The sequence below is a fragment of the Arthrobacter sp. 2MCAF15 genome, assembly GCF_052115605.1.
Taxonomy (GTDB): domain Bacteria; phylum Actinomycetota; class Actinomycetes; order Actinomycetales; family Micrococcaceae; genus Arthrobacter.
Window position 1 is genome coordinate 1 of record NZ_JBFRGZ010000022.1, and the last position, 55,832, is coordinate 55,832.

A 55,832-nucleotide genomic window follows, 5' to 3' on the forward strand; every position below is an offset into this window, starting at 1 on the left:
GCAGCGTCGGACGCCACAACGATAGGCTCAGTCAAGGCTCGTGGTCCTGTTCCTGGTTTGAATGCTAGACACACTCATCCCAGCAGGGCCACGGGCCCCTTCTTTATCTACGACACGGAGTCATTTCCCCACGAACCACGAAGAGCCGGTTTCGTCCGGACCGGCAGTGATTGCCGAATCGCCAGACTCCCGGTCATGGCCGGCTCTAGTTGTTGCTGTTTGCGGGGCGACGGCGGAAGTTCATGGGATTTCTCTTTGCTCGAGGGCAGTTCGGGAAGATACCCAGTATCTGGGGACAGTTGTGGGAGGAGGCAGGGTGACGTCGTGGTCGCCCTGCCTCCCTCGCATGCTGCGCAGTTCCCGCGCCCGTCTTTCGGGCTACCTGTTGCGATGGAGTGCGGGAACGGCAGCGCGCGTGCCGGACGTTGAGCCCGGCGGCATGTTGCGTGTCCTCGGATCCTGCCCATCGTGGATGTGCGGTTACCGTGGACGCTTTGGTGGGTTTTGCCGGGACGGGCAACGGCTCGTCAGGTTGCTGACGGGCCGTTTGCCCGAGGCGCGGGACCCGGCTACATGATGCCGGTGGGTACGAGCAGGGCCCAGGCCAGTGCGGGAGCTACGAGGACCACTCCGCCGGCGTAGAACATCAGCTGCTTGTAGACGCGTTGGCGGTCGTTTTCGCGGGCGTTGGCGACAACGAGTGCGCCGTCAGTGGAGAAGGGCGAAACATCCACGACGGTGGCGGCAATGGCCAGTGCCGCGACCGTTCCTGAAGCGCTCAGCGAACTGGATGCCAGCAGGGGACCAGCAAGGGGGATGAATGCGGTCAGCAACGCCGTGGAGGAGGCGAAGGCCGAGCCCACACCGATTACGTAGCACAGGACCAGCGCGATCAGCATGGGTGCGCCCAGGGCGAGGGCCCGCTCTGCAAGGGTATCGATGACACCGACGTGCTGGAGCAGGGAAACGTAGGTGATCATGCCGGCCACCAGCAGGACGGTGGACCAGGAGATACCGCCGATGAAGGTCCGGTGTTCTTTGATGTTGATCAGCGCCAGGATAAGGCCGGCGGAGAGCGCTACAAAGCCGATCGGCATGTGGAAGCCCAGTGTGCAGACAAGCATCGCAAGGATCAACAGGAGGGTGATGATTTGCTGGCCGTGGGGACGGCTGGTGCGGGGCCCGTCAACGTCGACATGCTGGGCGCCTTCGCCGTCCCGCAGCTTGCCCAGAAGGGCGAACAGTACGACGGTCAGTGCCGTCAGGATGAGGTTCAGGGCGAAGCTGGCGGCAAAGAGTGCGCCCTGGGAGATAGGAAAGCCATTCTTCAGTGCGATGTCGTGTACCAGAACGCCGGCAACCGACAGCGGGGAGAACCCTCCGGCGTGCGCTCCGTTGATGATGAACGCACCCATGAGTACGGGATGGATGCGCGATTCGTAGGCGAAGCCGATGGCAGCGGGTGCGAGAAGTGCGACGGCGGCGGGGGAGAAGGTGCCCAACGAAGTCAATGCGGCAGCCAAGAGGAAGAATACCCAGGGGAGCAGCAGTGTCTTACCCCTGACGAGGCGCACACAAGTCTGCACGATGATGTCGATGGTCCCGTTCTTCTGAGCCATGCTGAAGAAGTAGGTGACCCCGATGATCGTCAAAACGATACTGGCGGGGAATTCCGCGAGTATCTCCTTGTCGCTCATTCCGAGCATGAAATATCCGACGCCGAACGATGCCACCAGGCCCATCACCCCGATGTTCAGCGGCCATTTCGTGGCGACGACGAACATCACGACAAGTATGACCAGGGGGATGATCTGTGTAGCGGYCATGGGCGGCTCCGATTCCGAGGTGGCCGCCGGGTTGAAAATGGTACCCCCGAACACGAGGGAGACCAGACCCAGGATCGCGATCGCGGCTACCGATATCAGAAGGATACGGCGCCGGCGATTGGGACCCTTGGAACGGTCTTCCCGGATTTCGCCCTCTGCCTTGGGAGCGGGTTGGTAAATAGTCTTATTCATGATCTTGGCTCCTCATTGAGTTGCTGATGCTAGTGAATCTTCGACAGCAGCGCTGCCGAGAGCTTCCGGAACGTGGATGATGGTGGTGGCGATAGTGCGGGCCGTTCGGTCGACGCCGACCAGCAAGGACCCGTCGCGCTCCTCGCTCCAGGTTTCGATCACTCCCGCGGGAGTGCGTAGTCTCAGGGTGGGCCGCGGAGTGTCGACGCTGATGCTGTTGAGTACGGTGCCCGGGGTCCGTGCGGCGAGGGTCAGCGCGATGCTGCCGGTGATGGCCAATGCAGGGTGGGGCTTTCCCATCGAGAGCATCAAGACATTGACGTCGCAGTCCGGGTCCGACTGGGTGGGCGAGGCGACAATGGCCAGCTTGGGGATGGCGCGGGCAGCTTCTGCGGCCGATAACGCCAGACCCATCCGGACGGCCGCCTGCCGGCGGATGTGTTCCAACGTTTCCAGTTGCAGTTCCACTCCGGCGACCCAGCTGTCGTACCGGGCTGTGTCCAGGCCCAGCTCCTCGGCACGGACAATTACTACTGGTGCTCCGGCGTCGACCATCGATACAGTCCAGCGTGTTCCGCCGGCCATTATCGTGTCAGTCGCTTCGCCGGTGGGCAGCAAATTTCCAGTGGTCTTGCCGGCTGGGTCCTGGAAGCCGAGACCGACCCGGTAGCCGGGGAACGCAACCCCGGGCATCTGAGCATCCGGGACGATGGGCAGGGCGCCGGCGGGAGTGGCGACCCGCTGGATGATGATCTGCCCGGTGTTGGTGTTGCGGGTGACGATGCGGGTGATATCCCCGCTGGGGATCACCCAGCCCTTTTCGATGGCGTAGAGGCCGACAACTGCGGAGCAGTTGCCGCAGTTGCTGCCCCAGTCCACAGCTGCCTCTTCGATGCCGACCTGAGCGAAGGTGAATTCGACGTCGACGTCCTCGTTGGCGGGTCGGCGAAGGATCATGGCCTTGCTGGTTGTCGAGGTTGCTCCGCCGACACCGTCAATTTGCCGGGGGTCCGGACTTCCGAAGAGCCGGGGAAGCAGCTCATCCAGGCTCGTCCTGGTTTCGTCCAGGTGCTCGGTTTCGAAGACCCAGCACTTGCTGGTGCCTCCGCGCATCCATTCTGCTTCCAACTTCATCGTGATCCCTACATCTCCTAGTGCCGCTCATACGTTCAGGCGCCTGAAAACAGAATGAGCTAGATCACAAATGAAGACAATGTTCAATTAATGTAGGGGGATGTAGTGATGCTCAATTCATTGGTATTGCGGGCCAATTAATCCATTCTCTGGCCTTCTGCTGGCGAGATTTCGTTCCCTCAATCACACTGAAGTGCCCGGGATTGCATAGAATGAACCAAACAGACAGAAGGGTTAACCATTGCTTAACGATGCGAGTCAAGATTTATTCGACATCCGCCGGTTGGCCCTGCTGGTGGAGGTTGTCGAGCAGGGATCGATCACCGCGGCGGCGGATTTGATGATGTACACCCCGTCAGCGGTGTCCCAGCAGTTGCGGAAGCTTGAACAAGAGGTCGGGCAGCCCTTGCTCAACCGCCGATCCCGTGGGGTTGCGCCCACAGAGGCGGGCCAGGTGTTGGCCGGGCACGCCCGCAAGATCATTGGACAGATGCGGGCAGCCCAGTCCGACCTGGACCAGATCGCCGGCCTCAGGCGCGGTTCCTTGACCGTAGGCACGTTCCCCACCCTCGCCGGATCATTTTTGCCCCTTGTTATCCGCGCCTTCAAGAAGCGCTATCCGGCAATTGGACTCTCGGTGCGCAGCGCGCGTTTCAACGAACTTGTCTCGGACCTCGAGTCTGGAGTCACCGGACTGTGCCTGCTCTGGGACTATCCCTGGAATCGGTTCCACGACGATTCCATCCGGGTAACGGAAGTCTTCCAGGAGAGCACCGTGATCCTGGTGGCGCGCGGGCACCGACTCGCCGACCGGGATGAAGTGAGGATGGAGGAGCTACGCAAGGAGTCGTGGATAGTTCGCGCGGAGGCCCACCCGGTGGTCGAGGTCCTCCAACGCTCCGCCCACGACGCCGGGTTCGAGCCGACCATTGGCTTCCTGGCCAACGACTACCAGGAGGCCCAGGCCATGGTCAGCGTCGGCATGGGCGTGGCCATGGTGCCCAAAACCGCAGTAGCCCTCCAACACCCGGACGTAAGGGTACTCAGTCTCGGTGCTGCCGCGCCCATGCGGCGGGTTTTGCTGGCCCAGCGCCAGGACAAGGTCTACGCCCCGGCAGAGGTCGCTTTCCAATCCACCCTCTTGGAAATCGCCCGCGAACACATCGGGGACTACCTCTAGGCCGAGGACGGGAAGAAGATCCTGAACTGGGCGCCGCCGTCTGGACCGCGAGCCGGGCCCTGCTTCTTCTCCTCTTGCCCGCAGAACCCTCCCCGAACGTGGTCAGTCCAGTCCCAGCCCGCCACTGGAGCTAATCGGTCCGCCTTGGTAGCGTCGACGCATGGCCATCAAACTTGAGAATGTCGGTATCGCCGTTCGTGACCTCGAAGCAGCAATCGCCTTTTTCACCGATCTCGGGCTCACCGTCGTCGGCCGTGACACGGTCAGCGGCGAGTGGACCGACACCGCCGTCGGGCTTGATGGCAACCACGCCAACATTGCGATGCTCCAGACCCCAGACGGTCATGGTCGACTTGAACTCTTCGAATACATCCACCCCAAAGCGATCGAGTCCAACCCGACCCGCCCGAACGACATCGGCATGCACCGCGTGGCCTTCTCGGTCGACGACATCGACAAAGCCCTTGAGATAGCCGCGAAGCACGGATGCCGTCCGCTGCGCGGTGTGGCGACCTACGGCGACGTCTACAAACTCACCTACCTTCGCGGACCCAGTGGAATCCTCGTGATGCTCGCCGAGGAACTGAAGAAGGACTGACATGGGGATCGGGGAAGCCGAAAAGCCGGCTACGGGCGCAGCGGCACCTGTCGATGCCGCCACTGCTCTGCCGGAAGCCATGACAGGCAGGGCCAGCCCCGCGAAAGCGGCGGTCGGCGACAAGCCGGTCTTCGCATATATCGCGAGCCTGCCTCAGCCGCAGCGCGGCATCGCCGAAACGATCGATGCGCTGGCGGCAAAGACGCTGCCCGACCTCCGGCGCTCGGTGAAGTGGGGCATGTCGTACTACGGCGTCGGCGACGGGTGGTGCTTCAGCTGCGGCGGTTTTGCCGGCCATGTCAAGCTCATGTTTATCAATGGCGCGGCGCTCGAGCCTGTACCGCCGGTGACACCGGTGGGGATGGGCAAGTCGACGCGGGGTGTTGAGCTCGAGTCCTTGGACGACATCGACGAACGCCAGATCGCGGCGTGGATGAAGCAAGTCGCGTCCGTGCCGGGCGTTGGGGGCAAGAGGCGTTGAACCCGGGGCAAGCGGTCGCGTGAAGCGCATGCCCGGGGGGAGTCACTGCTGATCAGGGTGTCGATGGGCCCCCCTTTCGGGGTGGGTGGTTTAGCGGGTGGTCTCGGCCAGGGCCACGGGCCGCGCCGCGGGCAACGTCCGAGCGCGGCGGGCAGCCAGGTCTGCGGGCAGGATCAGGGCCGCAGCGACTGCCGCGGCCAGGAGCAGGAGGGCGCTGCCTGTTGTGAGGGCGACGCTGACCTGCGCGGCCAGGTGCGCTGTTTCCGGCCCGGACGGGACGGTGGCTGCGGCCGCGACCGCAATGCCTAGGCCCAGGCAGGTGCCCACCTGGTGAAAGGTGTTCACCAGCCCGGATGCCGCGCCGGCGTCGGCGGCGGGCGCGCCGACGATGCCGAACGAGGTCAGTGGCGCAAAGGCGAGGCCTTGACCGGCACCGATGAGGATCATCGGCAGGGCCACCCCTGTCAGGTATGCGGAGTCGACGCCGGCTCGGCTGAGCCAGAACATCCCGGCGAGGGTGAGAAGGATTCCGGCCAAGAGGACAACCGAACCCGGCATTCGGCCTAGGAGCCGCGGGATGCTCATCGCTACGACGAAGTTGACCGCCGTCATTGGGAGGAATCCGATGCCGGCCTGCAGCGGGTCGAAGCCGAGCACTTCCTGCAGGAACTGGGTGGTGAAGAAAAAGAACGCGATCATTGCGCCCAGGTAGAGAAAGCGCGCCACGTAGGCGCCGGTGCGGCGGCGGCTCCGGAACAGGCGCAGCGGCATGATGGGCTGGGTGGCCCTGCGTTCTATCAGAACGAACACGATCAGGAACACGACGCCGGCGCTGACGGCTGCGAGCGTGACCGGCGACTCCCAGCCCGCAACAGCGGTGTTAATAATGCCGAACACCAGGGCGCCGACACCAAGGGTCGCGCTGAGCGCGCCGAATACGTCGAAGCGGCCAATAGTGCGTCCGGTCTCGGGGATGAACTTCGGAGCGAGGATGATCATGGCGGCGCCGATGGGTACGTTGACGAAGAACCCGGCCCGCCAGGAGATCCAGTGGGCCAGCGCCCCGCCGATGACCAGCCCCAGGCTGGCACCGATCCCTGCGGTGGCACCGTACAAGGCGACAGCCCGGGTGCGCTCGCGGCCCTCCGGGAAGCTTGCCGTGAGCAGGGACAGCGATGCGGGCGCGACGATCGCAGCCCCAATACCCTGGACGGCGCGGCCGGCAATCGCCCACCAGCCCGCCGGCGCCAGTCCGATCAGCAGCGACGCGATCGAGAACACCACCAGCCCGAACACGAATACCCGTCGGCGTCCGAGCAGGTCTCCTGCCCTGGCGCCGAGGAGCAGCAGGCCGCCGAAGACCAGCGTGTACGCATCCTGAACCCAGGAGAGCTCACCGGTGCTCAGGTGCAGGTCTTCCTGCAGGCTCGGCAGTGCGGTGAAGATGACCGAGTTGTCCAGCAGGATCATGAAGTAGCTGACGAGGATGACCGCCAGGATCGCCGCCGGGTGGGGAGCGATAGGTTCAGGTTTCATGCTTTCAATGCAACCTTGATTCCTTAGGAGCCGGGAGTCACGGCCTTTCCGGGTAACGCCAGTGCCTCCCTCGTCCCATGGACCGCGCGTAGCGTGGATGCCATGACACACAGCGACGACGTGCGGAGATTCCTGACCTCCCGCCGTGCCCGGATCACGCCCGAGGAAGCCGGCCTGCCCGTTTATGGCGGCAACCGGCGCGTTACCGGGCTGCGCCGCGAGGAAGTCGCCATGCTCGCCGGGATGAGTATCGATTACTACATACGCCTTGAGCGGGGGAACCTTTCTGGCGCGTCGGACAGCGTTCTAGAAGCCCTCGGGCGTGCCCTGAAGCTCGACGACGCCGAAACGGCCCACCTTTTTGACCTGGCCCGCGCCGCCACCGCCTCCCCCCGGGTGCGGCGCAAGCGCAGTCCGCAGACGGTGCGGCCAAGCGTGCAACGGGTCATCGATGCGATCACGACGGCGCCGGCTTGGGTCCGCAACGACCGAGGGGATGTCCTCGCCGCCAACGAACTGGGCCGGGCCCTTTATCTGGACATGATGGCCGAGGGCCCCCCTCCGCCGAACAGCGCACGCTTCACCTTCCTGAACCCGAAAGCGCGGGAGTTCTTCGCCGACTGGGAACGCAGCGCGGACGACATCGTCGCCGTCCTGCGCTCCACGGCCGGGAAAAACCCGTACGACAAGGACCTCACGGACCTGATCGGCGAACTCTCCACCCGCAGCGAGGAGTTCCGCACCCGGTGGGCCCGGCACGACGTGAAATACCACCGCGCCGGCCGCAAACGGCTCCACCACCCGATCGTTGGCGACCTGGACTTGAGCTATGAAGCGATGGAACTCCCCGCAGACCCGGGACTGCGCATCAACGTGTACACAGCAGATCCCGGCACACCCTCCGAGGACGCACTGAAAGTCCTCGCCAGCTGGGCGGCGACGCAGCGGGAAACTACCAATGCCACGGTCAGGGAGAAAAACTGAGCCACCGTCCCGCCAATGTCCTGCTCCCGGGCGGGACGGTTACCCCGGCTTCATTCGGCCACGCCGTCCCCTGACCCTTGCGCAGGCTTGATCTTCCGGCGTCTGCGACGGCGCCAGACGATCACCAGGCCAAGCACGACGATGGGGACCAGCACCCAGCCACCGATGTCGAGCGCGTCACCGATGGCATGCGCCAGCGCCCCGGCCAGGTAGGCGAGAACGCTGAGGCTCGCGACCCACGCAATGGATCCTGTGATGGTCCACAGCAGGAACTTGGGCCACGGCATCTTGGCGGCCCCCGCGGCTATGGCGCCCCAGAGCCGGACGACAATGACCCACCGGCCGAAGAACAAGGCTTTGCCACCGTGCCGCTCGAAGAACGACTCCAGTTGGACGATGCGGTTCTCGTCGGCGTGGAAGCGCCGTGCCAGGCGCATCATCAACGGACGACCTCCCACCCGCCCAAGCGCGTAGCCCACCGTGCTCCCGAGCATGGCGCCCAGGCTGCCGACCGCGATAACGGCGGCAAGGTTCAGGTCTCCGTGGCGCGCCGAGGCGTATGCCCCAAGCAGTACGGCCACGGCGGGAAGCGGTACACCGGCGCACTGGGCCAGGACAATCACGAAGACGCCGAAGTAATACCCCCAGTCATCCGCAATCGCTGCCTCCGCGGCGACGGAGCCTGCCCAGCCGAGCGCCAGGACGCGGAGGGCACCTAATCCGGTCATCGCTCACACCTCACTCCGCTGCTCCGCCGTGTTCACCATGACGGTCCCCGGGCTGCCCGCGTTTGATTTGTGGTTGTGACTCCGCCGCGATGGCACCGGGATGGCCCTTGTCTACCTTGTGGCCCCGGCTGCGTCAAGAGCTCACCACCCGGCCGTGCCCGGGCCACCCTTGAACGGACCAACGATCTGCGCGGTGATCCATCCGCCATAGAAGTCACCTTCCTGGAAAGTCACCTGCTCGCCGTTGACCTCGCAGGAGTCCATCAGACCCGGGTAGAGGGCCACTCGGGTACTGAGCGCCTCGAAGCCACGGGTGGGTTCCGGGTAAGTCCACCCGGCACGGCGAACGACGACTCCGCCGGCAACGACGTCGAAGTAGTGCGCTTCTCCCTTGAATTCGCAAAAACTGGTGCCCTCGGTAGGGACGAGCACACCGGCAGGGAATGAATCCAAGGGCAAGTAGTAGGCAGGGGGATGACTCGTCTCCAGGACGCGCACGGCATCGGTGGTGTCGGCGATCACCTGCCCGCCAAGCCGCACGACGACCCGATCGGATCGCGGCTCGACCCTTGGCGGCCGCGGGTAGTCCCACACCGATTCTTGGCCGGCCTTGGGTTTGATGGGCTGGGGGCGCCGGAAGAAGCCGGAGAAACCGTGCTCAGGAGTCATGTCACCATGCTCCCATCTTCCGGGTGGCAGCCACTGACGATCGACAGCGTGCGGGAATCTGACATTCAAGGCCTCGTGGTGCGCAGCGGTTGGGAGCATACTGGATCCCAGCACGTCGCATATGGCGCTGGAAGTGTGAGATGGGATTAGTGGCGTGAACAAGCCCGACGCCGCCATATCGGTCCTGACGCGGACGGCCGCCAGCCGTGCTGGCTGCCGCTGCCAGGCTGCAGCGGGAGGGGGCGGTCGCTGATGGGCTTCGTCCGCCGGTATCCGCTGGTCGCTGCCACAGTACTTTGCTGTTTGGTGGTGGCCGGGCTGCTCCTGAGCGGGAAAGCGGTGGCAGCGCAGTGGACTGCCAGCATCTACGCGCTGTTCGTCACGGTCCGGCTGGCCGCGGACATGATCCGGGCAGCCGTCCACGGACGCCTGGGGGTAGACCTGCTTGCGGTGGCTGCCGTGGCCAGCACCGTGGCCGTGGGCGAATACATCGCGTCCCTGATCGTAGTGCTCATGCTCTCCGGGGGCCGTGCGCTGGAGGACTTTGCGCAGGGACGCGCCCAGCGGGAGTTGAGCGCCCTACTCGAGCGTGCACCGCAGATCGCCCACCGGGAAAGGGCTGGCCGGCCTGCCGAGGACGTCAGCGTGGGGGAGCTCCGTCCCGGCGATGTGCTTCTGCTCAGGCCTGCAGAGGTGGTCCCGGTCGACGGGGTGCTGGCCTCTGAGTCCGGCTCTTTCGACGAATCGGCGCTAACCGGAGAGAGCCTTCCGGTAGAAAGAGCGGCCGGAGACCAGGTCATGAGCGGTTCGGTCAACGGAGGATCTGCGGTACGGATGCGGGCATCTGCGACGGTGACGGATTCCCAATACAGCAGGATCGTTGCCCTCGTGCAGGAAGCTGCGGCCAGTAGAGCCCCTGTCGTCCGGATGGCGGACCGATATGCTGTTCCCTTCACGGTCTTCGCGTTTGTCCTTTCCGGCGTTGCCTGGCTGGCAAGCGGCGATCCGGTCCGGTTTGCCGAGGTGTTGGTGGTGGCCACTCCCTGCCCGCTGCTCATTGCTGCGCCGGTGGCGTTTGTGGCCGGCATGAGCAGGGCCTCCCGGAACGGCATCATTGTCAAGAACGGTGGCACGCTGGAAAAGCTGAGCAGAATCCGCGTCGCGGCCTTCGACAAGACCGGCACACTGACCGGCGGGCGTCCGGTGCTGTTGGAGATTCGCATCGCCGATGGGGGTGCGGGCCTCGGCGCCGATGAGCTACTTCAACGGGCGGCCTCGGCGGAGCAATATTCTTCCCATGTGCTTGCTGCTTCGGTGATGGAAGCGGCGGTCCGCCGGAAGCTGCCATTGCTGGCCGCCAGAAACGCCACTGAACATGCCACCTACGGGGTGTGGGCGGACTTCGGCAGCTGCACCGTCGTCGTCGGCAAGCGCAATTTTGTCGCGGAAAACACCGCTCGGGTGGAGAAGGCACAACTGGCGAGCGGGCAGATGGCCGTATATGTGGGCGTCGACGGTATCTTCGCCGGAGCGCTGATCATGAGTGATGCCGTCCGCCCGAACGCCGCCCAGACGCTGGAGCAGCTGCGCAGGCTGGGAATCCGCGAATCCCTCATGCTGACCGGCGACGCGCAGGAGACGGCGGAACACATCGCCGCCGAAGTGGGCATTACCCGCATCCACGCAGAGTGCCTGCCAGCAGAGAAGGTGCAAGCGGTCAAGGCCCTGACATCCCGGCCGGTCATGATGGTCGGCGACGGCATCAATGATGCGCCCGTGCTGGCAGCGGCAGATGTGGGTGTGGCGATGGGAGCCAAGGGCTCCACCGCCGCCAGCGAGTCCGCCGATGTGGTGATCATGCTCGATGATCTGTCCAGGGTGGCCCGGGCCGTGGAGATCGGACAGCGAAGCGTGAAGGTGGCCTTGGAGAGCATCTGGGTTGGCATCATCCTGAGTACCGGGCTCATGATTGTTGCCGCGTCCGGCTTTATCCCAGCCGTAGCCGGCGCCCTGTTCCAGGAGCTGGTGGATCTGGCCACGATCCTCAACGCGCTGAGGGCGCTGGGACCGGCCCGGGGGAGGGAGCCTGTCAGGCAGGCGGCACCGGGACCGGCGATGCCGGTAACCAAAGTTCTTCCCTGACCGCCGTTCCCGGGCTGAGCGGCGACCCTAACCGCTTGTCGGTTGGTGGCCGTCACGCCTTGTCATGCTGGACCTTGTGCAGGCGGGTAACGATGGTGGGGCAGGGGACGTTCAGCAGGACGGCGTGGGCAGTGGACCCCAGTACAAGCCGGGAAAATGCTCCGCGCCCGCGGCTGCCGATGACCAGCAGCCGGGCCTCCCGGGCGGCTTCGACCAGGGCCTTGGCAGGTTCGGTGTCGGTTACGAGCCGCTGATGGATGGCCAGGTCCGGGTACTTGTCCCGCAGGCCTGCCACCGATTCGGCGAGGACCACCTTGTCCTCCTCAACGATGGTCTCGGCCATCCCGCTGGTCGGCAGCCGGGTCTCGACCCACCTGGCCGGGCTGCGGAGGGCAAGGACCACCGTCAATTCGTCGCCGGCGCGGTCGGCCTCGGCCGCGGCGACGGACACGGCCTGGAGGGATTCCTCGGATCCGTCCACGCCGACCACGACTCCGTGGCGGCCCGTGTCCGGCGTTGGCGGGATGACGGCGACCGGACTGTCCGAGGCGGAAACAACCTGCAATGCGCGGTCGGTCAGCGGCCCGCCGTCCAGCCAGTGCCGGTCGTGCGCCCCGACGACCAGCATGGCGGCTTCCATCGACGCTTCCCGGAGGGCCGCACCCGCGCTGCCATGCCGTAGCTGAACCTCGATATCGACGTCGGGGGCCTGCGCGCGGGCGCTGTCCTGCGCCTTCTGCAGCTGTTCCATGGCCGCTGCCCGGACGACGTCGTGGTATTGGAAGTCCGGGGTCATCCACCGGTCGTCCACGGCGTAAACGGCGATGACGGGCAGCTTATGCTGCGACGCGCGCTGGAGCGCCCACGTCAGGGCGGTTTCGCTTCGCGTGGACCCGTTGATACCGACGACAATTGGATTGGTCATTCGAATCCCGATCTTCCCCTGCTTGAGAGCTGCATCATCTGAGCGTCGTTTGTGCGCCGGCAGTTTCGGCACGGCACGCCGACGATTCAGTGTGTGCCCAAGGCACAATCGCTGTCAGGGCCTAAAGCCCCAACGTGAACGACTACGGGTTTCGCCGGTACACGGCTGTCCCTTCCCGAGCCTTGTGCCGGGACTTATGGCAGATTCCGGCCGCCGGAGAGTCCATGAGACTGGGAAAGGAGGGTAGGAGGCCTGACCATGACTGTTCTTGTTGCTTACGCAAGTGCGATGGGAAGCACCCGGGAGATAGCTGAGCACGTAGCCTCCCGGATGGCTGTTGCACTGGGCGAGGTCGAGTGCCGCTCCGTGGAGGAGGTCGAGTCGGTCTCCGGCTACCAGGCCGTCGTGGCCGGAAGCGCCATCCACAATCAGGCGTGGTTGCCCCAGGCTTTGCTGTTCTTCACCCGCCTTGCGCCCGACCTGGCCACACGACCTGTCTGGGCGTTCAGTGTGGGGATGTCCGCCGCCTTGCCGAAGCCGTTTCGCGAGCGCGGTCGGGCACTGCAACAGAAGCACCTGGAACTTGCCCAGTTTCAGGAAGTTGCTCTTCGCGGCCACAAAGTCTTCTCCGGCGTGTACAGGGCAGGCCAGATGCCGGCTCCGCTCCGGGTCCTGTTCCGTCTCACCGGCGGCCACTTCGGAGACTTGCGGGACTGGGCGGCTCTGGACGCGTGGACGGATGAAATTACAGCCCAACTCGCCAAACCTGGGGTGAAGCGCTCCCCTGAAAACTTGGTCTGAGGTGGTGTGCAAGAAACGGGGGGATAGTACGTGCCAGATGACCCTGTGGTTTCTGGTCCGGCCCCCGGCGGGAATTTTCGGTCGGAGCCGGCGTTAGGTCACTGTATGAAAGCAATCGTGTACCGTGCCACCGGCGATCCCTTTGTTCTCGAACTCGTGGACCGCGGGATCCGCGAGCCGGGACCCGGGGAGGTGCGCGTACGGATCATGGTCTCCGCGGTGAACCCCACCGACTGGAAATCGCGCCGCGGCGCCAAACCCGGCGAGCCCTTGCCCTTCGAGGAGGTCGTGCCGAACCAGGACGGCGCCGGAGTGCTCGACGCCGTCGGACCCGGCGTCGAGCATCTCCGCGTCGGTGACAGGGTCTGGCTGGCCCTGGCCGCTTACCAGCGCGCTGACGGCGGGACAGCGCAGGAATTCACCGTCCTGCCGGCCGAGCGGGTCTTTCCGCTGCCGGAGAACGCCGGGTTCGACCTCGGCGCAAGCCTGGGCGTACCCGCGATCACCGCCCACCGGGCCCTGACCATCGCCGAGGACGGCCCGCGGCGACTGCACCCGGGAGCCTTGGACGGCAAAATAGTCCTCGTCGCTGGTGGGGCCGGCGCCGTGGGCCATGCGGCGATCCAGCTCGCCAAGTGGGCCGGCGCGGTTGTGATCACGACCGTGAGCGGACCGGCCAAGGCCGCCCTGGTCACGGCCGCCGGCGCCGATCACGTCATTAATTACCGGGAAACCCACGCGGCCGCGGAGATCCGCCGGATCGCTCCCAACGGCGTCGACCAGATCGTGGAGCTGGCGCCCGCGCAGAACGCGGAACTCGACCTGGCGGTGGTCCGCAACCGCGGCTCCATCGCCGTCTACGCCAACAACGGCGGCGACCAGATGACCCTGGACGTGCGCCGGCATTTCAGCCTCAACGTCCGCTACCAGTTCGTGCTGCTCTACACCGTTGGCATGGCAGCCGTGCACGCCGCCGCCGAGGACATCAATGCGGCCATCGCCGACGGCGCACTCCCGGTGGGAGAGGCCGCCGGCCTGCCGCTGCATCGCTTTGTCCTGGCAGACACGGCTGCGGCCCACGCGGCGGTGGAAGAGAGCATCGTCGGCAAGGTGCTGATCGATGTGCCAGCGCGCTAGGCGACACCTCGTCGGGAGCCTCGCGGCGATCACGCCGTGCAGCCGCTGGCCTGAGCGTTCCTGAGGGCCTAGCTGCTGCGCAGGAGGTTTACGTCGGCAGCGTCCGGGTAGGCGGCCTGGGTGCCCTTCTTCGTGGCGGCCAAGGCCGCGGCCACCGAGGCAAATGCCGCGGCCTCCGTCAGGGATTCCCCGTCGGCCAGCCGCGCAGCCACGGCGCCCGTGAACGCGTCGCCGGCCCCGGTGGTGTCCACCGCTACGACTTTGGTGGGTGGAATGAGGGTGACTCGCTGTGCGTCGGCGGCTTGGGAGTCCAACACCACGGAACCGTGGGCCCCCAGCGTCACCAACACCCGGTGCAAGCCGCGGTCAGCGAACTGCTGGCGCACCGGCTCCCATTCGCCGGCGTCCATGCCGGCACCCGGTACGGAAACCTTCCCCAGGAACAGGGAAGCCTCATGCGCGTTGACCAGCAGCACATCGCTCAACCGGGCCAGGGCCTGTGGGATCTCGGCGTAGGGCGAGAGGTTTAGCAGGACCGTCGCGCCGGCATCGTGGGCTGCTTGGGCGGCGGCCGCAACCGTGTCGAGGCCAACTTCAAGGCAGAGGCAGACCACCGCGGCGCCGTCGAAAAGGTCGGCGGCTGCCTCGACGTCGGCCGGGGTCAGGGTGCCGTTGGCGCCGGCGGAGATGATGATGCTGTTCTCGCCGAGGGCATCGACCGAGATAACGGCGACGCCGGTGGCGGCGGCGGCGGCACGGCGGACGTGCGAGACGTCCACCCCGGCGCGGGCCGTCGACTCGAGCAGCAGTGCACCGTTGGGGTCCTCGCCCACGGCGCCCACCAGACTGACGCGGCCGCCCAGCTTGCTGGCAGCCACCGCCTGGTTGGCGCCCTTGCCGCCCGGATTGACGGCGAAGCCGTTGCCGTGGATCGTCTCGCCCGGCTGGGGGAGCCGGTCGCAGTAGATGGTGAGGTCGGCGTTGAGCGAACCAACGACGACGATCCTCGATTCCGGTGCGCTGGCTTCGGTGCTCATTCGGTTACCTCGGCGTCGGCGGGCTTCGGGATCAGGAGGGACGCGGCGAAGGCTGCGGCGGTGATGGCGAGGCCCGCGATAACGACGGTCAGGTACGACGCTTTGGCATCACCCATGGACGACGTGGCGACGAGGACCGCCGGGAGCACCAGGAAGCTCAGCCCGGCGCCGAGGTTGAAGGCACCGGCGTTCATGCCAGGCAGGAAGCCGGGGTTGCCCTCCGGCGAGAGAACCACACCAAGGCCGTTCAGCATGATGTTGACCGTACCGGCGTACATGATCCCCAGCAAGGCCGTGCCGATCATCATCATCGGCAGGCTGTGCAGGCCGAGAAATGCGATGATCGCCAAGGCCGCGAGGCTGCCCAACAGGCCGATGCGCAGGACCTTTGTGTAGCCCAGGACAGGGGCCAGCCGGCCGCTGATCGGACCGAAGATCCAGCCCAGCAGGGCGTACGGCGTGAGGATGAGAAGGGACATTTCGGTGGGGCCGACGCCGAAGCCCGGGTCGGCTGCCTGGACGTACGCCGGGACGATGCCGTTGATGACGGCGAAAATGCCGGTCATGGTGAGCGTGGTGGTGAGCAGCGGGGCCCAGGTGGAGCGCTGGCGAAGGTGCACGGTTTCCACCATGGGCGCCTTGGCACGTTTCTCAACCGTCCAGAAAGCGAAGAACGCGGCGGCCGCCACCACGACCAGGCCGGCGGCCAGCATCAACGTGCCGGCAGAGAAGTCCGCGGCAAGCTTGGAGCCTTCGTTCAGTGCGGTCAGGAGTGCTCCCACCGCGATCACGATGAAGAAGACGCCCAGCCAGTCCATGGTGGTGCCTGCAGCCGGCTTGCTCTCGCCGGCCAGGACGGCAACCAGGACTGCGGCTGCCACAGCGAGGGCGACCATGAGCCAGAAGATGCTGCGGAAACCGAAGTGCTCGGCAAAGTAGCCGCCAACGAACGAATCGACGCCGGCCACGCCGCCATTGACCGCCGTGATGAGGCCCATGAGTGCGCCGTATTTGCGCGGGTTGCTGACCGCAGAGCGGAGCATGATGAGGCACAGGGGGACGGTCGGGCCGCTGACGCCCTGGATGATGCGGCCCACGAAGAGCCATGTGACGTCCGGCGCGAGGCCGGCGATGACCGAGCCTACGGCCATCATCAGCATCATGCCGAGAAGGATCTTCTTGCGCCCCACGATGTCGCTGAGGCGCGGCAGGAAGAGCGAGAACAAGGCTGCGGCGGTGAAGAACCAGGTTTGGGACAGCCCGATGACGGCCTGGTCCGTTTGAAGTTCGTTGCCCATGGTGACCAAGGCCGGGCTGAGCATGGATGCGTTGAGCTGGAAAGCCACGCAGGCGGCCAGCAGTGCGACCACGAGCGCGGTGACGTTGCCGCGGGTGGTCCTGGTGTTGTCGGAGATTAACGTGGTCATTTACTTGGCCTCTCCGGCAACGGCGCCTGCGGTAGCGGCCCCGGCCATGGCGGGGGTTGCCGCTGCCGTGGCGGCGGGAGCGCCGCCCTCTCCGATCCGGACGATCGCATCTGTGACGAGATCCCAGAACTTCTCATGGTCCAGGTCCATGGCGACGGACGTGTGGCAGTCGTCCGGGGCGGGCGCGCGGAAGTCGGCCACGGTCATGCCGAGCGTCAGCCTGCCCTGCAGTTCGATGTCCACCGGGACCTTGCGCGTGGTCATCACCGTGGGGTCGATGACGTAGGCAACCGCGCACGGATCGTGGACCGGCGGGTAGTCGAAGCCCTGCGCGTCCTTGTAGGTCTTGGTGAAGAACTCCATCAGTTCCATGACGAACTTTGCCGGCTTGGTGCCAATGGCCGCGATCCGGTCCACAACCTCCGCAGTGGCCAAGGCCTGGTGCGTGAGGTCGAGGCCCACCATCACCACCGGCCACTTTTCGTTGAACACGATGTGTGCGGCTTCGGGGTCGATGATGATGTTGAATTCAGCAACGGCACTCCAGTTGCCCACGTGGTAGCCGCCGCCCATGAGGACGACTTCCTTGACCCGTTCCACGATGCGGGGTTCCTTGCGGGCTGCCATGGCGATGTTGGTCAGGCCGGCGGTGGGGACCAGGGTGACCGTACCCGGCTCATGCGCCATGACGGTTTCGATGATCAGGTCGACGGCGTGGCGCGGGTCCAGCTCGATGGCGGACTCGGGCTGGTCGGGACCGTCCATGCCGGTCTCGCCGTGAATGCTGGGGGCTGTTTCGATAGTGCGGACCAGCGGGCGGTCGCAGCCCGCGGCGAACGGTACGCCCGTGATGCCCGCAATCGTGCCCACCGAGAGTGCGTTGCGGGTGACCTTTTCGAGGGTCTGGTTGCCTACAACCGTCGTGACGGCGAGCAGTTCGATATTGGGGTTGCCGTGAGCCAGCAGCAATGCCACTGCGTCATCATGTCCGGGGTCGCAGTCAAGAATGATCTTCCTGGGCGCCGGTGTCAGGGGCTGTGTTTCCATTGTTGTCTCCACGTCATTGGGGCCTGCGGTGCAGGGCAACCGCGCCCGCCGGCATGCTGCACAGTTTCTGCGCCGGCCGCTGGGGATTGGGTGCCTTGCCCGAACAGGGCACTAAGCATTCACAGGAATTCTGGCATCGCTCACCGCAGTACGTCAAACGCTTAACGTCATTGCGTCAAGCGCTTGATGCCTTGAGATGCCTGAAACTCCAAAATGTTGGCTACGATCGATGCATGGTCACCCTCGATCGGCGCAACGCCYGCGCGCCCCGCGTTACGGCTGCGATGGTGGCCGAGCGCGCCGGTGTTTCCACGGCCACGGTTTCCCTGGTAGCCAACGGGAAAACCAGGGGGCGGGTGTCCGAGGACAACATTTCGCGCGTGCGTGAGGCCATCGCAGAACTGGGCTACGTGGTGGACGGCATCGGAAGCTCGCTGGCCAAGGGTGTGAGTTCCATCGTCATCCTCGTGGCCCCCGACATCTCCAACCCGTTTTTCGCCAAAGTGATCGCCGGAGTGCGGGAGTCCCTTGGCGCCGAGTACCAACTGCTGCTGTCCGTCACCGACGCCGGCGAGTTCCCGCAGGCCGAGGACGTCCGGAAGCTCATGGCGCTCCGGCCGGCCGGCCTCCTGGTGGATGCCCCCAACGCCGGCTTCCTCGAAGAACTGTCCGCCGCCGGCCCCCTGGTACTGCTGGATGCCCCCGGGCTGGAGGCCTACGCCCCCTCGGTAAACCTGGACGTCGCGCGCGGCGCACGTGAGCTGGCAGCGCACCTCGCCGATTCGGGGCACACCCAAGCTGCCTACATCGACAGCGTGACCGGGACCGCCACCTTCGAGGTGCGGCGCACCGCGTTCCTCGCGGAGGCCAGGGCGCGCGGGATCTCGGTGGCGCCCGACTGCATCATCAGCACCACGATCGACGTCGGGTCGGCCGCCGCGGCGTTCGCCCGGGCCTGGCCGCAGTGGCAGCGCACCGGAGTCACCGCCGTCGTATGCGGAACGGACACGCACGCCTACGGCGTCCTGCAGGAAGCCCGCGTGGCGGGAGTCCGCATTCCACGGGAACTTGCCGTGGCCGGCTTCGACGACTTGCCTTATTCGGCAACCAGCAACCCCGGCCTGACGAGCGTGCACCTGCCGGCCATGCCGCTGGGACGCAAAGCAGGTCAGCAGCTCCGCTGGCTCATGGAAGGATCTGAGCTGGAGGAGCCGAATGTAACGCTTGGCAGCTCGCTGGTGGTGCGCGGTTCAACGGGCTGACCGAAGGGCGCGGGAAGGAACACTCATGACCGGCCGATACGTCGGCCGGTCATGAGTGCCTGGCTACCCAGCCGTGCGCGTGGTGAATGGCAGGACCAGCCGGGACTGGTGGGCGGCGTCGCGGTAGATCTTGTGGGTGACAGGCCGGCCCACGGGCAGGTGGAAGGCATCCGGCGGCAGCAGGGCGTTGTGCTCGTCGGCCAGCGGCTCGCCGTTCGAGAGTTCCACCGTCAGGACGTGACCTGGCTTGAACGTGTTCGCGAACGGGTAGAGGCGCAGCACGTACTCCTGGATGGTCCCCGGCTCCACCGGCACGGAGCGGGTGTGCGGGTGGTGCGGGCTGCCTTCGGTGGTCCGCTCGTCGAGCTCGCGGTGGGAGGCCTTGAGGTAGCCGCTGGTGATGAGCTGGCGTTTGCCGTTGGGGGAGTAGTCCCACAGGCGCAGGATGAAGTTGGTATCCGGCTGGTCGATCTCGGCGAAGATGTGGGCGGCGCCGGTGCCGATCAGCTCCGTGGCCTCCTCGAAGGCCGGCGTGGACCAGCTGATGATCTCCACCTTGTCCGTCACCGTCAGCGGCGCCTGGTAGAAGCCGTCCGGGGCGGCATACTCGACGCCCATCAGCTCGGGCTCGGTGGACAGCTTGTGCCGCGGGCGAAGAAACAGGGACTTGTATTCAATGTCCTTCGGCGGCCACGCCTCCGCGGTGGCCACCTCCCGTGAGCCCTCCACGAAGACGCTGACGGCGGGTTCGTCCATGACGCCGTTGTCGATGCCCTTGATCCAGTAGTCGTACCACCGGAACATCTTGTCGTGTTCCTCGATGAAGGGCCGCGACTGCATCGGCGGGTACGGCCCGATGTCCAGCTTCTTGGGGCCGTTCAGCGCGTTGTACAGTTCGATCGTGCCGTCCATGGTCCAGCCGCGGCCCTGGTCGATCTGGAGGTAGACCGGGATGTCGATGTTCGGGGCCAGAGTGATGGGGTTGCGTTCCTCATACCAATCCCCGTCGAGCTCGTTCATCACGATGTCGAACCAGGCTTCGTGGTTCTTCGGGTAGTTCAGGACGTGGACCAGGTTGGGCCAGGCGGCGACGTCCGGATCCTGCAGCCGCTCCTGGACGAGCCTTTTCAGCTCCCCGGGGGCGTGCTTCTCGATCATGCGTGATTTGACGTTGTCGGTGAATGCCCAGCCCGAGTCGCCGCCGCGGCCCTCGCGGGCGGCGCGCGGCATGAACCACATGATGCCGCCGTGGTAGGTGGTCTCGTAGAAATCGTAATGTCCGCCCGAGACAAAGATCGCCTTCAGGCTCGGCGGCCGCTCGGCCGCTGCCAGCACCTGCATGGAGCCGAAGTAGGAGATGCCCACCATGCCGACGTTGCCGTCGCACCAGGGCTGCTCGGCAACCCACTCGATGAAGTCGTACGCGTCCTGGCCCAGGGAAACGCCGCCGGCGTTGTAGTTGCCGATGTGCTCGCCGCCGGAGTGGCCGGAGCCGCGCAGGTCGCCAATGACGTGGACATAGTCCTCCTTGACGATGCGCGCGATGTCTCCGGCCTCGATGCAGCCGTCCCACATCGGGCTGGGGCGCCGCTGCGGCGGGGTGGTGAGCGCCAGCGCCTGCAGTTCCTTGCCGTAGGGGCTCAAGGCCACCAGCGCCGGGCGCGGCTTGTCCTCGACGCCCTGATAGGCGTCCGCGGCGAGCTCGACGCCGTCCCGCATGGGGACCCGCAGGTCCTTGCGGATGGCAATCTTCTCCCCACCCGCGTCGATCCTTTGATACTCATTCATGATTGCGAAGCTCCTCTGCTAAGAGATCTGGGTTGAACTGCGTGCGGTAGCCGTGCAGCGTGGTGAAGAACGGAGAGGGCTCCAGCGTGGGGTCACCCGTGTAGCCAAGCTCCTCGGCAACCGGGGCGAACGGGGAGTAGACCGAGTCGGTCTCCTGCGGGCCCTCGCGCAGGTGGCGCCGCGCGGCGTCGTCGATCCTGGCTTCCAGGTCAAGGCTGCCCTGCAGGGCCCGCCGGGCCGCTTCACGGTCCAGCTCGACGCCGTACGGCACGCCGTCCGCATTCCTGTAGGGGTGGCCCAGGTAGAGATGCTGCGGGCGGATCTCGTCGCGAAGGTAGGTCAGGCTGGCGCGGTAGGCGGCAGGATCCTCGTAGCCCGGGAAGCCGTTGGCGGCTCCGTGGATCTGCACGGCATCGCCGACGAAGACCGACTGCTGGCCGTCCACGACGTACGCCACCGACCCCGCCGTGTGGCCCGGGATGTGGTGGACGGACACCGTGACGTCCCCGCCCAGGGAGAGGGTCTCGCCGCCCTTCACCAGCAGGGTCGGCTCCATCTCGCCGGAGATGACTTGGTTCGCTGCCTTGGTTTGCTCCGCCACTGCGTCGGAATTGTCGAGGTACTGCTGACGCACGCCTACGTACTGGTCAACATGCGCGCGCCGGGACCGCAGCAGGGGAGCGTCGGCCTCATGGATCACGACTTTGGCGCGGCGGCCCGTGAGTTCCCAGAGGGCGTGCGCGCCGCCGAGGTGGTCGATGTGGCCGTGGGTCAGCAGAATCCAGCGCACGTCCTCGATGCGCCGTCCCAGCTTCTCGAGCGCGGGGATCATGCCGTCGGCGGGCGACGACGCGATCCCGGTGTCCACAATGGCGGGTTCCGGAGCATCGATGAAGAAGCTGTAGAGGCCAAAACGACCCCAGGGCGACACCAGCGGATGAACAGCAACCGGCTCCGTCATTGGACGGCCCGAGCGTTCAGGAATTCACCGGTCTCCTGGAATGCGCGGTGGAACTCCGGGATCCAGGAGAAGTGCTGGACGAATCCGTGGCCGGCGCCGGGGTAGCGGCTGACTGTCGCGTCCACGCCGGCTTCCCGCAGGCGCCGGCCGTAGAGTTCGCCCTCGTCGCGCAGGGGATCGTACTCGGCCGTGATGACCAGCGCCGGCGGCAGGCCGGTCAGGTCCTCGCGCTTGATGGGGGAGACGAGGGGGTCCGCCGGATCCGCCCCGCTCTCGAGGTAGAAGGAGTTGAACGGCGCCAGGCCAGCCGTCTCCAGCCCGTAGCCTTCAGCGTTCTCCCGCAGCGAGGGGTAACGGGCGACGTCGAAGTCCAGGTCAAGGGACGGGTAGAACAGGATCTGGTGCGAGATGGCGTCGAACCCGTCATCGTGGGCCTTGGCGGAGACGGCGGCCACGAAGGTGCCGCCCGAGCTGTCGCCGGCGATGGCGAGGTTCTTCCCGTCCCAGGCCAGGCCGCTACCCTGCGCGGCGGCCCAGCGGACCACGCCGTAGCAGTCATCCAGGCCGGCCGGGAAAACGGATTCGGGGGCCAGCCGGTAGCCGACCGAGATGACCTTGTAGCCGGTCTCCTGGGCCAGGGACCGTGCCACGCGGTCGTGGGTGTCCAGGCTGCCCAGGAAGAACGCGCCGCCGTGGAAGTACACCAGTAGACCGAAGGCGTCAGCCGCCACCGGTGTGTAGATCCTTACGGGCACTTCGCCCGCGGGCGTCACTGCCGTGGCGTCCTCGACAGAGTACAACGGCAGGCGGTCCTCGGGTGCGGGAACCTGGGCTGCCTCCCCGGCGCGCATGGCCCCAGGGTTCAGCGGACCAGGAGGCGGCGGGGGCAGGGTGCCGAGGATCTCGGCGATCTGCGGGTGAATTGGCATTGTGTGGTCCTTCCTTACTGGTTGGCCGGGAATGCTGAGTCCACCGCGTCGGCGTGCCAGCCGAGGCGCGACACCCGCTGCAGCTCATCCGTCAGCGGCTTGCGGGTGGCCTCGTAGATGGTCAGTGCGTCCTTCACGGAGGTGCCCTGCACCAGCGCGTCGGCGAAACCGCCGGCGTCCAGGATTGCCGAGTTGGCGCCCTGGCCCTGGTGGTGGAGCATCGCGTGGGCGGCATCGCCGAGCAGCGCGACGGAGTCGGTGTGCCACGAGTCGAGGGAGTCGATGTCGAATACCGAACGGCTGGTCACCTGGCTCAGGTCCAGCTCCCGGGCGACCCGGACGATCCGCTCGTCGAAGCCGTTCAGGATCTTCTCGAGGTACTCAGTGGAGATCTCCGGTGCCCACGAGTCGTCATCGGACGGGGCCGTGATGTCGTACGAGAGCTGCCCGCGGTGACGCAGCGGCAGGTTGTAGGCGATCGTGCCGTTCTCGCCCATGTAGAAGCGCGGGTTGTCGTCCGTCACAAGCCCGTGGGCGTCATCGATCGAAATGACCGCGCGGTAGGCGTGCTCGCCGGAGAACACCGGCTCCTTCTGCGAGAAGAGCTGATTGCGCACCGTTGAGCGGATGCCGTCGGCGCCGATGACGAGGTCTGCGGTGACGATCTCGCCGTTCTCGAAAGTCAGCGTCGCGTGGTCGCCGTTGTCCTCGATGGTCTCCAGCTTGTAACCGAGGTGCACCATGCCCTCCGGCAGGACGCCGAGCAGGGCGTCGATGAAATCCCCGCGGTGGATCATGCGGTTGTGGTTGACCTGCTCGTAGGCGCGCAGGAAGGGCCATTCCTCGTTGGCGAGGACGTGCTGACCGTCCGCACTGAGGATTTCGAGGTGGTCGCTGGGCGAGCTCACGGCGGCGATCGCATCGAAGATGCCCCACTTGCGGAACAACTCGACCGACGGCGGGCGCAGCCCGATGCCGGCGCCAACCTGGGCGAGGGCGGAAGCCTGCTCGTAAACGTGGACATTCTCCGCACCGATGTTCTGCAGGGCCTTGGCCACCGAGGCCCCGCCGTAGCCGCCGCCGATGATGGCGATCTTGAGGTTCTTGATGTCTGAAGTCTTCATTGGTTGTTTCTCTTTCTTGACCCAGGGCGGACCCGGGAAAACTTGGGTAGAGCGGTTGGGGATCAGGCCTGCAGTGACAGGAAGTCGGCCGGATTGTCCTCGAGAAGGAGTTTGAGGGTGGCCTCGTCGATGCCGGCCGCCTGCATGTCCGGGATCATGTCTTCGAAGATGTAGTTGATGGTGTGGCCCTTAACGCCGGGCCAGCCCAGCGGGCTGCAGTTCGCGTCGGCCGAGACGAGGAGCTTGTCGGCATAGCCCTTGTTCACGAGGTTGACGAAGTGCTCCATGCGTTCGGCGCGCTTGCGGCCCCAGAACGGCGGATCCGGCAGTTCGAGGTCATAGCCAAAGGTGTCGAACCCGATGCGGCCACCCTGGTCGTAAATCCAATCGTGCGGGGTGATCGGAGCGTTCAGGCCGTCGTCGGCGTGGCCGAAGAGCACGCGGTCCAGCGGGAGTCCTTCCTCGTTGAAGATGTTCACTGCCGGCTGGGGGTCGATGGCCAGGTGGGTCAGGATCGGCGCGCCGGTGACGACGGCGGCGCGCGCCGCGGCCCGGTAGATGCGCTTGTCAAGGTCCGTCATGCGTCCACCGCGGCTCACGCCGACCTTGATGACGCCGGCCTTCGCGCCCGTGTTGCCGATGCCGACGGTGATCTCGTGAATGAACACCTTCGTGAGGTAGTCCACCGTGGCGCGGGAGAAGTGCGGCAGGGCGGTGTCGCCGCCGACGAAGCCGGTGCAGGCCACGATGTGCACGCCCGTCTTCCGGGACAGGGACTTGTAGTAGTCCACGTCGCGGCCGTTGCAGATGCCGGTGGCGTCGACGAAGGTTCCGCCGCCGTATTCACGGAATTTCCGCAGCTTCGGCACGGTCTCCTCATAAGCCTGCTCCGGGGTTTTCCACCATTTGGTGTCCAGCTCGGACCCGGGCATGCCGTAGCCGATGTGTTCGTGGACCGCCACGATTTCCAGTTCTTCGGCGGGGATGGTTCCCAGCACTGTGTTGACCTTGGTCATTTCGTTCACCTCAGGGGTTCGGAAGTTGTTGTGTGAGGGCGGACGCGTGCTTAGCGCACTGTCAGCAGGTTGCGCGGGTTGTCCACGAGGATGCGCCGGGTGTCTTCTTCGCTCAGGCCGTGGGCCTTGAGGAAAGGCACGAAGGTAGTCAGGACGTGGCTGTAGGGCAGGGCGTACTCCGGCAGGCCCTTTGCCACGCCGATCGAGTTGCCCGACAGGATGATCTTGTCGGCGTGGCCAGCCTTGACGAGCTCGAGCACCAGGTCGGCGCGATCGCGGTCGGTGAGGTAGTCGGCGTGGTCGTTCAGGCCCACGTGGTCGATGCCGACGAAGGCTCCGCGGCCGGCCACCTCGACGGCGGAGCCGGCGGCGTCTTTGCGGTCCAGGTCGCCGACGAGCACCCGGTCGGCCCCGATCTGTTCGTCCAGGACGACGTCGAGGTCGTGCAGGACGTCCGCGCCGAAGCGGATGGAGACCGGGACGCCGGTGTTCTTGGCTGCCCGGGCGGAGCCGCGGAACAGGCTTTCCTCGGTCGGGGTCATGCCGGCGCGGTCGGCGGTGGTGGCGACGATGCCGGCTGCGGCGCGGCGCTCAACCCGGGGGACCACCATCCCCTCAGTGACCTCCCTGCCGAAGAGATCGCTGAATTTTTCGGCCGGCCAGGGGGTGGGCGGGTTGGTCTGCGGCGTCAGGAAGTATCCGCCGAGCTCCTCCTCCGGGCCCAGGCCCGTGGAGGCGACGATGTGGACACCGGTGGAGCGGGACAGTGCCTCGTACAGTTTCAGGTCGCGGCCATGGAACATGCCGGTGCTGTCGACGATCGTCTGGCCGCCGTGCTCGCGGAAGTCCGTGAGTTTCGCAGCCAGCGCCTCGAAGATCTCAGCCCGGTCCATGGAGATGTCCGGGGCGTACTGGGCACCGGGGAGCACCGAGAGCAGGGCTTCATGGACCGCGACGACGCCCAGCTCAGAAGCGGGGACGGGACCCAGGACCGTGTTGACGGTTTGCCCCGCCGGGGAATGGAACGCGTCACCGGTAGCGACGGGTGTGGTGTGACTCACTTGGCTTCTCCCTTGAAGATCGGGTGCTTATGCAGGGCGCCTCGGAGCTTTGTGCCGTCGCTCCGGTGCAGAGTAGCCAGCGTCACATATTTCTTTACACTGTGTCAAGCAAATAGTCAGAACGTACATTTAGCATCCAGCTGGAACGCCTCGATTGAGGTGAGCATGGTGTTTATGAATCTAACGGTCAGTTCATATGCTTGACAGCGTGTAAAGATTGATATCAGACTGTGGGGAGCGCCACATCCAGTCCGGCCTATGCCGGCCCCTCCGTGAAGCACCAGTCCTGGCGCTCAACCGAAGAACCGACCGGAAACAAAGGAGTTTCATTGATGAGTCAGTCCATTAAGGTGTCGAGCCGCGGCTCGGTACGTGCGACGTTCGTGGCCGCCTACAGCGCGGTCACACTCGCTCAAATCACCAACGCGCTGCCCGGCGCCCTCAGCGGCACTTTTGCCGCGGAATTCCATACCTCGGGTGCAGGCCTGACGTGGATCGCGGGCATGTTCCTGATGGGCATTGTGGTGTTCGAGCTCAGCTGGGGGCTCCTCGGCGACGTGCTCGGACGCAAAAAGCTGCTGTACGCCGGCGCGGCGCTGAGCGTCGTCGGCTCCGTCCTGGTCGCGCTGGCCCCGACCACCGAGATGATGATCTTCGCGCAGGCGGTCGGCGGTATCGCGGCGGGTATCCTCTTCCCCATCTCGCTGTCCATGATCGCGGCGATCACCCCAGACCACCGGGCCCGGGCCCGGGTTATTGCCACGTGGGCCGGGTTCCTGTCTCTCGGCGCGGTGATCTCACCCGTGCTCGCCGGGCTCACCGCGCAGATGTTCACCGTGCCGGGCGCCGGGCCCGGCGCGCCGAACGTGTATAGCGGCTGGCGTGTCGCCTACCTCGTTGCGGCCGCCCTCGCTGTCGTCGTTCTCCTCGTCGCACTCTGGGCGAAGGACTCCGCGGCCACCGGGGGACGCAAACTCGACCTGCCCGGCCAGTTCACGCTCGCTCTGGGCCTCATCGCCGTCCTCTTCGCGACCGTCCAGGCGGTCGATGCGGGTTTCGGCTCCTGGGAGGTCCTCGCGGGCTACGCTATTGGCGGCATCCTCCTGGTCGCCTTCGTCGTCATCGAAATGCGCACTAAGCAGCCGCTCATCCACCTCTCCCTGTTCAAGAACAGTGCCTACTCCATCACCGGCATCGTCGCGGTCACCGGCATGTTCGCCTTCCTGGCGATCTGCTTCAGCACCAGCGTCGCCGTCGGCGGTCTCGCCCTGGCTGAGACCTGGAAGGTCGGCGTGCTGTTCGTGTTCATCCAGGGACCGGCCTTCGCCTTCATCCCGGTGGTGGGCTGGCTCATCCACCACGTGGCGCCGCGCTGGGTGCTGACCTCGGGCTTCGCCCTCATGGCGGTTTCCGGCTTTTGGCTCTCGACGTTTTCTCTGGGCGCCCCGGAGGCCTTCGGCGGTACCCCGTGGACGGCCTTCATTCTGCCCCTGCTGCTGCTGGGCATCGGATTCGCGCTCACCGTCGGATCCGTCACCGCGGTGGCGATCAATACCGTCCCGCCCCAGCACATCGGCATGGCCTCGGCGACGACCAACCTCCTGCGGGACCTTGGCTTCGCCCTCGGCCCGGTCATCGGCTCGGCCATCGCGTTCGGTATCGGCGCCTCAGCCTTCGCGGGCCCGCTCGGCGGGATCCTCGGAGGTGCGGGGCTGCCCGCCAATGCCGTCGCCGGACTCTCCCACGTGCCGCCGCTGGGCTTCCTCTCGGGCTGGGATGGCGTGATCGCGCAGTTCTCCGGCCAGGCATCGGCGGGCGGCGCGCCCGCGGCGGCCGTCGACGGCATGGTCCAGGCCCTCACGGCTGCGCAGCAGCAGATCCAGGGCGCGGCCGGGGCCTCGCTCGGCCAGGGCTTCCAGACGGTATACCTCGTCGCAGCCATAGCGGCGACGGTTTCCGCCATCCTTACCCTCTTCATCTCCGCACGTTCCTCGGCACCCGCGCCTGACGCCGTCGCCGAGACCACAGAGGCCAACGCCGAGGCGGCCGTCTGAGACCGGCGGCCCCTCCCTTCACCGACTACCACCCATCCGCAAGGAGAACACCGTGACTGCACCCATCGAATCAGAGATCGACATCTGGAACGACGACATCCTCGTCGACCCCTACCCCACCTACGCTGCACTGCGCGAGCAGGCCGGCGTCGTCCACCTGCCCAAGAACGACCTTTACGTCCTGACGCGCTACGACGTCATCCGCGACGCACTCGGTGATCCGGAGACCTTCTCGTCCACCAGCATCGGCTTCAACCCCATGGTGAACGAGGCGCTGCAGGGCACCTCGCTGGCCTCCGATCCGCCCATCCACACGCAGCTCCGTGCCACGCTGTCGCAGAACCTCACCCCACGCGCCCTCCGCGGCCTGAAAGTCGTCATCGACGAAAAAGCGGACAAGCTCGTCGCCGGGCTCGCCGCCAGCGGCAGCTTCGAGGCCATCGACTCCCTGGCCCGCGCCTTCCCGATCGAAATCGTTGCCGACCTGATTGGGTTCCAAGGACACGTCAAGGACAACATGCTGCGCTGGGGCCAGGCCGCGATGCAGGTCCTCGGCCCGCTGAACCAGCGCACCCAGGAGAGCTTCCCCATCGCCGGGGAGCTCTATGGCTGGTGTTCGTCGGTCACGGCCGAAGACCTCGCCCCCGGCTCCATCGGCCGCGGCATCTTCGACGCCGAGACCCGGGGCGAGATCCCGGAAGGCACTGCCGGGCACATCATCCACCAGTACCTCGGAGCCGGCGTCGACACCACGATCGCCTCGATCGGGAATATCGTTGCGCTGTTCGGGCGTCACCCGGAGCAGTTCGAACTGGTCCGGGCCAACCCGGAACTCGTGCCCGCCGCTTTCGCCGAGGTGCTGCGCTACTGGGTGCCCATCCACGTCTGGGGCCGAAAGGCAACGCAAGATGTGGAGATCGACGGCGTAACGATTCCCGCGGGCGCCCAGGTTGGCATTCTCTTTGGGGCCGGCAACCGGGACCCGCGGCACTACGAAAATCCGGACACTTTCGACGTGATGCGGAACCCCGTGGATCATCTTTCCTTCGGCTATGGACCGCACGGCTGTGCCGGCCAGGGCCTGGCGAGACTTGAAGGCCATGCGATCATCGAGGCCCTTGCCCGCCGGGTGCAGTCGCTGACCATCGGGGACGCTGTTCGGGTCCCGAGCAACATGACGCGGAGTATCGAGAAGCTCGAGGTCACCAAGGTGGTGGCCGCATGAGGATCGAACTGGACCGGCCGCGCTGCGAGGGACACGGACTCTGTGAGGAAGCCGCCCCCAGGCTCATGCACCTCGATGACGACGGCGAACTCCTGATCGATGTCGCGGAGGTGGAGGGGGCCGACCTGGACGCCGCGAAGGCGGCGGTCCGGGTCTGCCCGGTCGCAGCGCTCCGGCTGGAAGCGGTATGAGCATGCGCCGGATTGTAGTGGTCGGCAACGGCATCGCCGGGCTGACGGCATGCGACTCGCTGCGCTCCGCCGGCTTCGACGGCGAGCTGACGGTCGTCGGCGCCGAGCGCCACCAACCCTACAGCCGCCCCGCTCTGTCGAAGGCGCTGTTGCATGATGTGGATGGGAACGGCGGCGGCGGCCTCCAGGCCCACGAGCTGCCCGCGCCGACCCACGAAGCGACCGAACTCCTCGGTGTCAGCATCTCTGGCCTGGACGTCGACACCCGCGTGGTCCGGCTCGACGGGGGCGGCGAACTGCCATATGACGGCCTCGTCATTGCTTCCGGTTCCCGTGCGAAGCGCCTTACCGCCACGGAGGGAACGGGCGGGCCACGGCATGCCGGCTCTGACCGGCAGCTCACCCTGCGCACGATCGAGGACGCGGTCACGCTCAAGGAGCGCGTTGCGTCGCGTCCCTCGGTCGTTGTGGTCGGCGGCGGACCGCTCGGCATGGAGGTCGCCTCAGCCTGCCTGCAACTGGGCTGCGATGTCACGCTGGTCTCCGACGTCCAGCCCCTCACGCGCCAGCTGGGCGACCATCTGGCCGGGATATTCGCCACAGCCGCGGCCCGGCAGGGCCTGCGGGTGGTTGGCGGCGGGAAGGCCCGTCTCATCGGCTCTGGTGCGGGGACGCGGGTGGCACTGGCCGACGGCACCGAACTGGAGGCAGAGCTCATCGTCACCGCCATTGGCGACGAGCCGAACATCGACTGGCTGGCCGGCTCAGGCCTCGTCGTCGGCGGGTCGTTGCGCGTGGACACCCGCGGCCGGCTGCGGCCGGAGATTGTTGCCGCCGGTGACGTGGCGTCCTTCCCGACCCGCCGCGGGGTACAACGCGTGCCCCTGTGGACAAGCGCCATCGACCAGGCCAAGGTTGCGGCCGTTGGCCTGCTCCAAGGCGACGCGGCCCCCGAACTCAACTTCCAGCCGTACTTCTGGACCGAGGGCTTCGGCCTGTCGCTCAAGGCGGTCGGCTTCACGCCCCTGGTCGGCGCGCCCGACTACTGCGAGCCGGGCGAGGGCCGGGAGTCGATGCTGCTCCGCTGGGAGGACAAGGAGGGCTCAGGTACCGCCGCGGCGATCAACTACCGGATCCCCATCCCGAAACTGCGCCGGCTGGCCGACGCCGGGCCGGGAGCGCTCCGGCCGGCAGAGCCCGTGAGGCTCCGGTGAGCGAGTCCCGGCACCGTCTTTGCGGCATGTCAGGACGCTTGCCGTCGCGCGGTCTTAACGTTTCATGCGTCCGAAGTCTGCACACCACGGTTAGGATTAAGTCATGTCGTCGCTGCGAGAAGCCCAGAAACAGCTGACCCGCGACGTGATCATCGACCGGGCGCTCGAACTCTTCACCCAGAAGGGCTATGCGGCGACGACGATCGACGAGATCGCCGTGGCTGCAGGGACCACCCGGGCGACCTTCTACGCGCACTACCCATCGCGTGCCGATCTCATGAGGGACTTCATGGCACGCGTTAACGCTGTGCTCGACCGTGCGGATGGCCCCGACAGGGCGACGACCGCCGTCGAACTCGTTGATGTGGTCCGAGGGGGCCGGCTGCCGGACATCCTTGCCTGGCTCGAGTCGCGCTCTGCGCTGTGGCCGGTCTTCCGTCCATACCTCGACGTGCTGGACGAGGCCGCCGCGGTTGATCGCGAGGTACGGGATCTGGTCCGGGGATGGCATGAGGAAGTTATCGCCGACATCGTCCGCGGCATGCAGCTGGCGGGGAGCTTCTCAGAGGAAACGCACCACATCCGCGGAACGCTTGCCTTTACACAGCTGGACTACGTCGCGACGCTCTGGACCCGCCGCAAACTCGAGCCGCACCGCGAACACGCGCTCGAGCTTCTGGCCGACAGCTGGTACCACCTGCTCTGCGACGAAGGCTAGGCAGGGCCACCACCCAGGGCCCGGGGGATCAGTGGAGTCCAGGCGCTCTGGAACTGCAGCGTCCAGCTGACCGCGGCTGGAGCTGCCCTCATGGCTCCGGCCCGGGAGATCCTCGCTGCAGTGGACCGTGCCCAAGCGAGCGCGCTCGCCGCCGGGCGGGGGGAAGTGGGAACAGTGAAGCTCGCCTATGCCGGCGCATCAACCCACGTGCTGGTGGGCATGCTCGCGCGGGAAGTCCGTCGGGTTCACCCGGGCATAGAATTCCGGCTGAACAGCCAGGACTTTGCGCTCCCGGCCCTTGCCCGCGTGCTCCGCGGCGATGTGGATATCAGCCTTGGCCGGTGGGATTTCGTGCCCGCCGGCGTCCAGTCCCGCATCATCGTCGAGGAACACCTCGTGATGGCAGTCCCAGCATCCCACCGGCTGGCCCTGAATGAGGAGGTGAGTCTGGCGGAACTTGCCGGCGAGCCGTTCGTGGCACTGCCCCCGCACGAGGGCTCCGTGCTGGGCGACCGGCTGCGCAGGCTTAGCTTGGGAGCCGGCTTCGATCCGGACATTGTCCAGCGCGCGCCCGACTCATGGACTGCCATGGCGCTGGTGGGAGCCGAGGTGGGATGCTCACTGACGGTCTCCTCCGTGGCGGACAACGTGACCGATCCGCACGTGCGCTTCCTGCGGGTGCTCGACGAGACATTCCCGATCTACCTTCGGATGGCGTGGCGGGGGACCTCGGACAATCCGGCGCTGCCTCCGGTCCTCTCGCTTGCGGAACGCGTCTGGCCCGGCCAGGCCGCCGACGCGGCAGCCTTGGAGGCGTAGGGCTGCGGCAGATTGAGCCGTGTCCGCGCTGGAAGGCCCCCTAACCCTCGTGTCCTCCTGCGGTGCAAGATCAGTGTTCGGATGCCTTTGCGGCTTTGACGGCGGCCTTGGCGGCCTGCTTGTTGGCGCGCACTTTCTTCAGGGACTCAGGGTCCACGATGTCGGCGACTGAAAGAAATGCGTCCTCCTGGCCGTAGGGGCCAGCAGCCTCACGCCAGCCTTGCGCCTGGAGTCCACACTGCTTGCCAAGCAGGGCGAGGAAGATCTTTGCCTTTTGCTCGCCGAAGCCCGGCAGTTCCTTGAGCCTGCGCAGCACTTCCTGGCCGTCCGGGTGGTCCTGGTTCCAGATGGCCGTTGCGTCCCCATTCCAATCGCGCTGGACGGTCTCGGCGAGGTCCTGGACGCGGCTGGCCATCGAACTCGGGAAGCGGTGGACGGAAGGACGCTCCTTGAAAATCTCAACAAAGCCTGCCGGGTCATGCTCGGCGATTGCGGCCGGGGACATGGACCCCAGGCGCGTGCGGATCTTTTCGGGTCCGGCAAACGCAGACTCCATAGTCACCTGCTGGTCAAGCAGCATGCCGGTGAGGAGTGCGAACGCGTCATTGCTGAGCAGCTGGTCGGCGGCGGGGTCGCCAGTGATGTGCAGTTCCATGCGCCTATCCTCCCACCTGCTCCGATTCGGCAGGGAGGTCAGCTGCTTGCTGCCTGAAGTGTCCTGAACTCTGCGGCGGCATACACACCGAGAATCCGGACCTCGGCGGTGAAGAACGCCAGTTCCTCCAAGGCCAGTTGCAGGGGCAGGTCCGCCGGGTGGCCCTCGACGTCGGCCATGAACATGGTGGCAGCAAACTCGTTGCCCACCATGTAGCTCTCCAGCCGGGTCATGTTCACGCCGTTGGTGGCAAAACCGCCAAGAGCTTTATACAGAGCGGACGGGACGTTCCGGACCCGGAAGACGAAACTGGTCACTGCCCCTCCGGGCAACTCGTCCCGGGTGGGCAGTACGGCTTCCCGCGCCAGGACCACAAAGCGGGTGGTATTGGACGGGTCGTCCTCGACCCGGGAGGCCAGCACTTCCAGGCCGTAGATCTGGGCCGCGAGCGGGGGAGCGAGGGAGAGTTTCGCGGGGTCGTTCCACTCCCGCACTTCACGGGCCGAACCCGCCGTGTCGCCGGCGATGACGGGGCGCAACCGTGCTTCACGGATCAGGCGCCTGCACTGGCCCAGCGCGTGAATGTGGCTGTGGACCTCGGTGGCGGCCTCGATGGTGCTGCCGGGGATGCCAAGCAAGTCGAAGTGGATGGGCAGGAAGAACTCGCCGACGATCTGCAGACGGGACGCGGGGAGCAGGATGTGGATGTCCGCCACGCGGCCGGCAATCGAGTTCTCGATGGGGATCATCGCCAGGTCAGCCTCCCCGCTGGACACCAGTTCAAAGACGTCCTCGAAGCTGGCGCACGGGACGCTTTCCAGTTCGGGGAACATCTGCTTGCACGCGATATGGGAGTTGGCGCCGGGCTCACCCTGGTACGCAATCTTCTGGGTCACAATCCGTATGCTTTCACGACCCACCCCCGCCGGCCCAAACCGCGTCGCGCCGAGGTCACCAAGAGGGGGTGCCGGGCCGGCACCCCCTCTGTCCTGACGCCCCCTGGATGGTTGCCTGCCTACAGGTCAGCAATCCCACCGCCGATCAGGGCGGCGGCAATAATCAGCAGGACCACGCTCATGATCACGGTGTTGTGCCGGACGAAGAGTGTTCGTGAGGATTCCAACGGGCCGCGCATCCGTTCGCCTGCCGCCAAGAACGCGACAACCGGAGTCACCACGCTCAAAACCCCTCCCCGGGGTGCTGTCTTCAATCGAGCTCATCGGGGTGGCTTGCGCCAAAGTGAAACATCCGACGCTAAGGTTTTGCCGGGCGTCGCAGTGGCCTGTATTTGCCGGGTTTGATCTGGTTGGCGCGGGGCCAGGTGTAGTCACCGGTGGGGTTAATGTGTTCCCAGCCCAGGGCCCCCACGTCCGGGTCGTGCCTGAACATGGTGGAGATCTGGTTTGGAATCATCGAGCGCCAGGCCATCCACCGCGGCACGTTCACCTCGGTCACGGACCTGATGCGCAAGATCCGGCAGTTCATCACCGGCTGGAACAAGCGCTCCCAACCCTTGACCTAGACAAAATCCCCGGGGGAAATCCTGGCGAAGGCCAAACCAAAAACAACTTCAAACACGCGCCACTACGGATACCTGAGTTGGTAAATGACCCAGTGCGCGGAGATGTCTTCATCGTGTTTCAATTTCTGATTTAGGGAAGCCGTGCTTGGCCAAGGGTGTGGCTAAGAGTAACCGAGGAATGGCCGTCAGAATGGTCAGGACAGGGAAATCAAATATTGGGGATGCAAGGACCATGGCTGGGGCAATTAGCCACGGCTGCCCCTTTCGTGCTCCGAACACGACAATTGTGCCTGCTGCTAGGCAGCGGAAAGTAAATCCAATGACGCCATCGGGCGTGCCGTCCCGGTGCCCATACAAGAATTCCAGCCATGCCCGCCAATCTGTAGGCGCCATAAGATACGAAACCGTCACCACGATGAAGGCGACCGAAAGCGCTCTGGCGAGATATGCCCACTCGCATCGTGCCGCGAACCAAATTAGGCCCACACCTGCGGTGATTTTGGTGAGCAATGGGAACGCAAGGACACCCGGACGCTTGACGCCGAGGGCGGCGCATGCTGCGAAAAGTATAAAGATGTTTCCATTGACGATTTCGGGGACGCTCATCAAGAAGATCGGGATGGCCCATTTGAGCCTAATCGGCTTGAGCAACCACATCGCTGCGGCGGATTGCAACATGATCCACGCTAAATAGAAAACAGGCCAATCGAATGCGGCAAGGGGGCGAATAACAGTGGCAAAAGCCGGCGAGTAGAGATATGCGTCAATTTCCCCACCCGATCGGGTATAGGTCACATCACCGTGACCGGCAAGCCAGTATGCGTGGGCATCCCAGCCAAGTCGACCACTGATAACCGAGATAAAGGCCTTGTGAGCCACAAAGAAGACGCCAACAAACCATGCCAAAAACAGCGCGCCACGCATGAAGACAGGATATTTCTCCGAAAACTGGTCGGCGTTCGCTGCAGGCAAATTTAGCAAAGACGGATCCCCTGGCATGACATATGAAACATGATTCCAGACGGGAGGCGGAATATCTACCGGACAGAGGAACAATCTGACCGGTGGAATGACATCAAATGGCGTACGGTACTGGTCATGAGGGGATTGCCCAGTGTCCATAACCTCAGTGCGGATTCTGTCGCTGGAAGCACCCTCCCAAGGTTCTGGAAGAGTGCGTTGGTTTCTCGCGTGGCTTTTCACCGGACGCGTTGTTCTGTTCAAATCCCACTACGGCTTCGACGCTTTTACTGCGAACCAGGAATCAGGGGCGCGCGTGATAAAGGCGGCATAGAGCGCGAGGTCGGACGGTTCAGGAACTGCCGCATCCCCGTCCCGGCGGTGGAGGTCCGGCGGAACTGAACACAAGCTCCGGGTTTGGGACGAGGTCGAGGGCAGGCGCCGGATTTCCCAGCGGCTCCGGACCATCGGGCAGGATTTCGCCGTCCAACAACCCCTGCTGTCGGCTCAGGCCCGGGAATCAACGGCGGATGAACAATTCTGCTGTGGCTTCGGCCGACTTGAGATCCCAAACGGGGCTTGTGTGAAGCCGGCGGGCCAGTCCGGTAGCCGGAGGCACCAGGACACAGTCTGCACCGGCCAGCCCTTCGTTCAGATCGCCTTGTCCATCGAGCACACGCAAGGATTGTGTAACCCGCTCTGCGCCATAGAGATCGTTTCGCGAATCAACGAACACCGGCACATCGGGCCTTTCCAAGATCACCAATCCACCCAGCTGGTAATCGTTGAACAATTTGCAGCCGGCCGGAATGGCTTTGATGGCTGCGCCAGGGAAATGCGCGGGATCCGGACGGCCGAAGGAAGGGAGATTGAAAAATGCCAGCCCCACCGCGATCACGAGGACGGCGGCGGCAGCTTGAGCAAACATTCGGCGGCGACTGGCAAAGTAGCGCAGAACCACCTCGTGGGACGCAAGAGCCGCCAGAACCGGCAAGGCAAGTAAGACGAGGACGGGAAGGACACGCATCGCAGTCACAGATCCGCAGACTGCGACTCCTATTGCGGCCGTGAAGACAGGGTCTCCACGCCGTGCCGCAACGCCTAGCCCAAGAAGACCGAAGGCGAACATCATGAGCTGGAGAGGGTCAGTCGGGTTGAAGGGCTGCCATTCGATAATGACGGTTGATTCGCTTCTAACTTCCAGCGTTTGGGCGACTAACCCTGTGCCGTAGGGATTTACGAGCGAGCAGAGCATTGTTGTTAATAGCGCGGCCAGAAGCCAACCGGAACGCCTGCGCGTGCTTCGCCTCAAGAAAACCAAAAGGGTACTGGCACCTACAATGGCCACGCCTAACAAAGCTCCCGCGTGCAAGTTGACCCAAAGAATCGTCAAAGCCGCGATGGCGAGCAGCGGCCAAGCCGGCTGACGCGTCTCTACCAGCCGCCGTAAGAACATCACGAGTGCGAGGACGGCAATGTAGTCCACGAGCTGGGGCCGCGCCGACAAGAATAATGTCAATAATGGCGCTCCGATCAGGAGCGCCCACGCGGACACTACCGGCGACGCTCCCAGTTGCCGGGCGAGAAGCAGCACCAGTGCGCCTATGACCGCGACGAGGCATGCACAGACAAGAGCAACGCCCACCAAACCGGCTGCTTCGTAAGACAAACCCAGGACGACGTTGAAGGCCCAAGAGTTTAGCGTCCATGGTTTTCCGCTGACGGTCCACGAGAACGGATCGACTGAGGGGATCTTCCCCTGGGCAATCGTGAGGACTCCGGTGCGAATCTGCCAAAACGTATCGGACTCGGCCAGGTTTTCGGACCGAATCAAAACAAACGGAAGGAATGCCAACCAGGCCAGAATCCAGAACTTCACCGGCGCCTTCGTACTTAGGCGAGAAGCAGCTCGGCTACTTTGCTCAACAAGATCGCTCCGTGCGTCCCCCATGAGCTACACCATAGCGGAGAGTCCCGCACCGGACTCAACGCGATGCCCACCGCCAGGGGCAGTGTCTCTCCCAGGACGTCTAGCACCCGGACGCCCCAACGTCGAGGCCAGACGCCGCTTCGGTATGCATTCGCGCTTCTCCCTAGTGACGAGCGGTGATGCCGTCGACGTCGATGAGGAGATGAGAGGGGCCGCGGAGGAACGGGCTCGGCCGGTATGGGGGCGGATCGGAAACAAGCCGCGGGTTCTCCAGCCTGGTGGCGAACGCGGTGAGGGCGATCTGGGCTTCGAGCCGGGCCAGCGGTGCGCCGAAGCAGATGTGGATGCCGCCGCCGAAGCCGAGGTGTTGGTTGTTGCGCCGGTCCGGGATGAAGAGATCGGGGTTGGCGACGTGGGCGGGGTCGCGGTTCCCCGAAGCCAGGACCAAAGTGATCGAGGCGCCGGCGGGGATGGTGGTGCCGGCGATGTCGATGTCGTCTAGGGCCGTGCGGAAAGGGACGAAATGTACGGGCGGTTCGTAGCGGAGCAATTCCTCGACCATCGGGATGGCGAGGTCGGGATCGTTGCGTAGCCGTTGGAGTTCGGCTGGGTGGCGGAGCAACGTCAGTGCGCCGTTGGAGATGAGGTTCACGGTGGTTTCATGTCCGGCGATGAGCAGAAGAAGTCCGGTGCTCACCAGTTGTTCGTCCGGCATGCGGCCTTCCGGGCCGTCATCGGTGGCCATCGCCGAGAGAAGGTCCGGACCCGGTGTCTGCCGGTGGGCTTCGACCAGTTCTTCCATGAACGTGCGCAGTTCTTTGCCGGCCTCGGCCCTCTTTTCTTGCTGTGTCTCGGGATCGAGCCCGGGATCTGTGGATTCCAGGGCTACATCCACCCAGACCCGAAAACGCTGTTCGTCGCCCGGGGGCACCCCAAGTAATTCGCAGATCACCGTGACGGGCAGCGGATAGGCCAGATCATCGACGACGTCGATCCGGTTGCGGTCCGCCATGTCATCGATCAGGTCGGTGACAATTTCCGTCATCCTCGCCTCCATCCCGGCGACCCTGCCAGGCGTCGTAGGCGGTCCGAAGTGGCGCATGGTGATCCGGCGGAACTTGTCATGTTCAGGAGGGTCCATGCTGAGGAAAGTCGGAGACATGCCCGGGCCGCCGCCGTCGTTGTCGTCGCCGACGGCGGCTGCGCCCGCAGCCGCGGCCGACGGATTGCGGTTGATGTCGGAACTGACCCTCGGGTCGTGCAGCAGGGCCGCGATCTCCGCGTAGGTGCTTACGAGGTAGCTTCCGTCCGGAAGCCGGGTCACGGGAGTCCGGCGGAGCTCGTCGTAAAACGGGTAGGGGTTAGCCCGGTTCGAGAAGTCGAGGATCTGCTCCCAGGTGCTGCCCTGGCTCATGGTGAAGGCTCCTTCAATCGCGGGGAGGATTCTGTGGGTTTCCGTGATGGCGTGTCACCGGCGGCGGAGTTGGTCAGTCTGGCGCGGCGTTCATTGGGATCGTGTCCGGTCACGACGACGGTCGCGTCCTGGGTAGGGCTGACAGCGGGCTTGAAACCGGCCGGGACGGGCCGGGCCTGGGCTGACTCATCGATGTGGTGGAACGCCGGCGGGAAGGGAGCGGCCTGCTCGATCAGCGGTTCGTAGAAATCGAGCCACTTGTTCTGGTTGAAGGCGACCGCCGCCACGATGCGGCCCTTGTAGCCATAGACGGCCAGGAACCGGCGCGTGTCCACCGATCCTTGGACGATGGCGACCTCATCGGCCACCGAGGGCACCCCGACGCTCTTAATTTCGGTGCCGAACTGGGCTGACCAGAATTTCGGCACCTCCAGATGCGGCCATCGTTCGGTCCCGCGGCTGACCATGTTGTGTGCCGCGACTTCGGCCTGGGAGATGGCGTTTCCCCAGTGCTCGACGGCGAGGAATTGGTAGCCGTACATCGGCTGCGGGGCGCGGGCTATGTCGCCGGCGACAAACACGTCATCGGTGACCAGCCCGTTCGCGTCGAATGCCCGGCAGCCGGCGTCGCACGCGACGCCCCACACGCCGCACGCCAGGCCGGAATCTGCGAGCCATTCGACATTGCGGACCGAGCCCAGCGCGGCGACCGCCACATCCACCTCAAGCGTTGTGCCGTCGGACAACACAGCCCGGCGCAGCTGCCCGGTGGCATCACCCTCAAGGGACAGGACGCGGACGCCGCATCGCAGGTCCACGCCATTCTCGATCTGCAGTTCCCCGGCGACTGCGCCGATCACCCCGCCCAGGGCAGCGACGAGCGGGGCCGGCCCAGCTTCTGCCACCGTGACCGTCAGGCCGAGTTCCCGGCACACGGACGCGACCTCGCACCCGATGAAACCGGCGCCGATGACCAGCACCCGCCGCGGACGCCCCGCCAGGTGCTGGCGCAGGGTTGCGGCGTCCTCCCGGGTGCGCAATGTCATCACCCCCGCAAGGGCGGCCTCCGCAGGGTTAGGCCAGGGGCGCGACCGCAGGCCGGTGGCGATCAACAGTTTGTCGAATCCGATCCGGCTGCCGTCGGCGAGCTGAATCTGCTTGGCAGCCAGGTCGAGCCCGGTCGCCGCCACACCCAGCCGCCAAGTAGCGCGGATGTCCCGGTGGCGTGGCAGCGAGGTGTCTTCCAGGGGCGCCGACCCGGCCAGGACTTGTTTGGACAGCGGAGGCCGGTCGTAGGGCTCGTGCGGCTCCTCGCCGACCAGAGTCAGCGATCCGGTGAACCCTTCCTCGCGCAAGCGCTCCGCCGCGCGCAGCCCCGCCATCGACGCCCCCACGACGACGATCCGTCCAGTTCTCTTAAAGGTGCTCCCGCTGTCTTCGGCCGGAACAGCCGTCGCCGGTCGTGCGTCCGGATGCAGCGACCCGTCCTGCCCGTCCGGCTGTTCAAGCCGGATGGCCTGAACCGGACACGCGGCGGCGGCCCGCCGGATTCCCGTCAGGTGAGCCCCGTCAGGGTGCGGGTCGTAGGTCAGTGCCTCGTCCCCCTGAATCGTGAAGACATCCGGGGCGAGGAAGGCACACTGGGCGTAGCCCTGGCATTTGGTGAGATCGACGAGGACCCTCATGCCGCTTTTCTTCCTCTAGCAGGGCTTGCGCCGCCCGGCGGCCAACCAGCCGGCGCCTCTTCCGATCCAGCCGGGCCGATCCGGCTCTGCCAGGGTTTCCGCCCTGGCCGGCGCAGCGAAACGGGGCCCGCACTCGATTCGATTTCAAGAGTGTAGGCTCCGGAAGCAAGCGGCGGAAGAGGCCTGCGACCGGACTGGGCGGGGCGGGGACCTTGGCTTCCCGATTTCGCGGTCAGGGTAGCGGAGCGACCATTTCCTCGGCCGTGATCCTGGACTCCTTGGCTGCTTTGGGGGAATTACCGGGGCCATAACCGTCTTGTCCTAAGTGAGGCGTCGACGACCGGCTGCCTCGTGAAAGGACCTCCTTGCCCACTCCCTATGTCCCGTTCACCATGCACGCTACCGTCCGCGAAGAACACAAGCGTTCGTTCCGCACAGATTTAGAACGCCTTACCGGCGGCCATCGAGGGTGGGCGCCGCTGGACGTCGTCAAGTCCACCGATACCCAGGCGGTGCTGCGGGGAGCGATCGCTCAAAGCGTTCATACTGCCACCGACGCGAGCCTTGCCCGCTACCTCCAGCACCGCTTTGTCGCAGATAACGACATCCACCTCGATCTCGCCGTTTGCATCGGGCGCTAGCAGAAGCCCACTCAGGCTCCCAGCCAGGCATGGGGCAGCCAAGGAACGCGGAGCAATGCCAGCCTGCTCCATTGGCAGGGGCCAACGACTCTCCCGCGATCGGTGCGACGCTGGTAAGCCGGTTGGCAGGTAGTCACTAATCCGGGCGCCCAGGAGGCCCCCATGGTCGACGTGAGCATCAGCACTGAGCGCGGAGAAATGCCTGCATACTCCGCGACACCGGCCGGCGAGGGGCCTTGGCCCGGCGTCGTGGTCATCCACGACGCGCTTGGCTTGAGTCACGATACCCGCCAACATGCGGACTGGCTTGCCAGCGAAGGGTTCCTCGCGGTGGCTCCCGACCTGTTCTTCTGGGGCAGCAGGGCCGCGTGCCTATGGTCCCTCATCCGTGGCTGGCGGCCGCTGGGCGACCTGGACGCCACCCGCTCCTGGCTGACCCGACGGGAAGACTGCACGGGACGCGTCGGGGTGATCGGCTTCTGCATGGGCGGCGGCTTCGCCATCATGCTGGCCCCTGATCATGACTTCGCCGTGGCCAGCGTGAACTACGGCGGTTTCGACGAGGAGACAGCCCGCGCACTGCCTCGGGCCTGCCCGATCGTTGGGAGCTACGGGGGCAGGGACCGATGGCCTGGCGTGCGCAAGGCACCAGCCCGTCTGGAGCCGCTGCTGGCTGCCGCCGGGATCGACCACGACATAAAGGTCTATCCTGACGCCGGCCACGGCTTCCTCAACCAGCATGGACCCTCGGACCTGACTTTCGGGGACAAATTGCTGGCCAGGCTGGTTGCGGCCGGCTATCACGAGCCCTCCGCAAAGGACGCGCGCAGGCGCGTCCTTGCCTTCTTTCGGCAATACCTGCCCGCCGAGGGGGATGCGCAATGACACACTGCACGCCAGGGCGAAGGGGACCGGCATGAGGGGCTGCCGTCGGTTTCGCCGCCGGCTACCTGTTTGTGGTACGGCCACGCCTGCTTCGCGCTGGCGCGACTGACGTCAGGACGAAGCGGCTTCGATGATCTTCTCGTCACCCTCGTTCACTGCCTTGACCACGGCGTCGTAGTCACCACTTTCGACGGCCTTGCTGACTTTCTTGGTGGCCTTCTCGATCGCCCTGTCGACACGGTCGAGGTAGAGGTCGTCGACGACGGCAACCAGCGCCGAGGAGCCCGGCGGCAGCCAATCCTCCGCGTTGACGCCGATGGACTTCTCCTCGTGACGTTTCGCGATGGCGCCGGCACCTGCGCCGATCCCTGCACCGATCACGCCGGACAGCAGGAGGGGCGGAGCGAACAATCCGACCACGAGCCCGCCGATGGCGCCGGCTGTTGTGCCGCCGGCGACCAGTCCGCCGCCGTGTTCCTTGACCTCTGTCTGGCCCGAGGCGTCACGCGACAGGACCACCGCCGCCGCCACGGCGGCGTCGTCCAGGCTCTTGATCGCCTTGAAATCCTCTGCCGCCGAGCCCGCGTCGGCGTACGACGACACGAACAAGGTGTAGTTGTGATCTGACATGGTTCGTCCTCCACTCGGTTCCGGCCGGCGCAGCGGCCACTCCGCTTCTCAGTCGACGCTCTTGGGACGGGCGGTGCTGCCGATTTCTCCAGGGTGGACGGCTTGTCCGGCCCAGACCGTGGCGGTATGCACACCGGTCCTTGCGTAGGTCCAACACTTTCCCCGACAGCCGCGCACCGGCAGGGCCTTAAGGCACCTTTTCCGGCAAGTGACGGGAGATGGACCGTTCAGGTCAAATGGTCGAAGTCTCCTCGCGCCCAAGCAGCGTGCCGTTGGGCGGAATCGTGCAGCATCGCCTTCGCCCCGGACGCGACTACATTGTTGAAGTTGCCGTAGATCCGGTCGAACGTGAGCTCTCCCAGCTGGGCGGCGATTCGCAGTGCCACAGCACCGGAGAGCGGCAAACGATTCGGGTAGCTGCGCATGAAGGAGATGCTCCGACGGTCTGGATTCGGAAACACGCTGTCACCGGTCAGCAGAACTCCTCTGCCGCCCGCCCCTGTGGCCCAGTGCACCACCGCGCTGCCCGGGAAGTGCCCTCCAGTCTGGTGCAGTGTCAGCCCTTCGGCGATAGTTTGACTGCCAGACCAGTACTTGACCATCGGATTGGTGCGCCCCAGCCATCGCCGGTCTGCGTCCGCCACCAGTACGGGGACGCCACCGAGCCGGCGCGACCATTCGACCTGTACACCAAACATGTGTGGATGGCTGGCGGCGACCGCGAGGACCGGGCCTCGCTCGAGCGCTGCCGCCGCAACGCCGTCATCGACATATCCGACCGGATCCCACAGCAGCGAACCGTCAGGTGTCACCACAAGCTGAGCGGTCTGGCCGATCCCGACTGTCGGCTCTGTCGTGATCCCGATAAGACCGGGCTCATTCTCCATCAGCAATGTCTGCTGGCCCTCCTGCTCCAGCCCATCCAATGTGAGCCACTTTTGTCCGTCGTCGGGTACATACTGCCGCTCGTCGGCGCAGATCGGGCAGACGTCCGGGGCAGGTTCGTCGCGTTCCACGGCGCAGGCTGCGCAGATCAGCATAGTTAGGTCCCTTCTAAACGTCTCGTGTCCAGCTTTCCGCCTTCTTCGCCGCCGGACGCACGCTGGCGTGCCCAGACTATGGCACGCGAAAGTCCCTTTGGAAGAGGGGCCCTGGGTACCGCCAGATGAAGGTTTTAGTCCCTGCATTAAGCTGCACGTCGGCACATTAACCTCCGCGTCGTCCAATTACCGCTGGTGTCATAGCTCGTTGAACCCAGGCAGCGGCGTCCGTAATCTCAATCCATGCTGAAGCCCGAGCAGTAGTCCGCCGCACCGGACGCCCGGGCCTCACTCGCCGACGTCCACTGGCAGCCGGCAGATCATCCTCAGCACTCTCCGTTCGCAGGCCTGTTGCACCATGCAGGCCTTCCCCTCTCCCCAAAGGAATACGTCTGTGTCATCCCCCCATGACGACTCGACCACGCGAATTGTCGCGGGCGAGTCTCCCAAGCCCAAGCGACGCCGCACCCTTTCGATCAGCCTGGCAGTCGGCCTCGCCCTGCTCATCGGCACAGGCGCCGCAGTAGCCTCCGCCGTCTCCCGCAGCAACGAAGCTGCGCAGGCCCCCGCCACGTCACCCGCCGCCGAGCTCAGGCTGGGATACTTCAGCAACGTGACACACGGCCCGGCGCTGGTCGGCACCAGCAAGGGCATCATCGCCAAGGACCTTGGCGGCACCAAGCTCAGCACGCAGATCTTCAACGCCGGCCCGGCCGCGATCGAGGCCCTGAACGCCGGCGCCATCGACGCCACCTACATTGGGCCCAACCCGGCCATCAACTCCTTCATCAAGAGCAAGGGCGAATCGATCAGCATCATCGCCGGCGCCGCGGCAGGTGGAGCCCAGCTGGTGGTCAAGCCCGGCATCAACTCCGCAGCCGACCTCAAGGGCAAGGTCCTCGCCTCCCCACAGCTCGGTGGCACCCAGGACGTGGCCCTCCGCGCCTGGCTCGGCCACCAGGGCTACAAGACAAACCCGGATGGCAGCGGTGACGTCACCATTAACCCGACCGAGAATGCCCAGACCCTGAAGCTGTTCCAGGACGGCAAGCTCGACGGCGCGTGGCTGCCTGAGCCGTGGGCCTCGCGTTTGGTCCTCGAGGCCGGAGCCAAGGTTCTGGTGGACGAGAAGAACCTATGGGACAAGGGCGAATTCACCACCACTATCTTGATCGTCAACAAGAAGTTCGCTGCCGAACACCCGGAGACCGTCAAGGCCCTGCTCAAGGGCCACGTGGAATCCGTGAACTGGCTGAACTCGGCATCGGCTGAAGAGAAGGCCAGCACCATCAACGCTGTCCTCAAGGACACCGCCGGCAAGCCGCTTTCCGCCAAGGTGATCGACCGCGCACTGCAGAACATCACCTTCACCACGGATCCGCTCGCCGGAACCTACAAGAAGCTGCTGCAGGACGGCGTCGATGCCGGCACCACCAAGACCGCCGACATCAACGGCATCTTCGACCTCCGTGCCTTGAACGAGGTGGAGGGCAAGAAGACCGCTGCTGCAGGCCTCGGCCAGGAGTGAGCCGCCAAGACTAGGCGGCCCGGTGCCCGGACCAGGAAGGCCCGGGCACCGGGCACGCGTTCATGCGGGGGAGGGCAACATCCTGGCGAGGGCCCGGCGCCGGACGGTCCGGCGACTATTCCGCGCAGCCGCTAGAACGCCCGGCGTGGCGGAAAGGCGATGCGGTCGAGGTCGTTGACGGCAACCACCCTTGCTTCACCGGCGCGGCCCCGGGCCTGCTCGGCGAGAGGGGTAACGTCCCCGTAGCGCGCAGAAAAGTGGGTCAGGACGAGGGTTCCAGCGCCCGCCGATGCGGCCAACTCGCCCGCCTGCCCGGCGGTGAGGTGACGGAACTGCGCGGCGAGCCCGGCGTCGTCGTCGCTGAATGTGCACTCGGTGACGAGCAGATCGGCGCCCTCCGCCAGTTCTTCTGCGCCCTGGCACGGCGCGGTATCCATCACGAAGGCGAAACGTTGACCGGGCCGCGGCTCGCTGACGTCCTCCAGGCTCACGCCGCCCAGGCTGCCCTGGCGCGCCAGGCGGCCGACGTCGGATCCCGCAATCCCGGCTGCCACGAGCCGGTCAGGTAGGAGCGTGCGCGCGGCGGGCTCCACAAAGCGATAGCCATAGGTCTCGATGCGGTGACTCAGTTCCCGGACCTCCAGGCCAGGGGCGATCGGCTCGGCAGTGTCGTGTTCGCTGCCCCCGAAGGCATGGCTTCCGTGCGGATGCAGCCGGAGATCAATGCCGCGGGACGCGACCGACACGAGGGCACGGACGGTGTCCTCCCCGGCGGCAGGATAGTGCAGGTGGATGGGGTGGCTGACCTTGTCAAGGGCCATGCGGGAAAGGACGCCGGGGAGGCCATAGCAGTGGTCGCCGTGCACGTGTGTGAGGCAGATGCGCGTGATCTGGGAGACGGTGACTCCGGCGTGGATCATCTGCCGCTGCGTGCCTTCTCCGGGGTCGAAGAGAATGTCCTCGCCATCCCAGCGCAGCAGATACCCGTTGTGGTTGCGGGTGCGGGTGGGGACCTGCGAGGCGGTGCCGAGGACGACGAACTCACGCATGTGGTCCAGTGTGCCACTCGATGGCGACGACGGGATGGGACTTGGTCAGTTTCGGTTCCCGCGCCGCGAGTGCCCGGAAGGGTGGACCGGCGGGCGCACAGTCCCGACCCATCCGTGTCCGGTGCTGCTACGAATCGCTTCAGTCCGCGCCGGCTGACCGACTTGCGGGCAAGCAGGTCCGGTTACTCCCCGACAGAAAAGGCACACAGACGTGACAGCTTCGAACTACGCCTACTTCGTCAACACGTGCATCGCCGCGGACCCGGATCCCCATCATGGCCTGGCCGAAGACGAAATGTACGGGGTGTATATCAGCTGGTGTCTTCTCCAAAACGAGCAACCCGCGCCCTCCCGGGCGTTCTGGGCAGCCATGAGTGGGCTGGGCCTCGGCGAACGACGTCGTGTGGCACGGCGCTTCATTCGCCCCGGGTTGCGCACAACCGGACCCGCCGCCGTCGACTACATCCTGGCGCGCCGCCCGGCTCTCACCTGAGAAGAGATCCACCGTCCGAGAAGGGGAAGACTTTCAGTCGTCTCCCGCGTCGAGGGACGCCTTATTTCGCATACTCCGGCGTCGCTTCAAGTGCCGTGCGCGGCCACCGCTTGGATTTCGATCTTGGCGCCGAAAGGAAGGGCGCCGGCCTGGAAAGTGAACCGGGACGGAGCCGTTGAGGGATCCGGGAACTGCTGCCGCCACCACGCATTCAGGCTGTTGTAGTCGGCCATGTCAGCTACGACGCACTGCACGTACACGATTTCCTCGACCGCGAAACCAGCAGCGCGGGTGATCATCATGACGTTGTGCCAGGCCAGCGCGGTCTCTTCCTCGAAGGATCCCTCCTGGAAGAGGCCGTCTGGACCCAGTGCCGGCATGCCGCTGACGAAGCAGACACCATTTGCTTCGGTGGCCAGGCTGAAGGGGAAGCCTCCGGGAACTCCCGGCCCGGAAATCGTGCGTTTGATGGTCATGGACTGTCCTCCTGAAATGAACAGGTCTTGGGCGCGGGAGCGAACGGTCAGTTCTGTTGGTGGTGCTGCTCCAGGATGTCCCGGGCGGTGGTCCACGTCCGGCGGCCATAGCGGTCGTTGTTGACGTATTGCAGATTCGCGTCGCCGCTGAACATGCTGGCGAAGTACTGCATGCCCTGCCACGGCGGGAACGGCTTGTCAGAGGCGGGCATGAGGGCTTTCACTGCCCGGCTCATTGTGGTCAGGGAACCTACGCTGCCCGCGTAGAGAAGCCGGAATTGTGTGCCTGTCAGGTCGGTCATGGTGGATGCCAGTGCCCGTGCCGTGACCTGGTCCCCGGCGATCTGGAGGACGCGGGGCGCCCGCTCGTCGAGGGCGGCGGCGGCCGTGAAGGCGGCGGTGTCGTCTTTGGTGGTGAAGTCGAGTACCTGGTCCGGGTCGGACCAGAAGAGCACACGGTGCCGGGAGAACAGGATCATTGGTGCCTGCCCGGAAAGCATGTCTGTGAAGGCGCCGTTGAGGATCGACGTGGCCCGGATCTCGGTTGCGTCCAGCCGCTGTGCGAAGTCTCGGCGGAGCTGTAGGTTTCGGTTGCTTCGGGGCCGGATGCCGCGGTAGTCAATGGAGAAATCGGAGGGAATGAAGCGCGGCACGCCGACTGCTGCGGCCGCCTCCAGCAGAAGCGATTGGGCATCGTAGATGGCGTTGTCGACACCGTTGATTGCCGAGACCACGCAATCAACATCCTTGCAGGCCCTTCGGAGGCCGTCCGGATCGTCATAACCGGTCTGGATGACCTCGGCTCCCCGGGTGCGGAGTTGTGCAATCCGGGCGGTGCTGGTTTCCGGCCTTGTCAGGATCCGAACAGTGGCTCCAAGGCCGAGCAGATTCCGCAGGATCCGGCCACCCAGATCGCCGGTGGCGCCGGCCAGCAGGACGGTGCCCGGGGTGGGTGTTGTCGCGGTCATGGTTCGCACCTCAAGTGATCTCTGCCGGAATATTAGTAGTCGGCTAAAGACTACCAACGGCGGGAAAACGATTCCCGGGGCGGGGCGGAGCAATGTTCTTATCATCCAACCGGCTCTGCCAGGATTCCCGCTTCCTGGCAGTGGGACCATACTGGGGTTGTGAGGATCGACGCCGGATCAGGAGACCATAGGCGGCGGCGGCCCGGGGCAGGCACGAGCCCGTTCCCGCCGATCGCCGACTATGGGTTTTTGTCTGACTGTGAGGCCAATTGCCTGATCGCTTCGAGCGGGCAGGTCGAGTGGATGTGCGTGCCGCGACACGACTCACCGAGCGTTTTCTCCACTATGCTCGACCGCGCCGCCGGTGGCTTCAAGGTGGCGCCGTACGGCGTCCGGGAGCCCACGGCGCGCCGCTACCTCCCCGGCAGCCTGATCCTGGAGACCACCTGGCAGACCGGCACGGGCTGGCTGATCGTGAGGGATGCCCTGGTGATGGGTCCGTGGCATCACACCGAACAGCGGGCCAGCCGTTACCGCCGCCCGCCGACGAACTACGAGGCCGAGCATTGCCTGCTGCGCACCGTCCGTTGCGTCAACGGTGCAGTCGAGCTGTCCGTGCTGTGCGAGCCGGTCTTCGGCTACGGCCGGCGCCGGGCACGGTGGGAGTTCTCCAGTCCCGGATACGGGGAGGTGGTGACCGTCGGCGGCGATGAGGGGGATCCCGTGCTGCGGCTCAATACCGACCGCCGGCTGGGCATCGAAGACTCCATTGCGGTCATCCGCTGCCGGATGACCGAGGGCGAGCAGGCTTTTTTCGCGCTGTCGTGGGGGTCGCTGCCCCCGCCTCGAACGTGGGAAGAAGCCACGCGAAAGCAATGATAGACCACGGAGTTCTGGAGGCAATGGATTACCGGCGGCGAATTCCCCGACCACCCGTGGCGGGAGGCCCTGCAGCGCAGCGCGCTGACGTTGAAGGGCCTCACCTACGCGCCGACTGGAGCTCTGGTGGCGGCGCCCACCACGTCCTTGCCCGAGACGCCCGGCGGAGAGCGGAACTGGGACTATCGGTATACGTGGGTGCGCGATTCCACGTTCGCGCTCTGGGCCCTGTACACCCTCGGCCTGGACCGGGAAGCCGACGACTTCTTTGCGTTCATCCGCGACGTCGCCGCCGAGGATGGTCTGCAGATCATGTACGGCATCGACGGCGAAAGGGACCTTCCCGAGACGACTGTCGAGGAGCTCGGCGGCTACGACGGCGCCCGCCCGGTCCGGATCGGCAACGCCGCCGCCCGCCAGCGGCAGCTCGACGTCTGGGGCACCATGCTGGACTCCGTCTACCTCCACGCCAAATCCCGAGACCAGCTCCCCGAGCCGCTCTGGCCCGTCCTCCTCCGCCAGGTGGAGGAGGCCGCCGCCCACTGGCGGGACCCCGACCACGGCATCTGGGAGGTCCGAGGCGAGCCGATGCACTTCACCTCCTCCAAGCTCATGTGCTGGGTCGCCCTGGATCGTGGTGCCCGGCTGGCGCGCCTGCACGGTCAGCCTGACTACGCCAAGAAGTGGGACACCCTCGCCGAGGAGATCCATGAGGACATCTGCCGCCATGGTGTGGATGACCGCGGTGTGTTCGTCCAGTCCTACGGCACGAGGAACCTCGATGCCTCGCTTCTGCTTGTCCCGCTCGTCCGGTTCCTGCCCGCGAATGATCCACGGGTGCGCGCCACTGTCCTGGCCATCGCCTCTGAACTCACCCAGGACGGGCTGGTGCTGCGCTACCGCCCGGAGCAGACCGACGACGGACTCGCCGGCGACGAGGGGACCTTCACGACCTGCTCATTCTGGCTCGTTTCAGCCCTCGTCGAGATCGGAGAACTGGAACGCGCCAAGGCACTGTGCGAGCGCCTGCTGTCCCTCGCCAGTCCTTTGGGCCTCTACGCTGAGGAGCTGGATCCGGTGAGCGGCCGCCACCTCGGCAACTTCCCACAGGCATTCACCCACCTGGCCCTCATCAACGCGCTCGTTCACGTTATCCGCGCCGAAGAGACCAACCGCGCGGCGCAGTTCGCCCCGGCCCACCGCAACACCTGACGGCATAGTCTGCGCCAGCGCGGGGGAGCAGTTAGGTGGTTCCCCTGAATCGTCCACCGGTGGGGCATCCGCGTCAGCATTGCCGGGCCGGCATCGTCGGCGCTTCCTCTCTAGGCCGGCCCGCGCCTGGACGCGGAACCGGCCGTCGGAGAGCCGGCAAGAGGCGTGTGCCGGGGGCCCGCATTCGCTGGCGAGTCTCCTCCCAAGGTCACCCTAGACATTGATAAGCATGCTTTGCAATAGACATCACTCCTTCCATCGGCTGGATCCCAGTGCGCGAAGCAGGGGAGCGGGGCTGCCTTTCAGGAGGTCAACCGGGCGGGCTCCGGCCAGGTCCCGGGATGGGGTGACCATCCAGACGGTGAAGTAGTTGTGCGGGATCTGCCGTTCCATCGCCCGGTGAAAGAGTTCAACGACGGTCGGGTGGAGTTGTCCTCCCGGGAGGAACTGGAAGCCGGGGCAGAACGTGCCGTCGTCGATGAAAACGCGGACAAGCTGCCGCATGACTGGCTCGGGGTCTTCCATGAGCTCGGAGAGCCGGCGGCGGACATGCTCCAGGGCAGGAAGGGTGAATTCGCTTCGAATCCCAGTCCATGTCTGATCACTGATGGGTTGGCGGTCAAGTTGCACTGGGGCCTAGTCGCCGTCGCTGATGTCTTCCAGTCCCCACTGGTTGGAGAGCGGTTCGCGGCGGAGGGTAAAGATCCGGAGGGCAGTCGTTGAACCGAGGCGGGCGTGGACCCGCCAACATTCGACGCCGTCCGGCTCGCCGCCGCGCGCTATTGCCTCGCGTTGGGTGGTCCGCCGGGCATCCCGCCCGGGCAGGTGATGGGACTCCGTGGCGGGATCGACCAGCCAGATCTGTCCGTTGTGCCGGATGGCGAGGGGTTTGCCGGTCGGGTCTGTCCGGACTTGCAGGCCGGGGGTCTTTGCGGGGGCGTTGGGCGCGAGGGTCATGTGGCGGTGTACTTTCGTGGTGCGGCAGTGCGGTTTTGTTTATGCGGCTTTGACGAGGAGGAGTTCGTCCCAGCGGGTGGTGTAGCGGGGGGAGAGCATTTCCCTTTTCATGGTCCAGTCCGGTCCGGCCCGTATTCCGGCGTGGCCGAGGCCGATGGAGCCGCGGCCGTAGCGTCGGGTCACGTCCTCCAGGAGGGTTCCGATGCGGCGTTCCTCGTGCGGGTTCTCGAACAGGGCCAGCGGTGCCTGGTTGCCGGTGGGCCGCAGGTCGGTGACCATAATGCCGGCCCTCGCGTACCTGATGCCTTCGTGGATCTGGGGGAGGAGGGCGTGGGCGGCCTTGGTGAGCAGAACTGGGTCCGCGGTGGGCATCGGCAGCGGAACGCAGACCGAGGGGTAGGAGGTGTCTTTCGGATTGAAGTGTGAAGTGGCGGCGAACGCGGTGAGGACTTTGGCCTGGAGGCCGTGCTTGGCCAGCCGCGCCGAAGCCTGCTGGCCGTAGACGCTCAGGACCTGCCGCATGCTGGCCGCGGTGGTGATGGGAGTGGCGAAGGAGCGGGAGAAGATGAGCTGGTCGCGGCCGATCCGTTCTTCCTCCATCGGGATGCAGGGGGTGCCTTGCAGTTCCAGGACGGTGCGCATCATGACCACGGAGAAGCGATCCCGGATCGTGACAGGATCGGCCCGGGACAGGTCAAAGATGGAATGGATGCCCAGGCCGTTGAGCCGTTTGGTCAGTCGGGTGGCGACACCCCAGATCTCGATTACGGACAGGCGCCGCATCAGGGATTCCCTGTCGGCGGCGGGTACGGAGTCCCAGTGGCAGACGCCGTCGAAGGCCGGGTTGTGTTTCGCCCATTTGTTGGCCAGTTTTGCCAGGGTCTTGGTCCCGGCGATCCCCACGCAGACCGGTACGCCGACGTTGCGGCGCACGGCGGCCTTCATGGTCCGCCCCAGGGCGATGAGTTCACCCGGGGTGCCTTGGACGCCGAGGAAGGCCTCGTCAATGCTGTAGACCTCCAGCCATGCCGAGAAGCGGCCGAGCAGTTCCATCACCCGGGCGCTGATGTCGCCGTAGAGCTCGTAGTTGCTGGAGAGGGCGACGAGTCCCCACTCCTTGGCCCGTGGGGCGATTTTGAACCAGGGCTCACCCAGGGGGATGCCGAGGGCCTTGGCTTCCGGGGACCGGGTGACGGCGCAGCCGTCGTTATTGGACAGCACGACGACGGGCCGGCCCTCAAGGGACGGGTCGAACGCCCGCTCGGCCGAGGCATAAAAGCAGTTCACATCCACGTGTGCGATCTGGGGCATGCGGCGCATCGTGGCGGGCTTAGACATGGTTCTCCTCAGGCATCGTGCGCCTCAGACATGGTGCAGGCACCGGGTCGCGACGCCCCAGATGACCAGGTCCGCGACCGACGGGACCCGGATGTCCGGGTACGCCGGATTCTCCGCCTGCAGCACGACGCCGGCGGCCGTGACTCTCAGCCGCTTGATGGTCAGCTCCCCGTCCAGGACGGCGATGACAACAGACCCGTCCTTGGGTTCCAGGGCCCGGTTCACGATCAGTTCATCGCCGTCGCTGATCCCGGCACCTTCCATCGAGTCCCCGGACACGCGCACGACGTACGTGCTGGTGATGTCCTTGATCAAGTGCTCGTTCAGGTCGATCCGCCCATCAAAGTAGTCCTGCGCGGGCGACGGGTACCCTGCCGCGACCGGGACCGGGGAGATCAGCACCGACAGCAGCGACATGCCCGCGTCTATTACGCGGGGACCGACAACAACGCCCACAACACACCCTTATTCGAATATATGTTCGATGCATTCAGTGTATCCGCCCGGTCCGACAAAAGACCTTCCTCGCGGCACTGCTACCGCCGAAGGAGGGGATCCGGACTCCAGATCGCCCATCCCTTCGGTAGCATCACCAGCATGACCACATGCTCTGTGCTGCGCTGTCCCGAGACTCCGACGGCCCTATTTCAGTTGGTGCCCGGTTCCAACCTGGAAGTGCCTGTCTGTGCCGGACACAAGGCGATCTTGGGGAGCGGTGCCCGGTGGATGATCAACGGTGGCAGCGGCTCGCCGTCCGACGAGGGTCCCAAATGGTCCGCTGGAATTAGCATCCTCATGGGAAGAGATCTGCCGGACCACAACCGGCTGAGCGGTTTCGGAGTGAGCCGGACCATCGGCGACGAACCCGGCTTCACCGTAGTTTTGGACATTGACGCCGCGGACGGTCCGCAGAGGATTTCGTTCTGGACTACGGAGGACGTGGGTACGCGGCTGGGCGCCTTCCTAGTCAACCCATCGGAGCCGCCTGCGCCCGAGGTACCCTAGCGCGGACGGTGACCGAGAGGCCTCCACGGCGCGGCTCGGCTTCCGGCGTCAGGGAGTGGGGTGTTCCGGCTTGAGTTCGATCGGGTAGCCGGAGTCTTTGCAGGCCTTGGCCAGGCCAGCGAAGGATTCGCTGAGTTCGGCCCGGACATCAGAGATGGTGTACTCACCGTTTGCGCGGCTGGTGCCGGCGTCGTCATACCTGACCTGTCCGATCACGACTGCCATCATGTACCTCTGGACCTCGCCCAATGCCACATTCCGGGCGTCTGGTTCAGTCTTGTCGGCAAGGAGCTTTAGGGCGGCTCCGTAGGAAGTTCCGCCGGATTCCAAGGGCGCTGCCTGGGCCCCCAGATCGACGGAGTTGTAGGCCGTTTCGAAGTTCCGGCAGGGAGCCTCGTTCGCCGCGACGGAGCAGCCGGACAAGACAGCGGCCAGAGCGGCGGCGAGGAGGACTGAAAGTGCTTTCACTGGCTCATCCTAACTAGAAGCGAGCCAACAGCCCTACGGTGTGCTTTCTCTTAGCGCCCTGCCGTAGTACTCAGTGCTATTCCTGGTTGCGGCCGACACAACCAGGTGCCGCTGGCTCAGTCGCTGTGCGACGCACCCCTCGTACGGCAACACGGTGACGGCATCGATTCCGCTTTCCCACGCCGGGGTCAGTTCCTGGAGGCTTCAGGGCTCAGCGTTTCAGCGGAGGACCCGATACCGCACGTGGGTTACGAGGCCGGTACCGCTCACTTCCGTTGGTTCAAACTTGAGGTTGCCGACGCCGTCGAGCAGCCGCTCGCCCGCCCCCAGGACCATCGGCGCGATGTGGAGCCGCAGCTCGTCGATCAGCCCGGCCGAAAGGTACTGGCGAACGGTATCCGCCCCTCCGGCAATGGCCACGTCCTTGCTGCCGGCGGCCAACCGCGCCTGGGCCAGCGCAGATTCGATCCCATCGGTCACGAAGCTGAACGTAGTGCCGCCCTGCATCTGCAGGGGCTCGCGCGGGTGATGGGTGAGGACGAACACGGGCGCGTGATAGGGAGGCTCTTCGCCCCACCATCCCCGCCATTGTTCATCCCACGCCCCGGGGCCCGCGAACATGTTCCGTCCCATGATGTAGGCGCCGGCCGCGAGGATGCCTTCGCGCGCGGCCGCGTTGGCCTCGGGTTCTTCGAACTGCCATCGGTGCAGGCGCTCGCCGCCCTCGCCCAATGGGGCCGCCAGGCTTTGGTTCGGGCCGGCAACGAATCCGTCAAGGGAGATGGTCAGATCGCACGTGACTTGGCTCATGGGCCCATCATGCCATCACTGTGGCGGTTCGAGTCCGGCCGGAGCCCCGCAGTTGTCGCCGTCGTGCCGCGCGCAGGCCGTCCTGGCCGGGCAGAGCGGCGCCAGGCCGTACTGCTTCCATTTCCAATCTATCCTCCGCCCCCGGGCTTGTGGCAAGCCCCGGGTGGTGCCGCATAATCGCCAGTGGCCAGAACCTAAGGAACGGGAGAAGCGAAATGATCGAGCATGCGGTGGTGATCGTCGGAGGAGGCCCGACAGGGCTGATGTTGGCGGGTGAGCTGGCGCTCGCGGGTGTCGACGTCGCCATTGTCGAGCGGCGCGCCGACCAGGACCTCCCGGGCGCGCGCGCCGGCGGTCTGCACTCCCGCACTATCGAGGTCCTCGACCAGCGCGGAATCGCCGATCGGTTCCTCTCGGAGGGACAGGTGGCCCAGGTCGCAGGGTTCGCCTCCAACCGATTGGACATCAGCGACTTTCCCACTCGGCACCCCTACGGGCTCGGGCTGTGGCAGAAACACATCGAACGCATACTGGCCGGCTGGGTCGACGAATTGGCCGTGACGATCTACCGTGACCGCGAAGTCGTGGGGATCGTGCAGGACGGCGCCGGCGTCGACGTCGAACTCTCTGACGGCCAGTCGCTGCGGGCGGAATACGTCGCCGGGTGCGACGGCGGCCGCAGCCTGGTCCGCAAGGCGGCCGGTATCGATTTTCCCGGGTGGGATCCGACGACCAGCAGCCTGATCGCCGAGGTGGAAATGGTCGAGGAACCGGAACTAGGCGTCCACCGCAATCCCTTTGGCATTCATTCCTTCGGCAAGCTGGAGTACGAGATCCGCGAAGGGCAGGTGGTCTACAAGGAAGGCGGCCCGGTGGGGGTCATGGTGACCGAAGAACACGTCGGACCCGCGACACAACCCACCCTGCGCGACCTCAGCGACGCCCTCATCGCCGTCTGCGGGACTGATTATGGGGCCCACAGCCCCACCTGGATTTCCAGGTTCACGGACATGACCCGGCAGGCGGCCGCGTACCGTGACAGGCGGGTCCTCCTGGCGGGCGACGCTGCGCACGTACACGC

At 65.6% G+C, this 55,832-nt stretch carries 56 protein-coding genes (1 of these 56 running past the window's edge); 23 read left to right on the plus strand and 33 right to left on the minus strand.

What is annotated here, in order from left to right:
* Window positions 1-569 precede the first annotated feature (569 nt).
* The gene (locus AB4089_RS19760) at window positions 570-2,018 is read right to left on the minus strand and encodes an SLC13 family permease (protein WP_441410971.1); all 1,449 of its coding nucleotides are present in this window, start codon (window positions 2,016-2,018) and stop codon (window positions 570-572) included.
* Between the two features lie 12 nt (window positions 2,019-2,030).
* Window positions 2,031-3,152 (minus strand): PrpF domain-containing protein, encoded by a 1,122-nt coding sequence (locus tag AB4089_RS19765; protein WP_441410972.1) that lies wholly within the window; start codon window positions 3,150-3,152, stop codon window positions 2,031-2,033.
* Window positions 3,153-3,393: 241 nt separating this feature from the next.
* On the opposite strand from AB4089_RS19765, the gene AB4089_RS19770 reads away from it, so the two are divergent.
* From AB4089_RS19770 to AB4089_RS19780, 3 genes are all read left to right on the plus strand, one after another.
* The gene (locus tag AB4089_RS19770) at window positions 3,394-4,332 is read left to right on the plus strand and encodes a LysR substrate-binding domain-containing protein (RefSeq protein WP_441410973.1); all 939 of its coding nucleotides are present in this window, start codon (window positions 3,394-3,396) and stop codon (window positions 4,330-4,332) included.
* A gap of 160 nt (window positions 4,333-4,492) precedes the next feature.
* Window positions 4,493-4,930 (plus strand): VOC family protein, encoded by a 438-nt coding sequence (locus tag AB4089_RS19775; protein ID WP_441410974.1) that lies wholly within the window; start codon window positions 4,493-4,495, stop codon window positions 4,928-4,930.
* 1 nt (window position 4,931) lies between these two features.
* On the plus strand, window positions 4,932-5,411 hold the full coding sequence (locus tag AB4089_RS19780; RefSeq protein WP_441410975.1) for a DUF1801 domain-containing protein: 480 nt from the start codon (window positions 4,932-4,934) through the stop codon (window positions 5,409-5,411).
* A 90-nt stretch (window positions 5,412-5,501) separates the two neighbouring features.
* Here the strand turns inward: AB4089_RS19780 and AB4089_RS19785 are convergent, their stop codons facing one another.
* Entirely contained in the window at window positions 5,502-6,947 is a 1,446-nt protein-coding gene (locus AB4089_RS19785) for an MFS transporter (RefSeq protein ID WP_441410976.1), read from the minus strand.
* 102 nt (window positions 6,948-7,049) lie between these two features.
* On the opposite strand from AB4089_RS19785, the gene AB4089_RS19790 reads away from it, so the two are divergent.
* Entirely contained in the window at window positions 7,050-7,931 is an 882-nt protein-coding gene (locus tag AB4089_RS19790; protein ID WP_441410977.1) for a helix-turn-helix transcriptional regulator, read from the plus strand.
* A 50-nt stretch (window positions 7,932-7,981) separates the two neighbouring features.
* On the opposite strand, the gene AB4089_RS19795 is transcribed toward AB4089_RS19790, so the two are convergent.
* Both AB4089_RS19795 and AB4089_RS19800 read right to left on the minus strand, forming a co-directional pair.
* Window positions 7,982-8,659: a DedA family protein gene (locus AB4089_RS19795; protein ID WP_441410978.1), complete on the minus strand. Its 678-nt coding sequence runs from the start codon at window positions 8,657-8,659 to the stop codon at window positions 7,982-7,984.
* Between the two features lie 141 nt (window positions 8,660-8,800).
* Complete coding sequence (locus tag AB4089_RS19800) at window positions 8,801-9,328, minus strand: DUF427 domain-containing protein (RefSeq protein WP_441410979.1); 528 nt, start codon at window positions 9,326-9,328, stop codon at window positions 8,801-8,803.
* Between the two features lie 252 nt (window positions 9,329-9,580).
* Here AB4089_RS19800 and AB4089_RS19805 point away from each other — a divergent pair, with 252 nt between their 5' ends.
* Window positions 9,581-11,470: a heavy metal translocating P-type ATPase gene (locus AB4089_RS19805; protein WP_441410980.1), complete on the plus strand. Its 1,890-nt coding sequence runs from the start codon at window positions 9,581-9,583 to the stop codon at window positions 11,468-11,470.
* 52 nt (window positions 11,471-11,522) lie between these two features.
* On the opposite strand, the gene AB4089_RS19810 is transcribed toward AB4089_RS19805, so the two are convergent.
* Entirely contained in the window at window positions 11,523-12,395 is an 873-nt protein-coding gene (locus AB4089_RS19810) for a universal stress protein (protein WP_441410981.1), read from the minus strand.
* A 288-nt stretch (window positions 12,396-12,683) separates the two neighbouring features.
* On the opposite strand from AB4089_RS19810, the gene AB4089_RS19815 reads away from it, so the two are divergent.
* Both AB4089_RS19815 and AB4089_RS19820 read left to right on the plus strand, forming a co-directional pair.
* The gene (locus AB4089_RS19815) at window positions 12,684-13,196 is read left to right on the plus strand and encodes a flavodoxin domain-containing protein (RefSeq protein WP_441411043.1); all 513 of its coding nucleotides are present in this window, start codon (window positions 12,684-12,686) and stop codon (window positions 13,194-13,196) included.
* 105 nt (window positions 13,197-13,301) lie between these two features.
* Complete coding sequence (locus AB4089_RS19820) at window positions 13,302-14,333, plus strand: NADPH:quinone reductase (protein WP_441410982.1); 1,032 nt, start codon at window positions 13,302-13,304, stop codon at window positions 14,331-14,333.
* Between the two features lie 68 nt (window positions 14,334-14,401).
* On the opposite strand, the gene AB4089_RS19825 is transcribed toward AB4089_RS19820, so the two are convergent.
* Genes AB4089_RS19825 through uriH form a run of 3 tightly spaced genes read right to left on the minus strand, consistent with a single transcriptional unit; the run spans window position 14,402 to window position 17,844 of the window.
* Complete coding sequence (locus AB4089_RS19825) at window positions 14,402-15,370, minus strand: ribokinase (RefSeq protein WP_441410983.1); 969 nt, start codon at window positions 15,368-15,370, stop codon at window positions 14,402-14,404.
* On the minus strand, window positions 15,367-16,797 hold the full coding sequence (gene uriT / locus AB4089_RS19830) for a uridine transporter UriT (RefSeq protein ID WP_441410984.1): 1,431 nt from the start codon (window positions 16,795-16,797) through the stop codon (window positions 15,367-15,369). The genes AB4089_RS19825 and uriT overlap by 4 nt, the downstream gene beginning before the upstream one ends.
* Complete coding sequence (uriH, locus tag AB4089_RS19835; RefSeq protein WP_441410985.1) at window positions 16,798-17,844, minus strand: uridine-preferring nucleoside hydrolase UriH; 1,047 nt, start codon at window positions 17,842-17,844, stop codon at window positions 16,798-16,800.
* A gap of 233 nt (window positions 17,845-18,077) precedes the next feature.
* On the opposite strand from uriH, the gene AB4089_RS19840 reads away from it, so the two are divergent.
* Entirely contained in the window at window positions 18,078-19,106 is a 1,029-nt protein-coding gene (locus AB4089_RS19840) for a LacI family DNA-binding transcriptional regulator (protein WP_441410986.1), read from the plus strand.
* A gap of 63 nt (window positions 19,107-19,169) precedes the next feature.
* On the opposite strand, the gene AB4089_RS19845 is transcribed toward AB4089_RS19840, so the two are convergent.
* From AB4089_RS19845 to AB4089_RS19870, 6 genes are all read right to left on the minus strand, one after another.
* A complete protein-coding gene (locus AB4089_RS19845) occupies window positions 19,170-20,894 on the minus strand; it encodes a CocE/NonD family hydrolase (protein ID WP_441410987.1) in 1,725 nt (574 codons plus the stop codon).
* Window positions 20,887-21,855: an MBL fold metallo-hydrolase gene (locus AB4089_RS19850; protein WP_441410988.1), complete on the minus strand. Its 969-nt coding sequence runs from the start codon at window positions 21,853-21,855 to the stop codon at window positions 20,887-20,889. Before AB4089_RS19850 ends, AB4089_RS19845 begins: the two co-directional genes overlap by 8 nt.
* Window positions 21,852-22,784: an alpha/beta hydrolase gene (locus tag AB4089_RS19855; protein WP_441410989.1), complete on the minus strand. Its 933-nt coding sequence runs from the start codon at window positions 22,782-22,784 to the stop codon at window positions 21,852-21,854. Before AB4089_RS19855 ends, AB4089_RS19850 begins: the two co-directional genes overlap by 4 nt.
* 14 nt (window positions 22,785-22,798) lie before the next feature.
* Complete coding sequence (locus AB4089_RS19860; RefSeq protein WP_441410990.1) at window positions 22,799-23,908, minus strand: FAD-dependent oxidoreductase; 1,110 nt, start codon at window positions 23,906-23,908, stop codon at window positions 22,799-22,801.
* A gap of 62 nt (window positions 23,909-23,970) precedes the next feature.
* The gene (locus tag AB4089_RS19865) at window positions 23,971-24,924 is read right to left on the minus strand and encodes a phosphotriesterase family protein (RefSeq protein ID WP_441410991.1); all 954 of its coding nucleotides are present in this window, start codon (window positions 24,922-24,924) and stop codon (window positions 23,971-23,973) included.
* Window positions 24,925-24,974: 50 nt separating this feature from the next.
* Window positions 24,975-25,985 (minus strand): phosphotriesterase, encoded by a 1,011-nt coding sequence (locus AB4089_RS19870; protein ID WP_441410992.1) that lies wholly within the window; start codon window positions 25,983-25,985, stop codon window positions 24,975-24,977.
* Between the two features lie 332 nt (window positions 25,986-26,317).
* On the opposite strand from AB4089_RS19870, the gene AB4089_RS19875 reads away from it, so the two are divergent.
* From AB4089_RS19875 to AB4089_RS19900, 6 genes are all read left to right on the plus strand, one after another.
* Window positions 26,318-28,039: an MFS transporter gene (locus tag AB4089_RS19875; RefSeq protein WP_441410993.1), complete on the plus strand. Its 1,722-nt coding sequence runs from the start codon at window positions 26,318-26,320 to the stop codon at window positions 28,037-28,039.
* A gap of 52 nt (window positions 28,040-28,091) precedes the next feature.
* Window positions 28,092-29,264 (plus strand): cytochrome P450, encoded by a 1,173-nt coding sequence (locus AB4089_RS19880; protein WP_441410994.1) that lies wholly within the window; start codon window positions 28,092-28,094, stop codon window positions 29,262-29,264.
* Window positions 29,261-29,455, plus strand: a complete 195-nt coding sequence (locus tag AB4089_RS19885) for a ferredoxin (protein WP_441410995.1) — start codon at window positions 29,261-29,263, stop codon at window positions 29,453-29,455. The genes AB4089_RS19880 and AB4089_RS19885 overlap by 4 nt, the downstream gene beginning before the upstream one ends.
* The gene (locus AB4089_RS19890) at window positions 29,452-30,669 is read left to right on the plus strand and encodes an NAD(P)/FAD-dependent oxidoreductase (protein ID WP_441410996.1); all 1,218 of its coding nucleotides are present in this window, start codon (window positions 29,452-29,454) and stop codon (window positions 30,667-30,669) included. The genes AB4089_RS19885 and AB4089_RS19890 overlap by 4 nt, the downstream gene beginning before the upstream one ends.
* Before the next feature lie 103 nt (window positions 30,670-30,772).
* A complete protein-coding gene (locus tag AB4089_RS19895; RefSeq protein WP_441410997.1) occupies window positions 30,773-31,387 on the plus strand; it encodes a TetR/AcrR family transcriptional regulator in 615 nt (204 codons plus the stop codon).
* Between the two features lie 90 nt (window positions 31,388-31,477).
* Window positions 31,478-32,206: a LysR family substrate-binding domain-containing protein gene (locus AB4089_RS19900; protein WP_441410998.1), complete on the plus strand. Its 729-nt coding sequence runs from the start codon at window positions 31,478-31,480 to the stop codon at window positions 32,204-32,206.
* A 70-nt stretch (window positions 32,207-32,276) separates the two neighbouring features.
* Here the strand turns inward: AB4089_RS19900 and AB4089_RS19905 are convergent, their stop codons facing one another.
* The 3 genes from AB4089_RS19905 to AB4089_RS19915 all read right to left on the minus strand — a co-directional run bounded on the left by AB4089_RS19905 (window position 32,277) and on the right by AB4089_RS19915 (window position 34,044).
* A complete protein-coding gene (locus AB4089_RS19905; RefSeq protein ID WP_441410999.1) occupies window positions 32,277-32,861 on the minus strand; it encodes an HhH-GPD-type base excision DNA repair protein in 585 nt (194 codons plus the stop codon).
* A 38-nt stretch (window positions 32,862-32,899) separates the two neighbouring features.
* Window positions 32,900-33,757 (minus strand): prephenate dehydratase, encoded by an 858-nt coding sequence (locus AB4089_RS19910; protein WP_441411000.1) that lies wholly within the window; start codon window positions 33,755-33,757, stop codon window positions 32,900-32,902.
* A 119-nt stretch (window positions 33,758-33,876) separates the two neighbouring features.
* Window positions 33,877-34,044, minus strand: a complete 168-nt coding sequence (locus AB4089_RS19915) for a hypothetical protein (protein ID WP_441411001.1) — start codon at window positions 34,042-34,044, stop codon at window positions 33,877-33,879.
* A gap of 204 nt (window positions 34,045-34,248) precedes the next feature.
* Between AB4089_RS19915 and AB4089_RS19920 the strand changes: the two genes are divergently transcribed.
* The gene (locus AB4089_RS19920) at window positions 34,249-34,383 is read left to right on the plus strand and encodes a hypothetical protein (protein ID WP_441411002.1); all 135 of its coding nucleotides are present in this window, start codon (window positions 34,249-34,251) and stop codon (window positions 34,381-34,383) included.
* A 108-nt stretch (window positions 34,384-34,491) separates the two neighbouring features.
* Here the strand turns inward: AB4089_RS19920 and AB4089_RS19925 are convergent, their stop codons facing one another.
* The 4 genes from AB4089_RS19925 to AB4089_RS19940 form a co-directional block, all read right to left on the minus strand.
* The gene (locus AB4089_RS19925; RefSeq protein WP_441411003.1) at window positions 34,492-35,505 is read right to left on the minus strand and encodes a glycosyltransferase family 87 protein; all 1,014 of its coding nucleotides are present in this window, start codon (window positions 35,503-35,505) and stop codon (window positions 34,492-34,494) included.
* Between the two features lie 358 nt (window positions 35,506-35,863).
* Entirely contained in the window at window positions 35,864-37,222 is a 1,359-nt protein-coding gene (locus AB4089_RS19930) for a hypothetical protein (protein ID WP_441411004.1), read from the minus strand.
* A gap of 214 nt (window positions 37,223-37,436) precedes the next feature.
* The gene (locus AB4089_RS19935) at window positions 37,437-38,687 is read right to left on the minus strand and encodes a cytochrome P450 (protein ID WP_441411005.1); all 1,251 of its coding nucleotides are present in this window, start codon (window positions 38,685-38,687) and stop codon (window positions 37,437-37,439) included.
* The gene (locus AB4089_RS19940) at window positions 38,684-40,372 is read right to left on the minus strand and encodes an FAD-dependent oxidoreductase (protein ID WP_441411006.1); all 1,689 of its coding nucleotides are present in this window, start codon (window positions 40,370-40,372) and stop codon (window positions 38,684-38,686) included. Before AB4089_RS19940 ends, AB4089_RS19935 begins: the two co-directional genes overlap by 4 nt.
* Window positions 40,373-40,737: 365 nt before the next feature.
* On the opposite strand from AB4089_RS19940, the gene AB4089_RS19945 reads away from it, so the two are divergent.
* Both AB4089_RS19945 and AB4089_RS19950 read left to right on the plus strand, forming a co-directional pair.
* The gene (locus AB4089_RS19945; RefSeq protein WP_441411007.1) at window positions 40,738-41,013 is read left to right on the plus strand and encodes a hypothetical protein; all 276 of its coding nucleotides are present in this window, start codon (window positions 40,738-40,740) and stop codon (window positions 41,011-41,013) included.
* 162 nt (window positions 41,014-41,175) lie between these two features.
* Window positions 41,176-41,898, plus strand: a complete 723-nt coding sequence (locus AB4089_RS19950) for a dienelactone hydrolase family protein (protein WP_441411008.1) — start codon at window positions 41,176-41,178, stop codon at window positions 41,896-41,898.
* A 111-nt stretch (window positions 41,899-42,009) separates the two neighbouring features.
* On the opposite strand, the gene AB4089_RS19955 is transcribed toward AB4089_RS19950, so the two are convergent.
* On the minus strand, window positions 42,010-42,528 hold the full coding sequence (locus AB4089_RS19955) for a DUF1269 domain-containing protein (RefSeq protein WP_441411009.1): 519 nt from the start codon (window positions 42,526-42,528) through the stop codon (window positions 42,010-42,012).
* 227 nt (window positions 42,529-42,755) lie between these two features.
* Window positions 42,756-43,568 (minus strand): hydrolase, encoded by an 813-nt coding sequence (locus tag AB4089_RS19960; protein WP_441411010.1) that lies wholly within the window; start codon window positions 43,566-43,568, stop codon window positions 42,756-42,758.
* 358 nt (window positions 43,569-43,926) lie between these two features.
* On the opposite strand from AB4089_RS19960, the gene AB4089_RS19965 reads away from it, so the two are divergent.
* Entirely contained in the window at window positions 43,927-45,096 is a 1,170-nt protein-coding gene (locus tag AB4089_RS19965) for an ABC transporter substrate-binding protein (RefSeq protein WP_441411011.1), read from the plus strand.
* 131 nt (window positions 45,097-45,227) lie between these two features.
* Here AB4089_RS19965 and AB4089_RS19970 read toward each other — a convergent pair whose 3' ends face one another.
* Window positions 45,228-46,145: a ribonuclease Z gene (locus AB4089_RS19970; protein WP_441411012.1), complete on the minus strand. Its 918-nt coding sequence runs from the start codon at window positions 46,143-46,145 to the stop codon at window positions 45,228-45,230.
* A 211-nt stretch (window positions 46,146-46,356) separates the two neighbouring features.
* On the opposite strand from AB4089_RS19970, the gene AB4089_RS19975 reads away from it, so the two are divergent.
* Complete coding sequence (locus tag AB4089_RS19975) at window positions 46,357-46,638, plus strand: hypothetical protein (RefSeq protein WP_441411013.1); 282 nt, start codon at window positions 46,357-46,359, stop codon at window positions 46,636-46,638.
* A gap of 86 nt (window positions 46,639-46,724) precedes the next feature.
* Here the strand turns inward: AB4089_RS19975 and AB4089_RS19980 are convergent, their stop codons facing one another.
* Window positions 46,725-47,114: a RidA family protein gene (locus AB4089_RS19980; RefSeq protein ID WP_441411014.1), complete on the minus strand. Its 390-nt coding sequence runs from the start codon at window positions 47,112-47,114 to the stop codon at window positions 46,725-46,727.
* A 47-nt stretch (window positions 47,115-47,161) separates the two neighbouring features.
* On the minus strand, window positions 47,162-48,082 hold the full coding sequence (locus AB4089_RS19985; RefSeq protein WP_441411015.1) for an NmrA family NAD(P)-binding protein: 921 nt from the start codon (window positions 48,080-48,082) through the stop codon (window positions 47,162-47,164).
* 159 nt (window positions 48,083-48,241) lie between these two features.
* Here AB4089_RS19985 and AB4089_RS19990 point away from each other — a divergent pair, with 159 nt between their 5' ends.
* Both AB4089_RS19990 and AB4089_RS19995 read left to right on the plus strand, forming a co-directional pair.
* Complete coding sequence (locus tag AB4089_RS19990; RefSeq protein WP_441411016.1) at window positions 48,242-48,961, plus strand: trehalase-like domain-containing protein; 720 nt, start codon at window positions 48,242-48,244, stop codon at window positions 48,959-48,961.
* Window positions 48,962-49,030: 69 nt separating this feature from the next.
* Complete coding sequence (locus AB4089_RS19995) at window positions 49,031-50,173, plus strand: glycoside hydrolase family 15 protein (RefSeq protein ID WP_441411044.1); 1,143 nt, start codon at window positions 49,031-49,033, stop codon at window positions 50,171-50,173.
* Between the two features lie 246 nt (window positions 50,174-50,419).
* On the opposite strand, the gene AB4089_RS20000 is transcribed toward AB4089_RS19995, so the two are convergent.
* Genes AB4089_RS20000 through AB4089_RS20015 form a run of 4 tightly spaced genes read right to left on the minus strand, consistent with a single transcriptional unit; the run spans window position 50,420 to window position 52,924 of the window.
* Window positions 50,420-50,803: a hypothetical protein gene (locus AB4089_RS20000; protein ID WP_441411017.1), complete on the minus strand. Its 384-nt coding sequence runs from the start codon at window positions 50,801-50,803 to the stop codon at window positions 50,420-50,422.
* Window positions 50,804-50,809: 6 nt separating this feature from the next.
* On the minus strand, window positions 50,810-51,130 hold the full coding sequence (locus AB4089_RS20005) for a hypothetical protein (RefSeq protein WP_441411018.1): 321 nt from the start codon (window positions 51,128-51,130) through the stop codon (window positions 50,810-50,812).
* A 39-nt stretch (window positions 51,131-51,169) separates the two neighbouring features.
* Window positions 51,170-52,468, minus strand: coding sequence for a Y-family DNA polymerase (locus AB4089_RS20010; RefSeq protein ID WP_441411019.1), 1,299 nt, complete (start codon window positions 52,466-52,468; stop codon window positions 51,170-51,172).
* Window positions 52,469-52,492: 24 nt separating this feature from the next.
* Window positions 52,493-52,924 carry a LexA family protein gene (locus tag AB4089_RS20015; protein ID WP_441411020.1) on the minus strand — a complete coding sequence of 144 codons (432 nt, stop codon included), beginning with the start codon at window positions 52,922-52,924 and terminating at the stop codon, window positions 52,493-52,495.
* A 141-nt stretch (window positions 52,925-53,065) separates the two neighbouring features.
* On the opposite strand from AB4089_RS20015, the gene AB4089_RS20020 reads away from it, so the two are divergent.
* Window positions 53,066-53,473, plus strand: a complete 408-nt coding sequence (locus AB4089_RS20020) for a hypothetical protein (protein ID WP_441411021.1) — start codon at window positions 53,066-53,068, stop codon at window positions 53,471-53,473.
* Window positions 53,474-53,521: 48 nt separating this feature from the next.
* On the opposite strand, the gene AB4089_RS20025 is transcribed toward AB4089_RS20020, so the two are convergent.
* Together AB4089_RS20025 and AB4089_RS20030 are read right to left on the minus strand one after the other, a co-directional pair.
* Entirely contained in the window at window positions 53,522-53,941 is a 420-nt protein-coding gene (locus tag AB4089_RS20025; RefSeq protein WP_441411022.1) for a hypothetical protein, read from the minus strand.
* A 219-nt stretch (window positions 53,942-54,160) separates the two neighbouring features.
* Window positions 54,161-54,751 carry a dihydrofolate reductase family protein gene (locus tag AB4089_RS20030; RefSeq protein WP_441411023.1) on the minus strand — a complete coding sequence of 197 codons (591 nt, stop codon included), beginning with the start codon at window positions 54,749-54,751 and terminating at the stop codon, window positions 54,161-54,163.
* A gap of 149 nt (window positions 54,752-54,900) precedes the next feature.
* On the opposite strand from AB4089_RS20030, the gene AB4089_RS20035 reads away from it, so the two are divergent.
* A protein-coding gene (locus tag AB4089_RS20035; protein WP_441411024.1) for an FAD-dependent monooxygenase crosses the window boundary here: on the plus strand, window positions 54,901-55,832 show its 5' portion. It continues 649 nt past the right edge of the window; the window shows 932 of its 1,581 coding nt (coding positions 1-932); its start codon is at window positions 54,901-54,903; the stop codon falls past the right edge of the window.

Excerpts from the sequence above, each read along its gene's own strand:
- AB4089_RS19765 (WP_441410972.1), bottom strand. The coding sequence starts at position 3,152 with ATGAAGTTGGAAGCAGAATGGATGCGCGGAGGCACCAGCAAGTGCTGG.
- AB4089_RS19775 (WP_441410974.1), top strand. The coding sequence starts at position 4,493 with ATGGCCATCAAACTTGAGAATGTCGGTATCGCCGTTCGTGACCTCGAA.
- AB4089_RS19780 (WP_441410975.1), top strand. The coding sequence starts at position 4,932 with ATGGGGATCGGGGAAGCCGAAAAGCCGGCTACGGGCGCAGCGGCACCT.
- AB4089_RS19785 (WP_441410976.1), bottom strand. The coding sequence starts at position 6,947 with ATGAAACCTGAACCTATCGCTCCCCACCCGGCGGCGATCCTGGCGGTC.
- AB4089_RS19790 (WP_441410977.1), top strand. The coding sequence starts at position 7,050 with ATGACACACAGCGACGACGTGCGGAGATTCCTGACCTCCCGCCGTGCC.
- AB4089_RS19795 (WP_441410978.1), bottom strand. The coding sequence starts at position 8,659 with ATGACCGGATTAGGTGCCCTCCGCGTCCTGGCGCTCGGCTGGGCAGGC.
- AB4089_RS19800 (WP_441410979.1), bottom strand. The coding sequence starts at position 9,328 with ATGACTCCTGAGCACGGTTTCTCCGGCTTCTTCCGGCGCCCCCAGCCC.
- AB4089_RS19805 (WP_441410980.1), top strand. The coding sequence starts at position 9,581 with ATGGGCTTCGTCCGCCGGTATCCGCTGGTCGCTGCCACAGTACTTTGC.
- AB4089_RS19810 (WP_441410981.1), bottom strand. The coding sequence starts at position 12,395 with ATGACCAATCCAATTGTCGTCGGTATCAACGGGTCCACGCGAAGCGAA.
- AB4089_RS19815 (WP_441411043.1), top strand. The coding sequence starts at position 12,684 with ATGGGAAGCACCCGGGAGATAGCTGAGCACGTAGCCTCCCGGATGGCT.
- AB4089_RS19820 (WP_441410982.1), top strand. The coding sequence starts at position 13,302 with ATGAAAGCAATCGTGTACCGTGCCACCGGCGATCCCTTTGTTCTCGAA.
- AB4089_RS19825 (WP_441410983.1), bottom strand. The coding sequence starts at position 15,370 with ATGAGCACCGAAGCCAGCGCACCGGAATCGAGGATCGTCGTCGTTGGT.
- uriT (WP_441410984.1), bottom strand. The coding sequence starts at position 16,797 with ATGACCACGTTAATCTCCGACAACACCAGGACCACCCGCGGCAACGTC.
- uriH (WP_441410985.1), bottom strand. The coding sequence starts at position 17,844 with ATGGAAACACAGCCCCTGACACCGGCGCCCAGGAAGATCATTCTTGAC.
- AB4089_RS19845 (WP_441410987.1), bottom strand. The coding sequence starts at position 20,894 with ATGAATGAGTATCAAAGGATCGACGCGGGTGGGGAGAAGATTGCCATC.
- AB4089_RS19850 (WP_441410988.1), bottom strand. The coding sequence starts at position 21,855 with ATGACGGAGCCGGTTGCTGTTCATCCGCTGGTGTCGCCCTGGGGTCGT.
- AB4089_RS19855 (WP_441410989.1), bottom strand. The coding sequence starts at position 22,784 with ATGCCAATTCACCCGCAGATCGCCGAGATCCTCGGCACCCTGCCCCCG.
- AB4089_RS19860 (WP_441410990.1), bottom strand. The coding sequence starts at position 23,908 with ATGAAGACTTCAGACATCAAGAACCTCAAGATCGCCATCATCGGCGGC.
- AB4089_RS19865 (WP_441410991.1), bottom strand. The coding sequence starts at position 24,924 with ATGACCAAGGTCAACACAGTGCTGGGAACCATCCCCGCCGAAGAACTG.
- AB4089_RS19875 (WP_441410993.1), top strand. The coding sequence starts at position 26,318 with ATGAGTCAGTCCATTAAGGTGTCGAGCCGCGGCTCGGTACGTGCGACG.
- AB4089_RS19885 (WP_441410995.1), top strand. The coding sequence starts at position 29,261 with ATGAGGATCGAACTGGACCGGCCGCGCTGCGAGGGACACGGACTCTGT.
- AB4089_RS19890 (WP_441410996.1), top strand. The coding sequence starts at position 29,452 with ATGAGCATGCGCCGGATTGTAGTGGTCGGCAACGGCATCGCCGGGCTG.
- AB4089_RS19895 (WP_441410997.1), top strand. The coding sequence starts at position 30,773 with ATGTCGTCGCTGCGAGAAGCCCAGAAACAGCTGACCCGCGACGTGATC.
- AB4089_RS19900 (WP_441410998.1), top strand. The coding sequence starts at position 31,478 with ATGGCTCCGGCCCGGGAGATCCTCGCTGCAGTGGACCGTGCCCAAGCG.
- AB4089_RS19905 (WP_441410999.1), bottom strand. The coding sequence starts at position 32,861 with ATGGAACTGCACATCACTGGCGACCCCGCCGCCGACCAGCTGCTCAGC.
- AB4089_RS19920 (WP_441411002.1), top strand. The coding sequence starts at position 34,249 with ATGGTGGAGATCTGGTTTGGAATCATCGAGCGCCAGGCCATCCACCGC.
- AB4089_RS19925 (WP_441411003.1), bottom strand. The coding sequence starts at position 35,505 with ATGGACACTGGGCAATCCCCTCATGACCAGTACCGTACGCCATTTGAT.
- AB4089_RS19935 (WP_441411005.1), bottom strand. The coding sequence starts at position 38,687 with ATGAGCCAGGGCAGCACCTGGGAGCAGATCCTCGACTTCTCGAACCGG.
- AB4089_RS19940 (WP_441411006.1), bottom strand. The coding sequence starts at position 40,372 with ATGAGGGTCCTCGTCGATCTCACCAAATGCCAGGGCTACGCCCAGTGT.
- AB4089_RS19950 (WP_441411008.1), top strand. The coding sequence starts at position 41,176 with ATGGTCGACGTGAGCATCAGCACTGAGCGCGGAGAAATGCCTGCATAC.
- AB4089_RS19955 (WP_441411009.1), bottom strand. The coding sequence starts at position 42,528 with ATGTCAGATCACAACTACACCTTGTTCGTGTCGTCGTACGCCGACGCG.
- AB4089_RS19960 (WP_441411010.1), bottom strand. The coding sequence starts at position 43,568 with ATGCTGATCTGCGCAGCCTGCGCCGTGGAACGCGACGAACCTGCCCCG.
- AB4089_RS19965 (WP_441411011.1), top strand. The coding sequence starts at position 43,927 with ATGCAGGCCTTCCCCTCTCCCCAAAGGAATACGTCTGTGTCATCCCCC.
- AB4089_RS19970 (WP_441411012.1), bottom strand. The coding sequence starts at position 46,145 with ATGCGTGAGTTCGTCGTCCTCGGCACCGCCTCGCAGGTCCCCACCCGC.
- AB4089_RS19980 (WP_441411014.1), bottom strand. The coding sequence starts at position 47,114 with ATGACCATCAAACGCACGATTTCCGGGCCGGGAGTTCCCGGAGGCTTC.
- AB4089_RS19985 (WP_441411015.1), bottom strand. The coding sequence starts at position 48,082 with ATGACCGCGACAACACCCACCCCGGGCACCGTCCTGCTGGCCGGCGCC.
- AB4089_RS20005 (WP_441411018.1), bottom strand. The coding sequence starts at position 51,130 with ATGACCCTCGCGCCCAACGCCCCCGCAAAGACCCCCGGCCTGCAAGTC.
- AB4089_RS20010 (WP_441411019.1), bottom strand. The coding sequence starts at position 52,468 with ATGTCTAAGCCCGCCACGATGCGCCGCATGCCCCAGATCGCACACGTG.
- AB4089_RS20020 (WP_441411021.1), top strand. The coding sequence starts at position 53,066 with ATGACCACATGCTCTGTGCTGCGCTGTCCCGAGACTCCGACGGCCCTA.
- AB4089_RS20030 (WP_441411023.1), bottom strand. The coding sequence starts at position 54,751 with ATGAGCCAAGTCACGTGCGATCTGACCATCTCCCTTGACGGATTCGTT.